Annotated in this window: 35 protein-coding genes, 2 pseudogenes and 2 riboswitches (1 of these 39 running past the window's edge); of the genes and pseudogenes, 30 read left to right on the top strand and 7 right to left on the bottom strand. The window is 47.3% G+C overall.

All coding sequences use genetic code 11. The features are described from left to right. Nucleotides 1-150 (bottom strand): annotated as a pseudogene (locus tag HMPREF0240_RS24245) (ISNCY family transposase); the annotation flags it as partial. A gap of 174 nt (nucleotides 151-324) precedes the next feature. On the opposite strand from HMPREF0240_RS24245, the gene HMPREF0240_RS04645 reads away from it, so the two are divergent. From HMPREF0240_RS04645 to HMPREF0240_RS04715, 15 genes are all read left to right on the top strand, one after another. Continuing rightward, nucleotides 325-1161 carry a leucine-rich repeat domain-containing protein gene (locus tag HMPREF0240_RS04645; RefSeq protein ID WP_009002288.1) on the top strand — a complete coding sequence of 279 codons (837 nt, stop codon included), beginning with the start codon at nucleotides 325-327 and terminating at the stop codon, nucleotides 1159-1161. Between the two features lie 128 nt (nucleotides 1162-1289). Next, entirely contained in the window at nucleotides 1290-2030 is a 741-nt protein-coding gene (locus HMPREF0240_RS04650; RefSeq protein WP_242833291.1) for a sugar phosphate isomerase/epimerase family protein, read from the top strand. Between the two features lie 211 nt (nucleotides 2031-2241). Continuing rightward, nucleotides 2242-2436, top strand: a riboswitch (cobalamin riboswitch). A 274-nt stretch (nucleotides 2437-2710) separates the two neighbouring features. Beyond that, nucleotides 2711-6916: a cadherin-like beta sandwich domain-containing protein gene (locus HMPREF0240_RS04655; protein WP_009002290.1), complete on the top strand. Its 4206-nt coding sequence runs from the start codon at nucleotides 2711-2713 to the stop codon at nucleotides 6914-6916. 22 nt (nucleotides 6917-6938) lie between these two features. After that, entirely contained in the window at nucleotides 6939-10655 is a 3717-nt protein-coding gene (locus tag HMPREF0240_RS04660; protein WP_009002291.1) for a cadherin-like beta sandwich domain-containing protein, read from the top strand. Between the two features lie 95 nt (nucleotides 10656-10750). Continuing rightward, nucleotides 10751-12124: an LPXTG cell wall anchor domain-containing protein gene (locus HMPREF0240_RS04665; RefSeq protein ID WP_009002292.1), complete on the top strand. Its 1374-nt coding sequence runs from the start codon at nucleotides 10751-10753 to the stop codon at nucleotides 12122-12124. 348 nt (nucleotides 12125-12472) lie between these two features. Next, nucleotides 12473-14626 carry a hypothetical protein gene (locus HMPREF0240_RS04670; protein WP_148486283.1) on the top strand — a complete coding sequence of 718 codons (2154 nt, stop codon included), beginning with the start codon at nucleotides 12473-12475 and terminating at the stop codon, nucleotides 14624-14626. Between the two features lie 35 nt (nucleotides 14627-14661). Further along, nucleotides 14662-15597: a MoxR family ATPase gene (locus HMPREF0240_RS04675; RefSeq protein ID WP_009002294.1), complete on the top strand. Its 936-nt coding sequence runs from the start codon at nucleotides 14662-14664 to the stop codon at nucleotides 15595-15597. A gap of 10 nt (nucleotides 15598-15607) precedes the next feature. Continuing rightward, complete coding sequence (locus HMPREF0240_RS04680; protein ID WP_009002295.1) at nucleotides 15608-16783, top strand: DUF58 domain-containing protein; 1176 nt, start codon at nucleotides 15608-15610, stop codon at nucleotides 16781-16783. A gap of 67 nt (nucleotides 16784-16850) precedes the next feature. Further along, nucleotides 16851-19265 carry a transglutaminase-like domain-containing protein gene (locus HMPREF0240_RS04685; protein ID WP_035312385.1) on the top strand — a complete coding sequence of 805 codons (2415 nt, stop codon included), beginning with the start codon at nucleotides 16851-16853 and terminating at the stop codon, nucleotides 19263-19265. A gap of 51 nt (nucleotides 19266-19316) precedes the next feature. Next, entirely contained in the window at nucleotides 19317-24257 is a 4941-nt protein-coding gene (locus HMPREF0240_RS04690; RefSeq protein ID WP_009002297.1) for a hypothetical protein, read from the top strand. 32 nt (nucleotides 24258-24289) lie between these two features. After that, a complete protein-coding gene (locus HMPREF0240_RS04695; RefSeq protein WP_035312386.1) occupies nucleotides 24290-25687 on the top strand; it encodes a hypothetical protein in 1398 nt (465 codons plus the stop codon). 27 nt (nucleotides 25688-25714) lie between these two features. After that, entirely contained in the window at nucleotides 25715-26287 is a 573-nt protein-coding gene (locus tag HMPREF0240_RS04700) for a DUF4430 domain-containing protein (RefSeq protein WP_009002299.1), read from the top strand. Continuing rightward, a complete protein-coding gene (locus tag HMPREF0240_RS04705; protein ID WP_009002300.1) occupies nucleotides 26284-27165 on the top strand; it encodes an energy-coupling factor transporter transmembrane component T in 882 nt (293 codons plus the stop codon). Before HMPREF0240_RS04700 ends, HMPREF0240_RS04705 begins: the two co-directional genes overlap by 4 nt. A 189-nt stretch (nucleotides 27166-27354) precedes the next feature. Further along, the gene (locus tag HMPREF0240_RS04710) at nucleotides 27355-29091 is read left to right on the top strand and encodes an ABC transporter ATP-binding protein (protein WP_047776337.1); all 1737 of its coding nucleotides are present in this window, start codon (nucleotides 27355-27357) and stop codon (nucleotides 29089-29091) included. Then, nucleotides 29070-29834 carry an ECF transporter S component gene (locus HMPREF0240_RS04715; RefSeq protein WP_083806116.1) on the top strand — a complete coding sequence of 255 codons (765 nt, stop codon included), beginning with the start codon at nucleotides 29070-29072 and terminating at the stop codon, nucleotides 29832-29834. The genes HMPREF0240_RS04710 and HMPREF0240_RS04715 overlap by 22 nt, the downstream gene beginning before the upstream one ends. Before the next feature lie 461 nt (nucleotides 29835-30295). Here HMPREF0240_RS04715 and HMPREF0240_RS04725 read toward each other — a convergent pair whose 3' ends face one another. Continuing rightward, nucleotides 30296-30955: a diphthine--ammonia ligase gene (locus HMPREF0240_RS04725; RefSeq protein WP_009002301.1), complete on the bottom strand. Its 660-nt coding sequence runs from the start codon at nucleotides 30953-30955 to the stop codon at nucleotides 30296-30298. Nucleotides 30956-31244: 289 nt separating this feature from the next. After that, nucleotides 31245-31431: riboswitch (cobalamin riboswitch) on the bottom strand. Nucleotides 31432-31799: 368 nt separating this feature from the next. Here HMPREF0240_RS04725 and HMPREF0240_RS04730 point away from each other — a divergent pair. The 5 genes from HMPREF0240_RS04730 (at nucleotide 31800) to iolG (ending at nucleotide 38483) form a co-directional block, all read left to right on the top strand. Further along, on the top strand, nucleotides 31800-32753 hold the full coding sequence (locus HMPREF0240_RS04730; RefSeq protein WP_148486284.1) for a substrate-binding domain-containing protein: 954 nt from the start codon (nucleotides 31800-31802) through the stop codon (nucleotides 32751-32753). Between the two features lie 215 nt (nucleotides 32754-32968). Further along, nucleotides 32969-34699, top strand: a complete 1731-nt coding sequence (locus HMPREF0240_RS04735) for a sensor histidine kinase (RefSeq protein ID WP_009002303.1) — start codon at nucleotides 32969-32971, stop codon at nucleotides 34697-34699. Nucleotides 34700-34711: 12 nt separating this feature from the next. Further along, entirely contained in the window at nucleotides 34712-36298 is a 1587-nt protein-coding gene (locus HMPREF0240_RS04740) for a response regulator (protein WP_009002304.1), read from the top strand. Between the two features lie 184 nt (nucleotides 36299-36482). Next, nucleotides 36483-37382 (top strand): myo-inosose-2 dehydratase, encoded by a 900-nt coding sequence (gene iolE / locus HMPREF0240_RS04745; protein WP_009002305.1) that lies wholly within the window; start codon nucleotides 36483-36485, stop codon nucleotides 37380-37382. A 90-nt stretch (nucleotides 37383-37472) separates the two neighbouring features. Further along, complete coding sequence (gene iolG, locus HMPREF0240_RS04750; protein WP_035312388.1) at nucleotides 37473-38483, top strand: inositol 2-dehydrogenase; 1011 nt, start codon at nucleotides 37473-37475, stop codon at nucleotides 38481-38483. 834 nt (nucleotides 38484-39317) lie between these two features. Here iolG and HMPREF0240_RS04755 read toward each other — a convergent pair. Genes HMPREF0240_RS04755 through HMPREF0240_RS04765 form a run of 3 tightly spaced genes read right to left on the bottom strand, consistent with a single transcriptional unit; the run spans nucleotide 39318 to nucleotide 44461 of the window. Next, complete coding sequence (locus HMPREF0240_RS04755; RefSeq protein ID WP_035312389.1) at nucleotides 39318-40883, bottom strand: hypothetical protein; 1566 nt, start codon at nucleotides 40881-40883, stop codon at nucleotides 39318-39320. Between the two features lie 29 nt (nucleotides 40884-40912). Beyond that, nucleotides 40913-42655 carry an adenine deaminase gene (gene ade, locus HMPREF0240_RS04760; RefSeq protein ID WP_009002309.1) on the bottom strand — a complete coding sequence of 581 codons (1743 nt, stop codon included), beginning with the start codon at nucleotides 42653-42655 and terminating at the stop codon, nucleotides 40913-40915. 24 nt (nucleotides 42656-42679) lie between these two features. Then, on the bottom strand, nucleotides 42680-44461 hold the full coding sequence (locus tag HMPREF0240_RS04765; RefSeq protein WP_009002310.1) for an adenine deaminase C-terminal domain-containing protein: 1782 nt from the start codon (nucleotides 44459-44461) through the stop codon (nucleotides 42680-42682). A 364-nt stretch (nucleotides 44462-44825) separates the two neighbouring features. Between HMPREF0240_RS04765 and HMPREF0240_RS04770 the strand changes: the two genes are divergently transcribed. Continuing rightward, nucleotides 44826-45848: a LacI family DNA-binding transcriptional regulator gene (locus HMPREF0240_RS04770; protein ID WP_009002311.1), complete on the top strand. Its 1023-nt coding sequence runs from the start codon at nucleotides 44826-44828 to the stop codon at nucleotides 45846-45848. Here HMPREF0240_RS04770 and HMPREF0240_RS25280 read toward each other — a convergent pair. Next, nucleotides 45826-46014 (bottom strand): annotated as a pseudogene (locus HMPREF0240_RS25280) (DUF6783 domain-containing protein). The gene HMPREF0240_RS04770 and the pseudogene HMPREF0240_RS25280 overlap by 23 nt on opposite strands. 24 nt (nucleotides 46015-46038) lie before the next feature. On the opposite strand from HMPREF0240_RS25280, the gene HMPREF0240_RS04775 reads away from it, so the two are divergent. After that, nucleotides 46039-46611 (top strand): glycerol-3-phosphate responsive antiterminator, encoded by a 573-nt coding sequence (locus HMPREF0240_RS04775; RefSeq protein WP_009002312.1) that lies wholly within the window; start codon nucleotides 46039-46041, stop codon nucleotides 46609-46611. A gap of 15 nt (nucleotides 46612-46626) precedes the next feature. After that, a complete protein-coding gene (gene glpK, locus HMPREF0240_RS04780; protein WP_009002313.1) occupies nucleotides 46627-48123 on the top strand; it encodes a glycerol kinase GlpK in 1497 nt (498 codons plus the stop codon). Nucleotides 48124-48200: 77 nt separating this feature from the next. Here the strand turns inward: glpK and HMPREF0240_RS04785 are convergent, their stop codons facing one another. Beyond that, nucleotides 48201-49034 (bottom strand): AraC family transcriptional regulator, encoded by an 834-nt coding sequence (locus HMPREF0240_RS04785; RefSeq protein WP_035312391.1) that lies wholly within the window; start codon nucleotides 49032-49034, stop codon nucleotides 48201-48203. Between the two features lie 296 nt (nucleotides 49035-49330). Between HMPREF0240_RS04785 and gnpA the strand changes: the two genes are divergently transcribed. The 7 genes from gnpA to HMPREF0240_RS04815 form a co-directional block, all read left to right on the top strand. Further along, nucleotides 49331-51496: a 1,3-beta-galactosyl-N-acetylhexosamine phosphorylase gene (gene gnpA / locus HMPREF0240_RS04790; RefSeq protein WP_009002315.1), complete on the top strand. Its 2166-nt coding sequence runs from the start codon at nucleotides 49331-49333 to the stop codon at nucleotides 51494-51496. An 85-nt stretch (nucleotides 51497-51581) separates the two neighbouring features. Continuing rightward, a complete protein-coding gene (locus HMPREF0240_RS04795; protein ID WP_009002316.1) occupies nucleotides 51582-52937 on the top strand; it encodes a carbohydrate ABC transporter substrate-binding protein in 1356 nt (451 codons plus the stop codon). Nucleotides 52938-53059: 122 nt separating this feature from the next. Beyond that, nucleotides 53060-53953: a sugar ABC transporter permease gene (locus HMPREF0240_RS04800; protein WP_009002317.1), complete on the top strand. Its 894-nt coding sequence runs from the start codon at nucleotides 53060-53062 to the stop codon at nucleotides 53951-53953. Between the two features lie 12 nt (nucleotides 53954-53965). Further along, nucleotides 53966-54838, top strand: a complete 873-nt coding sequence (locus HMPREF0240_RS04805) for a carbohydrate ABC transporter permease (RefSeq protein WP_035312393.1) — start codon at nucleotides 53966-53968, stop codon at nucleotides 54836-54838. Between the two features lie 12 nt (nucleotides 54839-54850). Beyond that, nucleotides 54851-55018 (top strand): hypothetical protein, encoded by a 168-nt coding sequence (locus tag HMPREF0240_RS24250; RefSeq protein ID WP_157134225.1) that lies wholly within the window; start codon nucleotides 54851-54853, stop codon nucleotides 55016-55018. A gap of 89 nt (nucleotides 55019-55107) precedes the next feature. Then, nucleotides 55108-56154: an aminoglycoside phosphotransferase family protein gene (locus tag HMPREF0240_RS04810; RefSeq protein ID WP_347462559.1), complete on the top strand. Its 1047-nt coding sequence runs from the start codon at nucleotides 55108-55110 to the stop codon at nucleotides 56152-56154. A 422-nt stretch (nucleotides 56155-56576) separates the two neighbouring features. Beyond that, on the top strand, nucleotides 56577-57671 hold the 5' portion of the coding sequence (locus tag HMPREF0240_RS04815) for an NAD(P)/FAD-dependent oxidoreductase (RefSeq protein WP_009002321.1). It continues 342 nt past the right edge of the window; the window shows 1095 of its 1437 coding nt (coding positions 1-1095); its start codon is at nucleotides 56577-56579; its stop codon lies off the right edge, out of view.

Raw genomic sequence — 57671 nt, forward strand, 5'->3', positions numbered from 1 at the left:
ATAAAAATGATTTCTAAAAGAAATCGGAATAATTTCATCCATGTCGATATGGTTTTCCAGTAGAGACAGAAACGCAGGCTTGTCATTATCAAATTTATCTTGGCAATCTTGAAAAATATCTGCCAAAGAAAGCTGTTTGTATGGTATCATAGATATCAGAATAACTCCTTTCTGGGTAGTGGTTTATAGTTTCTAGGCAACTCTATTATACCATATCCAGTGAGGAGTTATTTGTTTTTAGTAACAGAAAAATGCCGTATTTATGAGGGTTGTGGCGTTTCGCAAACGCCTAGTTTTTAGTTTATTTGAAAGGAAGGGAAGCATATGGCAGGGGAGGTATCCGTCTGGAAAGCAAATGAGAAAGACACTCTGAATAAGGTGCAGGTGAAGAATAACGGAAATATAAAAGAATGGATTGCGGACACACATTACAGAAAGATTGGCGAGAAGGCCTTTAAAAATAATACAAAACTCCGCCGTGTTATTCTGCCTGAAAATGTCGTAGAAGTTGGAGCACAGAGCTTTTACAATACGACGCTGCGGGAAGTCGAGATGAAAGGTACAGTTTTGATTCGCAAGGAAGCCTTTTATAACTGTACAAAGCTGGGTCAGGTAAAACTTCCCGGAACAACTAATTTTATTGGAAGAAGAGCCTTCGCACAGTGCAAAAGTCTGGAGCGGGTAGAGATTGATGACGGCAGTATCTGCAGAGAAGTGAAGGCAGAGGCATTTGCCGGTTGTATTAACCTGAAACATATTGCCCTACCGGCAACGATTGCCAGGATAGAGCGGCAGGCATTTTACAAATGTACAGCCCTTGAGCACATTGATTTGCCGGATGGATTAAGGGAGATTGAGGCAGAGGCTTTTTATCAGAACGCACTGACATCCCTGGAGCTGCCGGAAGGGCTGTTAAAAATTGGAGACAGCGCCTTTTTAAAATGCAACAGGTTAGAATATGCAGCGGTTCCTTCAACGGTAAAAATAATTGAAAAGTGGGCCTTCCATGGATGCAACAGACTGAAGGTGCTTGAGATCGGGCATGATCCTGAAGAAATCGGGGCATGGATCATTAACCGCAGTGCAAAGATCCGATGTAAAAAAGGCGGGGCAGTGGAAAAATACTGCCGGGATTCCGGATTCGAAACAGAGTATATCTAATACAGCATTGCATAATTGAAAGATGAGTGCACTGCTGTACCAGACGAAAGGGATATTTCAGGGGAAACTGCCTGGATCAGGTATAAAATATTATGGTATATGCAAGTCATCTTCTTGAGGATGAAGAAATGAGACAGGTAGTAGAAGAAACTGGGGTTGGGATTGAGAGTATTGAATTCTCTATTTCTGAAAACCTGGACTGCCTGGATGAGAAAATCGCCGGTTACAGAGAACGGTTAAAATATATAGGCGCCGGAAGCCTGACGCTGCATGGTCCATTTCTGGATTTGAATCCAATGACATATGATTCCAGGATAAGGGCGGTGACGAAATCCCGCTTTACACAGACCTATGAGGCTGCCAAAAGACTGGAGGCCAGAAAGATAATTTTCCATACGGGTTTTCTTCCGGGAGTTTATTATCTGACTGGCTGGGCAGATCGAGTGGCCGAGTTCTGGAATGAGTTTATGGAAGGTAAAAGCGGTATCCAGATTCTTATGGAAAATGTATATGACCAGGAAATACCGCCCATGATTGAAGTGGAGCAGAAGGTTGAGTCCCCGGATTTTAAACTGTGCCTGGACATCGGCCATGCGCACTGCTACTCGCCCAGGCCTTTGAGCGAGTGGATTCAGGCATTTGGGAAGCATGCGGGACATGTGCATGTCCACGATAATTGTGGGGACAGGGATGCACACCTGGGATTGGGACGCGGGAATATACCCGTAGATGAGACGCTGGAGTTGCTTAACACATACATGCCGGATGCAGAATATACAATTGAGTGCAGTCAAATGGAAGACGTTCTGATCTCCAGCAGGATGATAAGCAGCTGGCGAAAGAAGCAGAAGGTAAAAATGGCCGGATGAGTGATATCAGAAATTTTTACGCATCTATCTATAAAAATTACCTAAGTTATATCAGAAAACTGGTAAAATGATACAGGACATAAATGATTCATAGTGTTGTGAATATTTTGTGAAAACCGTATGGAAACTATGTGAAAAACAGTGGACTTTTGCTGGGCCATACTTTATAATGAACTACATAGTTTAAACGGAACGTTGTTGTTAGTAATTAATTTAATATTTATATTGCGGTGCATTTCCTGGACAGCTGGGGAATGATAATAGGGAAACCGGTGCGAGGCCGGTACAGTCACCTCTACTGTAACGTGGACGAAGAAACGATTATACCATTGGCATTTATATGCTGAGAAGGTGTTTCGGAGGATGAAGCGAAGTCAGAAGACCTGCCGTGATGATTGTTACGATGTATTTCTGGGATGAAGAAATAGTCCGTTTTGTATACTAAAAATATAATATAGTAAAAAAGATGAGCTCTTCTATCGGAATGATGGAAGAGCTTTTATTTTTAATTATAGCGTATTGAATTGAAACAGACAGTATAGATACGGAGAAAGGATGAACAGAAAAATGCATTTACTTAAAGATAGTTAACGGTCAATGCATGAAACAGAATGCTGGCTGTTTCTATAAAACAATTCAGGCCTATGGCCTAAGAGGAGAAACAGGAGGGATTAAAAAGAATGAAACAAAAGCAAAAAACAAGAAGGGGGTTGTCCTGGTTATTAGCGGTGGTTGTGATGGTGACTACTGTATTTGCAGGAGGAATGCCGGTTCTGGCAGAAGGAACGACAGCGGACACGAATATGTTGTCTGGGATCAGCTTTTCTGATCCAAGCGAAGTGGGCGATCCTGTCAAACTAATATCAGAGGTTGACCCTGAAACAAAAGAATGCACAGTAGGTGTTATTGAAGAGGCGTACGAATTGGGCATATGTGCAGTTCTGAAGGAAGAAGCTGCAGGAGCCACAATCGAGGCTCAGTACCAGAATACTTTTAAGGACAGCGTGACAACAACAATGACCAGTGGTGAAGTACTGGTGTTAGACACATTGCTCGAGTATGGAGAGATCAAAGGCGGAGAGGTTCAAATCACTGTTACATTAGGCGACAAGGTAGAAACATATACAGTACACGTGGTTCGATTAACGCCCCTTATGGAGCTCCAAGTAAGTGATGGAAATATTTCATATTTGACCGGCTTTGCTGAGGACAAAACAGAGTATGAGATTACAGTTCCGGGGGGGACAGAATCAGTTGAAGTTAGCCTGATGGCTATGTACTGGGGCGATATTGATGATAATGTATACACTGTTAATGGTAAGCCTGCTGTATTAGAAGAAGGAGCTTCCTACCCGAAATGCCAGGTTCCGTTAACGGAAGAAAAAACAACAATTGTCGCAAAAGCAGAAAAGCAAGGAACTGTCGGAAAAGCATATACTCTTAATATCATCAAGGATATTAAAAAAGCTGACCTGACCGTTACAACGAACCCTGCAGATGCAACTGTAACCATTACAGACGGTGAGGGAGCGGCAGTTCAGGGAACGGATGGAGTTTACAGTCTGGAAGCCGGAAAAGATTACAACTATAAGATTGAAAGAGAAGGATTTGTAACCCAGACAGGGACGGTTAATCTGACAGAGTCAGAGACCAAAAACTTCACACTGGAGTCTGAGGAAGCACCGCTTCTTCTGAAAGGTGTTGAAGGATATCAGACTCAAAATGTTGAATTTGATGTAACAACAAAAGAGGCAACACTGGTATATGATACATCCACAGCCGTTGAATTAAGAGTCAAGCTGCATGAAGGCACGACAGATAAAGACATGAAGGTCGTTTATACTTATACGGATAGCACAGGCAAGGATGTAAAAGTTGAATCTACGGCAAAAAATCAGTATGAGTCTATGGCAGGTGCGATAAGAGCTGATGGTGAACCAAATGATATTACCATTACTGCTACAAAAGGCGGGGTAACAGAAGTTTATACCGTGCATATAAAACAGCTCACAATTCTGACAGGCCTGCAATTGAATTATGAAAATGGAGATACACTGAAATTTGATCCTGCATTTAATAAATCAACCACAGAGTATAGGACGAAGGTTCTGAGTGATGTGGATGCAGTCAACATTACATTTAAGAATCCGGATACTGGTAATTCAAAGGTAATGGTTAACGGAACAGAAGTGACCGGCACAACCTATAAGATGAATTTGGTTGATGGTGAGAATAAGGCTGTTATTAAAGTGAAAAAAGGGGGAGCAGAGCAAACTTCCTATACCGTCATTGTCGATAGAGTACAGATAGTTGAATTATCCGTGCAGGTGAACCCTAAAGATGCATTGTTTACGATCTATGATGGGGAGAATAAGCGTCTATGGCCGGAGAATGGCAAGTATAGCCTTTTCCCAGGTGACGATTACAGCTATGCAGTTACAAAACTCGGATATGTGGGCCAGTCAGGTATTCTGAATATCAGCCAGTCCGAGACAAAAGAATTTAAACTGGAGAAGGCCGCAGAAATCACGCTTCCGGAGTTGGATGCAGATTATCCGGGCTTCCGTTCCGGCCGTGACAATATGTCAATTGTTGATGCAAAGACTCCCATAACTTCAGATTCCATTGAAGTGAAGTGGGAACGCCAGACAGGTGAATATGTTAAGCCGACCAGCGGAACAACACCGATTATTGTTGACAACAAAGTTTACACACTTTCCGGAAACAAACTTTATGTTCTGGATAAGGAAACAGGAGAGATCCTGAAGACAAGTGAGACAGTAACACCAACCACATTTGGTTTGATGCCTCCTACATACGCTGAGGGAATGCTCTTTGTACCGCTGGGGAATGGAACAATTCAGTGCTTTAATGCAGAAACACTGGAATCCCTTTGGGTTTATGAAGATCCTGCGGGCGGACGGAGTGAGAGTGCGATTCGTTATGACGATGGATATATCTATGTTGGATTCTTTACAACTAAGAAATCAGGTTTCGTTTGTATTTCCGTAACTGATGAAGATCCATCTCAGCAAACGGAAAGAAAGGCAGCAACCTGGAGAGATGAAAACCTTGGCAGCTTCTATTGGGACGGATGCTGGACAAATGAAAACTATGTTATTCTATGTACCAATAATGGAGTATTACATTGTATTGATAAACGAACCGGTGAGATTATGCAGCGGGTAGATTTAGGCGGACAGGTTCGTTGTGATGTTTCTTACTACAATGGAAGAGTCTATGTTTCCAGCCAAAACGGTAATCTCTATTCTTACAACCTGACAAAGGACGGAAAACTTGATGAAGAAAATCTGATTGAACCTTTGAAATTGGGAAGTCAGAGCACAAGTACCCCGGCTATTTACAATAACCGACTGTACGTAGGGATTAATGCAGGAAAGATGTTTGGTGTAGAGGGAAATGCACTCCTGGTAGTGGATATAGATCCTACGACAGGAGCATTGACACCGGCATATGCAGTACCGACAGATGGTTACTGCCAGACTTCTGGTTTGATTGTTACAGGTTATGAAAAAGAAGACGGATATGTATATGTATACTTCCTTGCCAATTCAGCTCATGGTCAGTTATATATGATTAAAGACAAGGCAGGATTGAAGGAAGCAGATCCGGCATCCGGTTTATTCTATACGCCGACTCACGAACAGTATTGTATCGCAAGTGCAGTTGCTGACAGCGATGGCAATCTGTATTTAAAGAATGACTCCGCATGGCAGTTCGTATTAAAGCGTTCAGACGTTTATCTGAAAGAGGTAAATATAGATGGCGGTAACGGAATTATAGACGGTGGGAAACCATTTGACGGTAGTATCAATTCTCACACGATTCAGGTGGATCCCGGAACAGAGAGCTTCAAACTGGATTTGACTGCAAATGAAGGTACAGAAGTTATGATAAATGGAGTGCCCGGAGCAATGCAGGATATCAAGCTTGTTGACGGAAGGGCAGAGGTAGAAGTACAGCTGAAAAAGGGTACTACAGTCAGAACATTTACGTTCCATGTTGTAACAGGACCTGTTTTAAAAGATCTCAGAGTGGACAGTTCTCCGAATGAGGGAATGGCAAGCACCGTCGTTTACACATTAGATCCTGCATTTGATGCAATGACGACTGAGTACACGGTAGGGATTGAGGCTGATAAGGACAATGCCTATATCTGGCCCACGCGTATGAGTTCAAAAGATAAGATGACGATGACTGCCATAAGCGGTATTTCTGGTAAAAACGAAGGTGACGAAATTAAAGGCAGTACGAACTACAAGGGGAATACGTATTTCAATGTGAGATTTGCGGACAACTCAACCATAGGAAAGGTGAAGCTGACAGTAAGTTCGGAGGACGGAACACAGTCTAAGGATTATAACTTTACCGTATATTCCGGAAATGCACTTCCGATCATTACAACCGATGATGGAGCTATCTCAGAACGTACAGATAGCAGTGCAAAGCTTAATTTAACAGCAAATAAAGCAGGAGAGCTGTATTATCTGGTTCAGGCAGCAGACGCGGAAGCACCGGACAGTGCGAAGCTTATGGCAGAGGGAACAAAAGCAGATGCAGTGGAAGGCAAGAACACGATTGAACTGACTGGCCTGCAAAGAAGCGCGCAGAAGCTTTATATGATTCTGAAAGACGCATCAGGTAACGAATCTGCAGTACGTACTCTGGATATTGCATCTGCGATTATAACCGGCGATATGAATAACGATGGAAAATTAACGAATGCGGATGTATCTATGCTGCTGGATAAAGTGACAGCAAGTGAAAACGTGGATCTGGGAACAGGAGACGTTAACGGAGATGGAAAGATAACGAATGCAGATGTATCCATGCTTTTAGATAAGGTAACAGCAGGAAATAACTAAAATGATTTAGAGGGATGATAAGATGAAGGCTGGAATAGCAGAATACAAAAAACAGAAAAAAAGATGGATGGCGGGAATATTGGCTATACTGACTGCTTTTTCAGCCGTTGTCTGGCAGCCATTAAACACGAAAGCGGAGGAAGCCGTTCCTGTGGAAGCCCCCGTTCCTGTGGAAGAACCCGGGGAAACAAGCGTTCCTCTTGAAGGGATTGAGCTTAACAAAAGCGGCCTGGTGATGAAGACAGGAGACCAGAAGAGTCTGACAGCACGTCTGCTTCCGGAAAATACAACTGAGCAGCCGGAAATCATATGGAGTTCAGATGATTCGGAAGTTGCAGTAGTGGAAGGAAACGGAAATGAGGCAATTGTAACAGCAGCAGAAGGCGGCGGAGGCACGGCTGTCATAACGGCAACGGCGGGAGATTTTTCAGCCGAGTGCCTTGTCCTGGTGACCGTGCGGGAGCCGTTGCTTGAGAGTATCATCTTTATGCAGAATAGTTCGGGCAGTAACCGGTATGAACTCACAGAGGGAGTTCCGGGCAGCAATGAGTATACGCTCAGAATTCCGGAGAATACCAATGTGCTATATGCCAGGCCTCAGCTTAGAGATGATGTAATGGGAACGATTACAGCCAGATTCGTGGATTTGAATACCGGGCAGGAAACTGCGGTTGACATGCCGGTGGATGAATCCACGTCTTTGACCAATAATACTACCGGGCGGATTATCAATGCCTATGACACAGAACCAAAAGAGCTTGTACTGGAAGTGACGGCAGAAGACTGGACGGAAATTTATCAGGTTCATATAGTAAGAGGTACCTATCTGGGAGGTTTTAGTCTTACGGATGATAAGGGGGAAGAGATTCCATATACCCCGGTTTTTAAAAAGACCGTTTATGAATATGCCGTGCATGTGCCTTCTACTACCGGACAGATCAGGATCGACCTGTCGCCGGCAGAAGAAACCAGTACAAGCCTGATGGTGAATGGAGAGCCGGCAGAGAATGGCAGTTACATTTTACCGCTGCAGGGCCAGGATACAACGGCAGTTTTGAGTGCCGGAGACGGATTCCAGTCATCGCCTTATGAATACAAACTTTCCGTGTATGTGGATCCGGTCTGCCGCCTGAAGGTGAATCTGGAACCGAAGGATGCGGTATTTGCCATATATGATGCCGGACATGTGAGACTGACCCAAAAAGACGGAGGTTATGAACTGATCAGTGGGGACGAGTATACATATACTGTTTCCGCAGAGGGATATCAGACCCAGAGAGGTGCAATCAAACTAATAGAAGATGAAGAGAGGACTTTCACCCTGCAGAAATCTTCCGGCAGCGGGCTTGAGGAACTGGATGCGCAGTGGGGCGGATACTGGAAAACTGAAAGCAATCAGAACATAGTGGATGCCATGGCACCGGCTGCCCGATTGGAGGCGGAGGTTTCATGGCAAAAGCAGTATGGTGAGAATGCTGATTATGGCAAGAGTGTCAGTGACGGGATTCTTGTAGAGAACTATATCTGCTGCTTTAACGGCAACATACTCATGTATTTGGATAAGGATACCGGTGAGATTGCGAAAAGCGTAAAGATGGCAGCATGGGGAAACAGCTCTTTTACAAAGCCTCTATATGCAGCGGGGATGATCTTTGTCCCACTCAGCGATGGAAAGCTGCAGGCGTTTAATGCGAGGACGCTGAAGTCTATGTGGATCTATAAAGATAGTGTGGGCGGAAATACAGCATCAGCGCTTCGATACGATTCCGGCTATATATATGCCGCATTTGCAAATGGCAATCTGGTGTGTATCTCTATAAATGATGAGAAACCGGACAGTACCAATGAAGAGAAACTGGCAGTGTGGAAACAGTATGACAGTAGGGGATATTATAGAACCGGTGTTTATACCAGTGAAAAATATCTGTTTGCCTGCAGCCACTCCACCACGCTGTACTGTCTGGATAAAAAAACAGGGGAGATGGTCCAGAAGATTTCTCTGCCATTAGAGGCCGGGGCAGCTTCAACAGCAATCAGTTATGAAAGCGGACGAATTTATTTTGCTACAGAGAATGGTTATCTATATAGCTATGCCCTGGCTGAAAATGGAATGCTGGATACAGAAAGCAGTGTATCCCTGAAGCTGGGAGGCGCAGTATTTGGAACGCCCCTTGTCTATCATAATCGGATCTACGTGGGCAGTGCATCAAAAGATAAGTATGGTGTCGTTCAGGGACCGTATTATCTGAATGTTGTACAGATGGATGAAGCGACCGGAAGTTTGACACTGGCCTATCAGATGGAGACCGAATATGGAGCAAAAGGACCTGGCACCCTGACAACAGCTTATGAACAGCAGGATGGATATGTGTATGTATATTTCACCACAGACAGTCCCACTGGAATAGTGTATCTGTTAAAGGACAAGGCCGGTGCAGATGCACCGGGAGAGGGAAGCGGTTTATTTTATCAGCAGAGGGAGGTGTCAGGGGCCGGAAGCGGCAGCGTATTGATTGATCAGGATGGGCACATGTACATCCGTTATGAATCCGCATGGCTGTATGCCTTGCGTCCAACGGGGGTATATCTGGAGGACGTAGAGCTTGCCGGTGGCAACCCGGTGCTGGATGGCGGCCGGGAATTTGATGGACAGGCGGAAAAGCACAGTATTCTGCTGGATACAGGAGAAGATAAGATTATACTTACCCTGAAGGCAAACGAGGGGACAACGGTCTCCGTGGACGGCAAAGAAGGAAATGTACAGGAAATTACATTAACAGACGGCCGTGCGGAGGTGACAGTCATACTGACTAACGGGCAGCAGACACGCAGCTATCAGTTCTCTATCGTTCAGAGAAACACTGATGTATCACTGGAGAATCTGCAGGTGAGTTTTTCTCCAATGATAACGGTTATGGAGATGGAAATGGAACCGGTCTTCGAGCCGGACCATACAGATTATAAATCCTCTATTTATGGAGACAACAGCCAGGCAGTTTATTATATCTGGCCGAGGCTGCCGGAGGGGTCTTCGTCTACAATGAAGGTTACGGTCGAAAGCGGATCAAGTGCGGGAATGGAGCTGGAACCAATGCCGATTTATCTTGGCAAGGAGGTACTGCAGCGATACACCTTATATGCATCGGGACTGGCGCCGACCGAGGTTGCGGTCACAGTAACGGCTGAGGATGGAAACACTCAAAAGGTATACAGAATCACTTTATTTCAGAACAACGAGCAGCCTAAGATAACGGCCGGTTCAAACGCGCTCATAACCCGTGCGGAGAAAAGTGTGACGGTTCGTGTGAATGCGAGTATGGACGGTTACCTATACTATCTGTCCGAACAAAAGTCGGCGGGCACAAAGATGCCGACGGCGGCCGAAATACGTAAGAATGGGAAAAGGATGGCCGTTAGGGCAGGGGAAAATACCGTTACCATTGACGGTTTTGACCGGGAGGCCGCTGTCCTGTATCTTTACGAAATGAGTTATGCACAACGCTGGAGCAGCGGCGTGCAGATTGATGTACCGGCTTATACATTCGTGCCGGTCGACCCGTCAGGAAAAGGTGATCTGAATGGAGACGGCAAGATAACCAATTCAGACGTGAGTTTTCTGCTGGATGGAGTCACAGCGGGACGGCCGCTTTCACCGGAGATAGCAGATATGAATAATGACGGAAAAGTAAGCAATGCAGATGTAAGTGCTTTGCTGGATCTGGTAACGAAGGGCAGCTAAAGCTCTTAAGCTACCAGCGAAAGGGTGGACGACATGGTTTTAGACCATGATAATCCAATATAAACAATATAATTTCAAAGCAAAGGAGAATTATTATGAAAGTAAAAAGAAAGTGGGCGGCATTGTTAGGTGCAGTAGTTATGGCAGCCTCATGCGCAATGCTGTCTGATGGAAATGTCGTTAAAGCGGCGAGCGCACCTGTAGTTTCCTCAAGTGCGGCAAATGCAACTGGAAATATTGGAGATACGATTGTAGTACCTATCACATTTTCCAGTGAAAGTGAAAATCTGAGTGCAATTCATGGAGAACCTTCTTTTGATACGTCAGTTTTAAAATATGAAGGCGTTGATTATGTAGGGCTTCCAGGAGGAATGACCTCTGAGGCAGGTGGGAATTTTGGATATGTAACATCAGGAAATTTCAGCAATGGTACAATTAATGTGAAGTTTAAAGTTTTAAAATGTACTCCTGATCCGGTTACTGTAACAATTAATAATTTATATTACAGCAGCCATGATTACTTAGACAGCGATGCAGCAGTTGTGTCAGCAAATGTTACGGTAAACCATCCGGCTGACCAGAATCAGGTAGAAGAGACGAAAGCAACCTGTACGGATCCGGGACACAAGAAAGTGACCTGCGGTGTTTGCGGCAAGGTCCTTTCTGACGAAGATACTCCGGCTTTGGGACATGACGGCGGAACATGGAAAGTAGTAAAAAAAGCAACCTGTAAAGAAAAAGGTGTAAAAGAGTTACGCTGCAATAGGGACAATGCCCTTTTGAAATCAGAGGACATCCCGCTTCTTGACCATACATGGGACAACGGAAAGGTAACAAAGGAAGCAACCTGTAAAGAAAAAGGTGAGAAGACTTATACCTGTAAAGTTTGCGGAGATACAAAAAAAGAAGCAATTGCACTGAAAGAGCACTCATGGGATAAGGGAAAAGTGACAAAGGAAGCAACCTGTAAGGAAAAAGGCGAGAAAACTTACACCTGCAGTATTTGTGGAGATACAAAAAAAGAAGCAATCGCAGTGAAAGAGCACTCATGGGATAAGGGAAAAGTAACAAAGGAAGCAACCTGTAAAGAAAAAGGTGAGAAAGTATACACCTGTAAAGTTTGCGGAGATACAAAAACAGAAGCGATCGCAGTGAAAGAACATGAATGGGTTGTAAGCGATGATACCGACAAAGACGGATGGAAAGTAGTAACGAAGGCGACAACTTCTAAAGAAGGAAGCAAAGAGAGAGTATGCTCCATATGCGGAGAAAAAGAGACGGCTGTGATCGCTAAGCTTTCTGCAGATCCTGCAAAACCAGGAAACAATAATACAACAAATAAGACTAATACGAAGCCATCTACTGTAAAAACAGGGGATACCCTGAATGTTGTATATCTGGTTCTGATCCTTGCAGCAGCAGGCGGAGTTGCTGTTTTTGCAGCTGGACGCCGTAAGAAGAACAAATAGTTGAAAACCCCGCAGTAAGCGGTGGGGGATTTAATCCCACGGGCAGTCACCAAATGTACGTGCGAATTTGTTCACTTGGCTCGCTGCCTTCGCGGGAATAAACGAGATTTTAAGTGCAGTTATATGCAGAGTTATGATTGAAAAAATGATTCGGCCTCAGGTCCTGGGATCAGGGCCTTCAGGCAGGATCATATTTTAAGTAAATTGGGAGTGGAGTTTGAAGTATGAAGCGACATAAGATGAAAGAAACATTAAAAAAAATAAGGTGCAGCATCCGCAGCAGTGTGTCTCGCAGCACTGTTTTTTATCATGCTGGCGGTTTCTGGCCATACAGCTCCGGAGAATCCCATGGAAGACAAAGATGCGGATGCATCCCGTATGTATTTGACATCGTCCACACTTGCTATGGATGAGACGCAGCTGGCAGATGTGGAGAATGCCAACATCAATACCGGAGAAGAAGGGAATAAAGAAGCCCAGGAGGAAAAAGAAAAGGAACAGGAAGAAGATCAGGCAGAGCAGGGGGAGATGCAGCAGGAGGATGATAATGCCCAGGAGAACCAGCGGGAACACGCAAATGCGGATACTTCAGATCCGTCTTTGAGCGCTCCTTCAAGAGACAGCTTGCTTGCTTTGATTGATAAGCATAAGAATGACCCGTCTAATCCTTCTCAGGGAGGGGAAGGACCAGGCACGGGAGAGGGGGATAACGGCAATCCGGGGGACGGAGGGCCGGGGGGGAATGGCAATAAGCCTACGGAGGGCGGAGAGGCTATTACCTTGAATCCGGAGCAGTCCAGTCTATTGTTTACGACTAACCTTAAGAATGAAATCGTAGATAAGCAAGAGTATGACTTGAGGATTAAGTTGACGGAAAAGGGAAAACAATTGAATTTAGTCAGCCAGAAAGTAATACTGAATGGTTCCTCATCCCTATATCAGAATGGTATGGGTATTAAACTCAAAAAAGGGGACAATAAAGTCTCTGTTGCACTCCGTTTCAGTGATAAAACAGACGAGAAAAATCAGATTAATGCATTTACACCAACGTATACTATTATTTACGTACCGGAAGAAGAATATTATCTTAAAGTTCAAGTCTCAGCGGACCCTACTGTAATCCTTAAAGATGGAGACAATTACACTGTTAATAAGAACAATATCAGTCTGCTGGTTACTGCAAAACAGGGGACTAAGGATATTAAAGCGCGGGTACGTTTGAATAGGGGGAGCTACATGGAGCTCGATCCTTCTGACAGAGTATGCAACTTGGAGCAGCTAAACGTGGGTGAAAATACAGTGAATGTGCAAGCTGGATCAGGTGGAGGCCATCCGGACATTACCTTTACAATTACCTATAAGACGGAGACAGAAAGCCTACAATTCGAAGGTAAAGGCCCAGATGGGGGGGACGGCAATGAATTAAGTGATACGGTTGAAAGCTCCAGTTTTACAGGAAGTAAGGTATTAACATACACGGCTTCTACAACTAAATTTTATTTTCGTATCAGTCTTTCCACTGGTCAGGATAGAATAACCAAAATAGAAGTGGGAAATCGGATTGGTTGGATCGATAAGACTGACCAGAAACTTTTGGACAGATATATCGAATGTGACTTGGATGCATCTGTGAATACGCAGATTAAAGTAACATTTATGGATTCTAACAACCAAAAAAAACATTATATTTGGGAAATTGAATATGTACGTAATGAAGACGGCAATCTACCTGATAACAATAAAAAGGTGCCGTATATTGACCCGAGGAATCTAGGGGATAACGAAACAGTGCACGAAAGCCCATATACTTTCGCTGTAGCATTTTCTGATCATAATGGTGCTGTGATTAGAGATTCCAAGCAGTTTAAGGTATATCTGAATGGAGAGCCTCTGGTATTTTCCGGTATATCAGGTGGTGATTTTGAATTTACACTGTACCTGACAGAGGGAATCAATCATATCAGGATTGAACTAACTGATTACGAACAGTATAAAGCCACGAAAGACCTAACAGTGACATTTTCTCCAGATAAACAGAGTGCACAGGTGCATATGATTCTTTCGGCTAATGTACTAGGGCTGGGAACCATGATAGACGAATATGTAACTGTTCCGGCCGATCAGACGGTTGCTCAGGTTGTGAATGACCGGCTGCAAGCCTATGGATATACACCAATATATCAGGGCATTCCTACAGATGCATCATATTTCTTGGATTACATTGAAAAAAAGGGTATTCTTGATGGATGGTCAATATCGGATGAGCAGCGGGAAATGTATGAATGGCAGGGAATAACTATTGAAGATCCCGCCAGCAATGACAGTTTGGGGAAAAATATATTCGCAAGCGGCAGTTCAGGCTGGATGGTTACACAAAATAATCGTTTTATCGGACAGAGTATGGGGGTATTTGGAATCAGAGATAGAGATGTAATACAAGTGATGTTTACAATTAATAATGGGGCTGATATTAACGTGGATCCCAACAGTGGAGACTACTAAAAGCTAATAAGACAAGGTACGAGGAGGAAGAAGAAATGAATAGTCAGACGGATTCTGTCATACAGGAGATTGAAAAGGTAATCATCGGCAAGAGGGAGGTGGTAGAAAGGGTGCTCATGGCAATCCTTTCAGAGGGACACATCCTGCTGGACGATGTACCTGGTGTGGGAAAGACAACGCTTGCAGTTGCCTGCTCCAGAGTCATGGGGATGGATTATAACCGAATCCAGTTTACTCCGGATGTAGTGCCTTCCGATATTGTCGGATTCTCTATCTATAATAAAGAATATGGAAGTTTTGATTATAAGCCCGGCGTGGTGATGACAAATCTCCTGCTGGCAGATGAGATTAACCGAACTTCCAGCAAGACTCAGTCTGCTCTTCTGGAGGTTATGGAAGAGGGACAGGTGACGGTAGACGGCACAACCCATCTGCTTCCACGGCCATTTGTGGTGATCGCCACACAGAACCCCGTGGGGTCAGCAGGTACCCAGCTCCTGCCTCAGGCGCAGCTGGACCGTTTTATGATTAAGCTGGAGATGGGGTACCCGGACTTTGAAAGCCAGGTGAATATCCTGCGGGACCGCCAGACGGCAAACCCCATTGACGAAACGGATGAAATTATCCACAGAGACACAATCCTTTCAATGCAGGAGGAAGTCCGTGGAATTCATGTCAAAGATTCCATTCTGGAATATGTAACGGCATTGGCTATGGAAACCCGGAATGATGAGATGATCCGTCTGGGAGTCAGTCCCCGAGGCGCACTGGCGGTGGTAAGGATGGCAAAAGCCCACGCCTATCTGGACGGCAGAGACTTTGTGATGCCGGAAGATGTACAGCAGGTCTTTGTGGATGTCTGTGCACACCGGCTTATTATGAACCCGAAAGCAAGGGTCTCAGAGCTTTCGGCGTCGGATGTCCTGAAACAGGTTATGAATAGAACAAAATCTCCGGACAGCGGACGTTGAGGAGGCAGAGATGGTAAAATCCAGAGTTCTGTGGGCTATATGGCTGTTATTTACGGTATGCTTTTGTATTATGACAGGCGGCACGGCCGGATATCTGCTGATTGCTGTTTCCGTGGTGCTGCCGCTTCTGGCAGGTTTGCTGACCAGGCTGGCAGCGTCCGGACTGAAGGCAGAGCTTACAGCAGAGTCCTACAGTGAAAAAGGAGCTGCGGCATCCGGCCAGGTGATTGTTACGAATACCAGTTTCCTTCCGGCCGACCGCCTGCTGTGCAGGGTCAGCTGTGAGAATCTGCTGACCGGAGAAGCTGAGAATACAACACTGCGGATGGCGGCACCAGGAAAGATGCGTGCGGCAACGGAAATAGAGATAAAAAGCCGGCATTCCGGCCGGGTGAGAATGACGCTGCGGCAGCTCACACTTTTTGATCCCTTCGGCCTGTTCCGGTTTCGTATCCGATTAGGCCGCGAGATCTCGGCGCTGACGATGTTTGCCCCTCATACATTTTCTGTGGAAACGCAGATTGCCTATGGGGAGAATGCAAATCTGGACAGTGATGAATACTCCATGAAAAAGGCGGGATATGATCCGTCAGAGACATTTGCGGTCCGTGAGTATCAGCCGGGTGACCGGATCCGGCAGATCCACTGGAAGCTGACAGAGAAGTTCGACAGTCTTATGGTACGAGATTATGGCCTGCCGATTCAGAACACGATATTGCTGCTACTGGAAACCGGAAGAATAAAAGGGACAGAGAAGACAGATCCGTCCTGTCTGGACGCACTGGCAGAGGCTATTCTCTCGGTATCCCAGGAATTGATCAGCCAGCAGATTGTACATACGATTGGCTGGCAGAATCATGAGGAGAATACGTTTTCCAGTATGGAAATTGAAACAGATGAGGATCTGAATATTGTGCTTCCGGGGCTTCTTGGAGCAGTTCCGGGAGAAGATGAGATGTCTGCTGCAGAACATTATCTGAAGACCCGTGAACAGCTGGAGTTTGCCCATGTGGTTCTGTTTACCCCGCAGCATCGTTCGGCATTAAGCTTTCTGGCAGACCAGTGTCTGCTGACGGAAGTTCTGTGTGAAGAAGGCGGGGCAGGTTATGACCGGCAGGATGGGATATCCATGATTGGCACAGGGCCTGAGACAATGACGGAATATCTTTCTTATATAGAAATATAGAATCATCTGCAGTTGTAAATGAAAGCATATTAAGAATATATCAAGAGAAGTGGCGGAAGATAAGCAAATGGTAGAGAAAACAACGAAAAAAGCAGAGGCTGCTGAACAGAATGCATTTCATCTGTACAGCGTTGAAAAACAGGGGAATAAGAAAAACAGAGCAGCGGCTTATCTTGTAGACTGGATTTTTTTGTGGCTGTATCTGGCAGGAAGCACGGGATGGCTGGTATCGACGTTTCAGATTCCGGTCAGTCCGGCAGCATTCACAGGCATACAGGGAGCCATTTCCCTGCTGATGATCCTGGCCGGAACGGGCAGGGGAAAAGCCCGGTTTTTGAAGATCGCGGCATGGTGCGGCCTATTGGCGGTTACGATCCTGCTGTTTGGGGATATCTGGAACGACGGCATACATATTTTATATAATCATGCGGTAGATGTACTGGGAAAACAGTATCCCTATCTTTTGCCGGTTTATCATGTGGCGGCAGAGGGGACAATGGAGACGGTCTGCATGTATGCTGCACTGGCCTGGATGTCCGGAATGCTTGCAGTGTTAGGGCAATATCTGGTCCGGACCGGAAACAGACTTCTTCTGGGCATACAGATTGTGTTTATTCTGCTGGTGCAGATGGCTGCCGGGATCGCTCCGGAGCTGTTATGGAATATAGGTTCTTTCTTATGCCTGCTTGCCGTGTGGATACGGGGACATGGGGAGATGGTTCCGGCAGGAAAACAGCGTCTGGCTTCTCTCCAGGTATTCGCCCTCGTGGCAGCAGGAAGTGCTCTCCTGCTTTTTGGGGGCAGCATTGTACTTGGGAAGACCACTGTTACAGAGAATGATTTATTTGCAGGGTGGAAAGAAACCTGGAAGTCTATGATTGAAGAGTCACGCTACAGCGGGGACGCAGAGGTTCTTCCGGAGGGCCGGTTTACAGGGCTGGGTTCTCTCGAAACCGAAAATAAGCCGGTACTGGAAGTGACGATGACAAAACCGGAATCCTATTACCTGAGAGGGTATACCGGCAGTCAGTATACAGGCACCGGGTGGACGGATATTCCGTCGGAAAAACTCTGGGAGGGCAGGGATTTGTTTTACTGGCTCCACCAGGGGGGATTTTACGGACAGGAGTGCCTGGGGGATGCAGCAGTTGCACTGGATGAAGAGACTGCCGCAGAAGAAAGGAATACTGTTGTGGTCAGGAATCTAGCTGGCAGTTCCAAGTACTGTTATGTGCCATATGAATTACAGTCGGTGAAGGAAGCGGACCTGCAGACCAGGATGGATGCCCAGAAAATAGGAGATGCCGGATTGATTGCCGGGGGCTGGAATGGAGATCGGGAATATGTATATCAGGCGCTTTCTAACCAGATTACCAAATACCCGGTTTACGATGCCAGGCTGCTGGATAAGAAAAATCTCACGGAAGCAGGGAAGGCTTACAAGCGAAACGAAGAATTCTACAATGAATTTGTTTATGCAACCTATCTGGATATCCCATTTGAACTTACGTCTGCCCTGCATGAGCTTATCGATACGGGAGAGACGGAACAGGGCGAGAAGCATGTGGACTATGCAGAGGCGAAACAAAATATACTGTATGTGCTGACGGCAGATTATACGGATACGAAGAAGCTGGACGGTAGCTGGAACGGTTCGGATTTCATACAGGAGTTTCTGAATTATTCTAAAAAGGGCTATTCTGTACATTTTGCAAGTGCAGCGGCTATGATGTTCCGTTACTATGGAATTCCGTCCCGCTATGTGGAAGGATATCTGGTTACGCCGGAGGATGTCAAAGCAATGACAGCAGGGGAACCGTATATTCTGGATGATACCCATGCCCATGCCTGGGTGGAATACTACCAGGACGGGGTTGGCTGGCTGCCCTTTGAGGTTACCCCATCGTACATAGGTACGATGGACAAAGCAGAGGATTTCCAGGATATTTCCGGGCTTTCAGGCCAGGGATCGGAGAACCAGCCCGATGAACCGGAGGAAGAAGAGGAAGAGCAGAAGAAAGAAGAGGAAGACGAAATTGACTGGCTTCTGATTCTGGAGATTGTGTTGATAACGGGAATCTGTCTTATGCTTTTGATTATGCTTGTATTTCTAATCTGGGTTCTGCTGCAGAGACACAAAAGCAGGAAGGCGAAAAAGCTGTTCGGCTCTGCGGACAGAAGGCTGGCGATCCGGGCACTCTTTGAGTACAGCATGAATATTCTGTCCGTGGCCGGCCTGGATATAAGGAACACGTCCCTGTACGATTACAGAGAACCGGTGGGGGATATGTTTGACGAGGAAACAGCGGCAGAATATGAGGAGATCGTGAGAATCCGTCAGGAGGCAGTCTACAGTGAACATGAGATTACAGAGGAACAGCGGGAAATTCAGGAATCGTTTAAAAATAAAATCTGGATTCGGATCTATAAGAATGGAAATATCATACAGAAGTTCCGTCTGAAATATATCTATTTCCTGTAATAGAACGAATATGCCGGGGCATGAAGAAAAGGGAGCTGTAAGGAGGAAGAAATGAGGGAAAAAAAGAAAAAATCACAGAAAAGGGTTCTGGCACGGTTACTGGCGCTTATCCTGATATTTACGATGTCTGTTACGCCGATTTCCCCGTTTCCTTCGGAAGTTCAGGCTGCATCCATTGAGAATCCATGGGACGGGAAAACGATGACGGTTCCGGACCTGGATGAATACGGAACGTATCTGATCCGCACGGGGGCAGAGCTGGCCTGGTTTGCAGCAGAGGTAAACCGCGGGAACGGTGAGATAAACGGAAGGCTGGAAAACTACATTTATTTGAATGACTATAATACGAATCATACCTGGACTATGATTGGAGATACAGAAGAGAATCCTTACAAGGGAAACTTTGACGGAAACGGCCAGAAAGTTGTCTATATGCGGGCCGAAATTACCCAAAAGGATCCAAAGCGCCGTTATGCGGGGCTTTTTGGAGTCATTGACGGAGGAAATGTCAAAAATGTGACTGTTCTGGGAAAAGTACTGCAGAATTATGGAAATTACGGACTGGTAGGGGGGAGCGATGAGCTATACGTTGGCAGCGGCGGTATCGCAGGCTACCTGAAGAGCGGGCAGATTACGAATTGCACAAATTATGCGCGGACGACGATGGACGGAGAAGCTATGTACCGTAATTCGGGCGGCATTGTTGGAATCTGTAAAGGGATAGTGATGCGCTGCACAAATGAAGGAAAGCTGTCTACCATCATCGGTTTTGCCCAGAATCATGTGGGCGGAATTGCCGGTCTGGTTTACGGAGCAAATGCACAGGTAATGAATTGTGTGAATAGTGCCACTGTGCAGGGATATATTTGTGTAGGCGGAATTGCCGGGGCAGTAAAGAGTGGTGCAGAGATCAATGCAAGTTGCAACTATGGCACAATAAAAGCTAATTCCACTGCCGGCGGAATTGCCGGCCGTGTATCCACTACAGGTATGTACTCGGATGGAACAGAAAAAGAATGTGCCGTACGGAATGTCTACAGCTTGGGTGATATGACTACATATGGAACCGGAACAGGGGCTCAGATGGGCGGTATCGTAGGGCAGGCTGGCTATGACAACTGGACACAGGAGAAACTTCCGCCAAGGCCTGTGATTGAAAATGCGTACGCCACTGTGCAGTTCAGCAATAACCTGAATGACAGACGCGGAAGTATTATTGGGTATATGATCAGCGGTGATTATGGTACGGTTTATGGGCTTGCAACTCCGGATAACGGTCTGAAACCGGTTGGAGCAACCAGTGATAAGGGGATTCATATTTTAGGTGAGGCGCTCATGCTAAAAGAAGAAGAGCTGAAGAGTGCCGGAATGATTGATAAACTCGGCGGTGCATTTACCATGGCCAATACTTATGATATACAGAATGACGGCTATCCAAAACTGGTATGGCAGGGGCTACCGTCCGTGCTACTGTCTGCAATCGATGATGCGCAGATGGAGCTTAACGGCTGGTTGACAGCGGCAAACCGGAAAAAATATGGGAGAAATTATCCTTTGCTTGAAAAGATTGTCAAAGACTATAAGGATAAGTTGGGGGCAGTTACAAAACAGGAGGATCTGGATGCACTTATGGAGGAGGCCCGTGGGAAGTTGAAAGAAGTAAAACCGGGAATCGATGCGGATAATGAATTGATGGAAGCGATTGATAACGGAATAATGTCCTTGTCGGATTACCGAGACAGGCTCGTTGACCAGCATCCTGACCTGACAGATGGGCAGAAGCAGAATCTCGATTCTGTTGTGAGTGATTATATCAAGAAAATGAATGTTGCGGAGACACCGGAGGCCGTGCGCCTGCTGGTTCGGGATGGACGGGACGCACTGGATGCAAGAATTGCAGGCTTTGAGGCGGATAAGAGACTGGAGGAAATACGGGAGAACGCCATCCAGGAGCTGACTGCTTACCGTGCAGATGAAAGTTACGACAGTCTCTGGATGAATAAGATCAATGCAGCGCGCAAGAAGGCCCTGGAAGTGATTGAGCAGGCTAAGACAGCAGCGGAGGTTACAAACGGTCTGGAAGAAGGAAAAAATAATATTGATGCGGTCATTGATCAGATTCCTGAAGCCGGTGCATGGGACGGAAAGACTCTGACTGAGCCAGCGGTAAATGAGCGGGGGATCTACCAGATTACCAGTGGAAGCGAGCTGGCCTGGTTCGCGAATCAGGTAAACACCGTGGAAGATGCAGATGGGATCAGCGGCGAGCTGTGCAACGACATCAGCCTGGGATTTAAAAACTGGAGACCGATTGGGAACGCGAAGGCGTATACAGGAGACTTTGATGGCAGAGGATATCAGATCAGGGGACTGTTTATCGAGTGGGCAGACGTTTATGCGGGGCTGTTTGGTCAGCTGCGGGGTAAAAACCAGGTGATTCAGAACTTGTCAGTTTCCGGAACGATTCAGGCAGGCGCGCGAGTGGATTTTGTCGGAGGGGTTGCCGCTTATGTGTACGGTGCTGATTCGGATAATCGGAGCCAGGTAATAAACTGCCACAGTAGTGTCAGTATAAGACAGGATCAGATAACGTTATTAGGAGGCGGATCCGGAGGTATCACGGGCTATGCGGCCAATGCAGCTGTATCAAACTGTTCAAACACCGGATCTGTTGTTATAGGTCCTGCGGGAAAAGGCGGGATCAGTTATGCAGCCGGCGGTCTGATTGGACAGATCGGCCCGTCTGTCAAATTACAGACCAGTTATAATGCGGGAATGATACAGTCCAGCCATACGGCAGGCGGTCTGGCCGGAGCAGTTGGGGGGAGAGGCTCAGCAATTTATTCAAGCTATAATTGCGGAGAAGTTTCGGCTGAGCATAATTCCGGCGGTCTGGTGGGAGGCGCTTTTACAGGTTCAAGTATAAAGTGGTGCTACACTTCCGGTCCTGTAAATCTAAATGAATCGGGCTTAAAAATAGGGGCAATATTTGGAGATTTCAATCCTGGAGATTATGAGGTGTTATATGCGTTGAAACGCAGTGACTCCCTAAAGATCCCACTGGTGGGAGGGTCTGGGGATTTCTCGGCATCGGGAAGATTCCTGGAGTCGGAGAAGCTGCTCAGTGACGACACTCTGAATGCGCTGAACGGAGGAGGCAGCTGCTTTATCCGGGATTACCTGGGATATCAGAACGGTTATCCAATCCTGAGCTGGCAGATGAATCTGGAGGATTTTAAGACAGAAGCGGTTTCAGCACTTCAGAACTATAAAAAGGAAGAGGATTATAGCGGGGAAAACTGGAATATTATCCAGGAACTGATTGCAGAAGGAGCGGCCCAGATTCAGGCAGCGGGGGATATGGAGTCAATCAACGCAGCATTCACTCAGGCAAAGAATATGATTGACGAGGTCGAAACAAAAGACAAGACCGAAGAGAGAGAGCTGCAGGCGGCGAAAGATAATGCAATCTTTGAGCTTGAAAATTATGTAGATCTCGATGAATATCGTGATGAGGAGAAGACGAAGATCCTGAAGTATATCAGCGAAGCGAAAAAGTTTATTTTGCAGGCGTATGATCTGGAAGAGGTTTCTCGTCAGCTGAATGAAACAAAGCGAAAAATTGACTATGAGCTTACCGCATTTGAACATGAAGAGGAGAAAAACAAGAAAGCCGCAGAGGAAGTTATAGCAGAGATCGCAGGGCTTGGCGAGATTAGATATGCTGAATACATAAAAAGCCAGATTCAGGATGCAAGACGTGCTTATGATAAATTGACCGACAGGCAGAAAGAACTGGTAACGAATTACCAGGTACTGCTGGATGCGGAAGCTGAATGGGAAAGGCTGGAGGAAGAGCATGAGGCTACGGAAATGGATAAGAAGATGGCTGCTATAGTTGACGAACTGATTGAAGCAATTGGTGAAGTAACCGTGGACAGCAAAGAGGCCATTGAAGCGGCACGCAATGCATTCGATGCACTAACAGAAAACCAGAAAGTACTTGTCAGCTATCCTGGAAAGCTGACCGCAGCAGAGGCAGCATACAATAAGCTGTGTGCATCCGCCGTTGCAGGGATGATTGCGGCAATCGGGGATATTACCATGGACAAATGGGACATGATAGCAGAGGCCCAGAGGGCATATGACGAATTAACAGATGACCAGAAGGTCCTTGTGAATGTTTATCCGGTTCTTCAAAATGCAATAGCAACCTACCAGAACCTTATAGTGGCACAGAGTGTAATAGAAATGATTGATGCCATTGGAGATGTAACACTGGAGACCGGCAATAGCATTAAAGCCGCAATCTATGCCTATAATAATTTGACCGGAGCACAGCAGGCGCTTGTACATAATTATGACATGCTGGAAGCGGCAGCATCAATATATGACTCACTGTCGGCAATCCAGCAGGTGATAGAAATGATTGATCAGATCGGAACCGTGAGTACGGCAAGCGGTCCGCAGCTGGAGGCTGCACGCAGCGCCTATAATAACCTGACACCGGATGAGCAGAGAAGAGTCACCAACCTGTCTGTTCTGGAGAATGCGGAGGCGGCATTTGCGGCCCTGGAAACTCCTGAGGTAGATAATAACGATACACCGGAGGAGATACCAACCAATGACAAAACGCTGGAAGAGGCCAATAAGAACTCCGGGGATGGCGGCTCCGGGACGGAGAACGGAGAAAAATCCGGCGGGGAAGACGATAAAGAAAACAAAGAAGAGGCAGCAGAGGCCGGTATAGGAGAAGACGATAACAATGAACAGGATAGGGGACTGCCCTCCTGGCTGGAGGATGAACTGGATGAAACAAACGCAGAAGAGACAGCGAATCTGGCAGCTGAACAAAAAAAGACAGAGGCACGGAAGCGTTTTCTGCTGGTTCTTGGTATTATCCTTGCTGTATGTATAATAACCACAGGAACTTTTGCTGTTGCACTTCGCAAATCAGCACATAAGCGAAAAGAAAAGAGAGTCCATTATTGATGGCTTCTGAGAAGAGAAGGAGTGTTCTAAAGATGAATAGAATGTACAGAAATATGGCAAAAGGGGTGCTTCATAAGGCACTGGCGGTATTTCTGCTCCTGGCAGCAGTGGTTACCGCGGCCTATCCGGCTGCTGTAACCGCTTACGCGGCTGAGAGTTCAGCGGCAGAACTGCGTGGGATGCAGGATATGATTTTAGATTGGAAATATGCAAAAGGCGGAGAAAGCAAGTTTTTATCCGGAGATTTGCTTGATGGTGCAGGAGAGGGAGGCAGCGACTGGATTGCCTTTAACATCAGCAGGATTGGCATAGAAGATAATCAGGCGGCATATCTGAGCCGGCTGCAGGATGTGGTGGAAAAACTATATCAGGATCCAAACAGTGATGGCAAGAAGTACCTCCTTTCGGACATATACAGGATCATAATCACGATCGAAGCGTGCGGCGGAAATCCAGAAGCGTTCGGTAAAGACCCGGAAGGTAATTCCATTAATCTGTTAAAAGACGGCATCTGGAACAGTATATGGGGAGACCCGGGAAAGCAGGGGATTAACGGTTATATCTGGGCTTTGATGGCCGTTGACAGCAAAGCATGGGAGGAACCCAAGGATGCGGAGTGGACGAGAGAAAAACTGGTGACCTCCATTTTATCCAGGCAGCTGGAAGACGGGGGCTTTGGCTTGATTAAGACCGATGCTTCAGATGTGGATCTGACCTCCATGGCATTGACGGCGCTGGCACCCTATGCAGGTTCAGAAGTACAGTATACATTTACTAGTGAAACAACTGGCCAGACAGTCACAGAAACCGTGGATACAGCTGCAGAAGCGGCATTTACATGTATTTCCGGTATGCAGCATGAATCAGGCGGTATGGTTACTTATGAGCAGCAGACATCCGAAAGCACCAGCTGGGCTTTGATGGCCCTGGCTTCATGGGGACGTGATCCTGACTTAGATGAGCAGTTTATAAAGAATGGAAATACTCTGCTGGACGGACTGAGACAATTCCAGTTGGAAGACGGCAGTATCGTTCACAGTCTGGATGCAGAGGAAGCGGAAACTGAAGGAAACAATATGGCCGGCTATCAGGCCTTGTACGGTCTGGAAGCCGTCTGCCGCCTGAAGGAAGGGAAATGTAACACCTTCGATCTGTCGGATGCCCCGACGGTTTCTGAGGAGGAGATAGAGAAAGCAGGCGAATCTCTGCCTGAGCTGAAAGCGGACAGGGAAAAAAGCGGCGAAGAGGCGCTGAGGGATACGAAAAACCGTACGGCTCTTATAACAGTGGGTATCGCTGCAGTGGTTGTGCTGATTGTAATCATTTTTATAATTATGATGCTCAATAATCGAAAAAAGAAGAAAATGATATCGGGTCCTGATGCTGACAGCGGTATGAGTGCAGATGAAGACGATGATGATGACTGGTAGAAGCGGCGGGAGAAGTGAGGGAAAGATTTGAAAAAGAATATTATAATGATTGGAGTTGTGATACTGCTGGTGGCGATTTTGGTTTCCGGCACAAAATTTCAGTCTGTAGATGAGTATTATCTGACCCATATGGAGGACATCAAAGAGGATTCAGAGACTGTGACCATCAGTATCCGCTGTGACACAGTCCTGGATAACTGGGACAAGCTGGATCCACAGCTGCGTGATGAAAAGTATGTGCCCTCAGACGGGGTCATCCTGCCGGAGACTACTTATGTCCTTCGGCCGGGGGATACGGCATTTGATATCCTGAACCGGGTCTGCCGTTACAACAAGATTCATATGGAGTATCAGGGGATCGAGAACAATGCATATGGCAGCGCCTACATTAAGGGGATCAATTATCTCTATGAGTTTTCCTGCGGAAAGCTGTCCGGATGGATGTTCACGGTAAACGGAAAATATCCGGGAAAGGGATGCAGTACCTACGAGATGAAAAATCATGATAAAATCGAGTGGATCTATACCTGCGACCTGGGCAGAGATGTGGGGAACGAATACAATGGTGCAGATATGCAGAAAGAGAAGGACAAATCATGAATGGATTTGAAAGTTTTCATCCGGCAGTGCTGTTTATATATTATATTCTGGTAGTTTGTTTTTCTATGGTGAGCAGGCATCCGGTGGTCATACTTGCGTCTCTGGCCGGCGGATTCCTGTTCTTCGGGGCCTTAAATGGTCTTCGGAAAACGCTTAATGAACTGTTATTTTCGTTCTGCCTGTTTGTGCCAATGGCAGTGACCAATCCGATATTTGTCCATAATGGAGAGACGATTTTATTTTTCATGAATGATAATCCGGTTACACTGGAGGCTATGATCTATGGCGGGGCTGCATCGCTGATGATTGTATGTGTCCTGCTGTGGTGCAGGTGCTACAGTGCCATTCTGACCACGGATAAATTCCTGTATCTGTTTGGAAAGGTGATTCCTAAGCTGGGGCTGATTCTTTCCATGGCATTCCGTTTTATTCCCCTGTTTAAACATCAGATACGAAAGATCAACCAGTCCCAGAAAACGATGGGGCTTTATGCTACGGACAGTGTGCCTGATCGGATAAGAGGCGGGATACGTGTATTTGACAGTCTTGTTTCCTGGTCCATGGAGAACTCCATAGACACGGCGGATGCGATGAAGGCCAGGGGCTACGGCCTTCATGGGAGGACTAATTTTTCCCTGTTCCGTTTTAAAAGAAGGGACGGTATTCTTCTTGGAATTATGGGGGGATTTACAGTTCTGATCCTGTCCTGCTTTGCAGTGGGTGGATTTGATTTCTTTTATTATCCTTATGTGGCGCAGCTGCAGTTAAACCCGGAGGATATCGCCAGGTATCTGATCATTTTCGTATTTTACCTTATACCGGGTATCATAGAGGCCAGGGGGAAACTGACCGGAAAATATCTGCGGTCGAAGATCTGACTTTATGGAGCGCAAAAGCCGCTTAATAAGAAATTACGGACTTTTACTTATTAACCAGCCATCTGTCTTTCTAAATAAGAAAAAATTCATTTTATAAAAGAGAAGAAACCGGTTTTAAAAGCTTGAAAGAGTACACAAACGGCCCTGCTTTGTCCAACAGGGGTGACGAAACTAAAGGAGAAGCGTAACATGGAATTACTGAAAGTAGAAAATCTAACCTTTACCTATCCAAAGCAGGCAAAGGATACCAGCAGGATAGCTCCGGCACTGGAAGATGTCTCATTCGAGATACAGGAAGGGGAGTTTATAGTTGTCTGCGGGGAGTCGGGATGCGGGAAGACGACTCTGCTTCGGCTCTTGAAGAAGGAACTGGCACCTGCCGGGGATATAACAGGCAAGATCTGGTTCTGCGGTGTAGAGCAGGAGCAGCTCTCTGAGCGGGAGGCTGCCTGTGATATCGGCTATGTTCTCCAGAACCCGGAGAACCAGACCGTCACGGATAAAGTGTGGCATGAGCTGGCATTTGGCCTTGAGAATATGGGTGTACCGACGCCTGTGATCCGCAGGCGGGTGGCTGAGATGGCCTGCTTTTTTGGAATAGATGACTGGTACCGGAAGAAGACGACGGAACTGTCCGGCGGGCAGAAGCAGCTGCTGAATCTGGCCTCGATCATGGCGATGCAGCCCAAGCTTCTGATTCTGGATGAGCCTACCAGCCAGCTGGATCCCATTGCGGCTTCAGACTTTATCAATACACTGGTGAAGATCAATAAAGATCTGGGCCTGACGATTTTGCTTACTGAGCACCGTCTTGAAGAAGTGTTCCCTGTGGCGGACAGGGCTTTTATTATGGACAAAGGGAAGATGCTTCTGATGGAATCCCCAAGGGAAGCGGGGAGAGACCTGAAGTGTCTGAACGCAGACCACAAGATGCTTCTGGGACTGCCCAGCGCCCTTCGAATATACCACGGGCTGGATGCCCGGGATGCAGAATGTCCTCTGACCGTGCGGGACGGCAGGAACTTTCTGGAAGAATATTATGGGAATGAGATAAATAGGCTGCACCGCGAAACGGACAGTACCCAGGGGAAGAAAATCACTATGCGCATGAAGGATGTGTGTTTCCGATATGAGAAAGACCTGCCGGATGTGCTGGACGGAGTAGAGCTAGCAGTTTACGAGGGAGAGATCGTCAGTATTCTGGGCGGCAACGGATCCGGGAAGACGACTCTGTTAAGTGTGATTTCAGGCACCTATAAACCATACAGGGGAAAGATTGAGGTATTCGGAAAGAGAATACATAAATATAGCGGTAAGGAATTATATGTGAAGAATCTGGCCTCCCTTCCGCAGAATCCGCAGACCGTGTTCATTAAGATGACTGTCCGGGAGGACTACGATGAAATTCGTCATGTGATGGGATACAGCGAGGCCGAGATGAAGGAAAAGATTGAGGAAACAGCAGAGCTCATGGGAATCGGTCATCTGCTGGACCGGCATCCCTATGACTTGAGCGGCGGTGAGCAGCAGAAGGCGGCGATCGGAAAAGTGCTTCTTCTTCAGCCTCGGTTCCTGCTTCTGGATGAGCCGACGAAGGGAATTGATGCCTGGTCAAAGATGCAGCTGCAGAAGCTTTTAAAGGAATTGAAGCAGAAGGGAATTTCGATTTTAATGGTGACTCATGATGTGGAATTTGCGGCAGGGGTATCGGATCGGTGCGGACTGTTTTTCGACCATGAGATTACATCTGTGGACACTCCGGAAGAATTTTTCTGCAATAATAATTATTATACCACTGCGGCAAACAGGATTTCCAGACAGAGATACGAGAATGCGGTGACCTGCGAGGATGTCATTGAACTGTGCAGGCAGAATGTGCGGATACAGAAGGAGGGAAAGCGTACATGCAGGAAAGAGACAGCATAAAAAGTATAGATACAACCGAGCACATAGATGAGAATCTGCTGGAGAACACCCTCCCTTACACAAAAAAGAGAGCAGCAGTCTGGATTTGTCTGACGGCAGGGGTGATCTTTTTGATTGTTTTGGGTATCCGGTTGTTGTCAGACCGGAAGTACAATCTGGTTTCCATGATGATCGTACTGATTGCATGCGGTGCCTTTTATCTCGCCTATGAGAAGCGGGAGGGGAGTATCCGTCGGATGGTGCTGCTGGCAGTGATGACAGCAATTTCCGTGGTGGGCCGATTTATTTTTGGTCCGATCCCTTTTTTTAAACCCGTGACGGCTATCGTGGTATTGACCGGAATCTATATGGGGCCTGAATCCGGATTTCTGGTAGGCTCACTATCGGCAGTTGTTTCCAATATCTTTTTCGGGCAGGGACCATGGACACCTTTTCAGATGTTTTCCTGGGGAATCATCGGGATGATCGCCGGATTCCCGGGGCTGCGGGCGCTCCTGCGTCACCGTATACCGCTGATTATATATGGTATATTCTCGGGGATCGCTTATTCAGGGCTTATGGATATCTGGACGGTGCTCAGCTTCGAGGGAGGCTGGAACTGGTACAGGTATCTGGGGGCGCTTGCGACTGCGGTGCCGGTGACAATTACGTACTGTGTGTCCAATGTAGTATTCCTGATGCTGACTATCAGGCCGATTGGAGATAAGATGAACCGGATTCAGGTGAAACATGGGATCTTTTAAGCGTATGTATTTTCATGGGGAGGCTTTGGGAAAGGGGGCGCCCGCTGAAAGTCTGCCGGGGAAGGTACGGCGGGACGCAGCAGGGCATTTTGGCGGCGGGCCATTTGCTAACACCCTCTAATATCAAAATCGGACTCTTATATGGAACCACCGGCATTCACCGTGGAATTCTGATGAATTCCGCGGCTCAGGCCGGCTTGTGATCTGCTTCGGAAGCAGATCACATCCATATAAGAGTCCGATTTTGATATAAGAGGGTGTAAGCGCATTCTTACGCTGCCAAAATGCCCTGCTGCGTCCCGCCGTACCTTCCCCGGCAGACTTTCAGCGGGCTGGGCTTTTCTGGGCGGCAGGTGAAAATTCAACGGGGAGTCACGGACGGGGGAGGCGGATGGGGCTGGCGGCGCGGGATGTGCAGCGGGGGCTTGTGAGTATAAAAAAATATTGTTATTAAAGGAGTGCTATTCGACTTCCAGGGTCAGGTATTTGCCGCGGGGAATTGGTGCGGAGAATTTTATGCCCAGGGAGGTTTTGAAGAGGGGGCCTCCTGTTACGAAGGTGTGGTATTCTCCGTTTTCGCCGCAGACGTCTATGTTGTCTTTTTCCATTGAGGCTATGAGGGCGGGAGTCAGAGGCTGGCCCAGGTAGTCGGGGGACATTCTTTCGGTGTCTACTACGGTTATGTGGGTGGTGAAGCCTGCCTCTAGGAATTCCAGGACGGCTTGTCTGCGGCTTTTCTGCCAGAGTGGGAAGGATGGCTGAAGGCCGGCGTTTTGGCAGCGGGTGCTGCACCAGGCCAGGTGTTCTTCCAGGTCGATGTCGCCGAAGACGCAGACTTCTGCTCCGGCTGATTTTTGAGACAGGAGTTCTTTTTCGAAGTTTTTTTCGTAATCCTCACCGCTTGTTTTGATCAGGGTGATGGGGAGGTTCATGGATGTCTCGAGTTTTTGGATGACTTGGGAGCTGATTCCGTGGAACCAGCTTCGCTCCCGGTCCGTGTTGTAGGTCATGATCAGGGCCATGGGAATCATGCCGGACTGTATTGCTTTGTAGATGGAGAGGGTGCTGTCTTTTCCGCTGCTGTAGGATGCAACGAATTTTTTACCTTTTAGTTCATTCATTTGTTTTCCTCCGGATAAATAATGAGTGGAAGCAGCTGCGGCCGCATTAGGATGGCTTTACTCTCGCAGTGCATGATGTCATAAATTGTTTTCATATCTTTTCCAGTATTTCTTTTAAAAGCGAAATTATCTCATACATTCTTCTCAATATTTGAGAAGCTATTACTATTATAACAACTAATAAAATAACAAACTCCAATCCCATTACTGACCTCCTCCTATTCCAATACTAAATGGTTTTCTGATTCTTAAGAGCATAAAAAATAAACCTCTGCTCTATGCCTTCAGACGCTTTCTAATGATTCAATACTTGTATCCTGACTAAAGTTCAGACCTAATTGCTGCCCTTCCCGGATCAACCAGTGGTTGTGTAGCTTTCGTAACTCATTACAGTAGGGATAAAACTGTACTGGAATCTCACCAGACTTCCTAAAGTGTAAAATTGCACTTCTATCGTATTGAACCATTGTAATCTTTATTAAGAATCAATAGTATTAAGTGAATCTGATAGAAGTATTTTATATCAAATGCTTATAATTATCAATGCATTTCAAAGATTTATCTGAATATTACATTAATTTTTAAATTTATCTGATTAGTCATGATCGCTTTCAGCAATATTTTATCGGGGTTATATTTTTGTCAGCGTAAGCCGTGCACAAATGCATGGGGCGAGACCAGTGGCTGCCGATTAAACATAGAAGAGAAATCGGGGCACTATTGACACGGGGAAGAAGAAACAATTATAATGAACTAAGAAATCTTAGGAGAGGCGAGACGATCCCTCTCTTTTTTTAAAAGCAGACGCTTGTTTTCTGTAAAGCAGTGGAAAGAAGGTGTACGGATGTACGGGGGCGGGAATCTGAGAAAACACATGGGGAAAGTACTGCTGTCTGTACTTTGTGTACTGGTGCTGTCCGGATGCGCAGGCAGTGCCGGGCAGTCAAAAGAGAAGGAAGAATATGTAATTGGTGTCGTCACAAAGTCCAAAAGCAGTGAATACTGGATGTCTGTTTATTCTGGAATGGAGAAGGCTGCAAAAGATTACGGCGTCACAGTGATTACACTGTCACCGGATTCGGAGACGGACGACAGTCTGCAGAAGAAGATGATTGATGACCTGATCGCGAAGGGCGTGGACGCGCTGGCGGTTTCTCCGATTCAGTCCTTTGGTGCGGACGCGTATCTGGCAGCAGCGAAGGAAAACGGAATCCCGGTTTATTCCTATGACACCAGGATTATGAGCCAGGATATTCCCTATATTGGAATTGATAATGAAAAGGCGGGAAGGGGACTGGCCGAATATATGGCCAAGGCGCTTGGCGGCAATGGAAAAGTTGGGATTATTTCGGGGAATCTGGAACAATCGGGGCATGCCAGCAGGGTAAAGGGGTTCTCGGATTATATAGAAGAGAATACAAACATGGAAGTCGCGTTTGTAGAGAGCGGATACAGCAACCTTCAGATGTCTGAAAAAGAGATCACCCGTCTTATGGAGGAGCACCCGGATGTGAAGGGGATCTTTGCCACCAGTGCGGTGACAGCGCTGGGAATTATGAAGTATATGGAACAGCATCCGGTTGTGCTTGTGACAGTGGATGCGCAGCAGGATGCGCTGGAGGCCGTGGCAGAAGGCGGAATCCAGGCTTTGGCGGCGCAGTCAGGGTACGAGATTGGGTATGAGACAATTCAATATATCATAGAGAAGAGGGACGGCGAGGACCTTCCTCTGGATAAGATTCTGAATGTGGAAATCATAACAAAGGATAATGTGGAGGAATATCAGATTCAAAATTAGGCGGAATCTAAAAATAAGACCCAAAAAGAAAGGCTGCTTCTGAAAAAGAGTGGTCTTTTTTTAGATTTTGGGCGAATTGCTAAAAAAAAGCACCTTTAACCAAAGTTAAGCCAGATGGGAAGAGGCGTGAGAAGAGGTATAATGAGATGAGAGAGATATTGTACTGCCGGTATTCCATACTGTATAATGGAAGAAAAAGGCGGGAGGGATAAAGAATGTTCCGTAGTATCAGAAGCAAAGTGCTGGTGGCGACAATCTGTATCACCCTGGTCACCGCACTGGCGATTACCATTGTATTTTACGAGAAATCCTCTGCTATGATCGAAGAAAATTACGGGGAAAATCTATATGCACGTATCCGGCAGATGGGGGACAGCTTTGACGAACTTCTGAAGGGCGTTTATCTTCTGACCGCAGAGGCATCCTGTGATGAGGAACTGCTGGATATGGCAGAAGACTACCTGAGTTCTGGAAATGCGGATCAGCTGGAAGCAATTGCCGGCCAGCTTCGCGTCTATTCCAGAAGATACAGTGATATAGGTTCTGTATACCTTGTGCTTCCCGGGGATGGCTGTATTATCACATCCGAGGATTACCCGGTCTATGAGAAGGGCATTCCGGATGAAAAAATAAAACAGATAGCCGCATCTTCTGAGACCGCCCTGGAGCCGGTTATGCTGCAGGATCCGCTGAGAAGAACTGCCTCTGTCCTGTCATTTGCCTCGGCAATGAAGAATCAGGAGGGCGATACTTTAGCCTATATCATGACGAACATTGAAGAGAGAGTGCTGTATTACAAATATCTGGACGGTCTGAATGAGGGGACGGATTCCAGCGCTGTGATTCTGGATACAAGGGGCAGGATTGTTGCTGCCAGGAATAAGGAACTGACGGGCGCCGAATATGGGGATGGCAGCGTACGTTTGTCGGATGGCGTGCAGGATGATAAAGGGGGATCCAGCCTGAAGATTTCCTATAAATCTTCTTTTGCCGGTTATCTTTTCTTTATGGAGGTGGAGAAGCGCACGATATTGGGAGATATGAGGCAGATCCGATATTTTCTGGCGCTGATTCTGCTGATCTGCTGTGCAATATCGGCTGTAATTGCCTATTTTATTACCGGAGCCATGTACCGGCCGCTGAGCAGGCTGACACGGACGATGGGACAGATCAGCGACGGCAATCTGGACCAGTGCGTGGAAATCACCACGGGGGATGAGATAGGCCTGCTCTCCAAAGATTTCAACAACATGCTGGAACACATACAGGCGCTGATTGAACAGCTGGTCAAGGAAGAGATGCTGAAAAAGGACGCGGAGCTGGAGGCCCTGCAGTACCAGATTACACCGCATTTTATGTACAACACACTGAACTCGATTAAATATGCGGCCCTGCTGAAAGGGGAACAGGAGATTGGCGGACTGATCGAGGACTTCATTGAGCTTCTGCAGGCCAGTATCAATAAGAAGGGGAATTTTGTGACGGTGGCAGAGGAAATTCATTTTCTGGAGAATTATGTCAGCCTGCAGAGGATAAGATACGAGGAGCGTTTTGAAGTAGAGTATCGGGTGCCGGATGAGGCGGCCGGGTGTTATCTGCCGAGGCTTTTGCTGCAGCCGCTGGTGGAAAATGCCATACTTCACGGTGTCGATATGAAACGGGGCGGCAGCTGTATCGTTGTGGGCGCGGAGGTGGAAGGCCGGACGCTGCATCTGTCTGTCAGGGACAACGGGCGCGGTATGTCAGAAAAGCAGATCGAAGTACTGTTAACAGTGCCTAAGAATAAGACGAGCGGGCTCTCCGGAATCGGAGTAGCAAACGTGAAGGAACGTCTGGAACTGTATTACGGCAGAGAGGGAAGGCTGCTCTATACGAGCGGTGAACAGGGGACAACAGCCCACATATATCTGCCGGCATATAAGGAGAGGAATCAATACGAACTGTAGAGGAGCGTTAGGATGTATAAGACAGTGATTGTGGACGACGATTTTTTGGTCAGAAGTTATCTGAAACAGTTAGGCGCATGGCAGAAGGCAGGCTACCAGATCACCGCTGACTGCAGAGACGGGGAAGAAGCACTGGATGTGATAGAACGGGAGCGGCCGGACGTGGTGATTACCGATATTTCCATGCCGCTGATGGACGGGATTGAACTGATACGGCGTGTGAGGAAGATGAGCCAGAGTATCTATCTCATTGTGCTCAGCTGCCACGATGATTTTGAATATGTGAAGGAAGCAATGAAGCTGGGGGCGGACGAATACGTCCTGAAAAATTCTCTCAACGAAGAAAGCCTTTATGAGATGCTGAAAAATGTGGAAGGGCAGCTTATGAACAGGCTGAGTGAAAATGAAAAAGAGGATGATACAAAGCGTCTGATCGAAATGGGTCGGCATTCCCTGAAATATCATTTTTTTAACGGTCTGCTGTCCGGCTCTTTTACCGCACAGGAACGGGAGGAAAAACAAAAGGAAGCCGGGATTCAGGGCAGGTTCGTTAATAGTGCGGTAGTCAATATGGTGATACCGGACTGGAATGCATTAAAAAGCGGGTCCACATCCCTTGAGATGGAGCAGTACAGCCAGCGGTTTCTGCAGCGGCTTCTGGACAGGCTGGAGGACCTTTTAGGTGAGGAGCGCAGGTATGTGGAGGCGGTCTATCTGGGAGAAGGGGTATTCTGCTGTTTTCTGGATCTCTCTGAAATGCGCAGAGACAGTCTGATGAAGCAGCGGCTTACCAGCGTGGCTACGGCATGCTATACATGCAGTAAACAGGAGTCTTACATATTTGCTATCGGAGTGAGCGGGATATGCTTTGGCGCAGACGGGCTCAGGCAGGCTTACCAGCAGGCCAGAGAAGTCGTCCGCCTGTATTTTTATGAGGACGGCGGGATTCTGTATTACGAAAACCAGCCATCCGTGGGACGGGAACTGCCGCAGTCTGCACAACGTTTTACGGAGGAGGTACAGACCTGTATAAAATGCCAGAATATTGAAAAGATCGAGGAGGCTCTCGGGGAGATTCTGGAGGACTTTAAACAGCTGCACACGGACAGCAGAACCGTACTGCACTGGCTGAAGGAGACGGAGCAGAAAGCGGGATGTGAACGGAGTCAGGAAGAATACGGCGCCATTGTAAAAATAGAACGGCTTGAGGAAGTGTTCCGTGAGGACTGCAAAAAGATATTTCAGCAGAGGAAAAGGGCGGTGCCGGAGGGAACGGGCCCGGTTATCTGCACTGTTGTTGATTATCTTCACGCACATTTCAGAGAACAGACGGGACTTACAGAGGCGGCGGACGCTGCGGGGGTTAATTCGGCCTACCTGAGCTACCTTTTTAAACAGGAGATGGGGATCGGGTTCTCTAATTATCTACTGGATCTGCGCATGGAGTGTGCGAAGGGGATGCTGAAGGAGACAAATGAGAAGATCAAAGAAGTGGCCGCACGTTCCGGTTTCAATGATTATCATTATTTTTCCAAGGCATTTAAGAAACAAAATGGATGCAGTCCGGCCGAGTACCGGAAGCAGGTGACAGCGACCTAAAAATATGACCTAAAAATAAAACCCAAAATCGGGAAGTAATTATTAGATAGTGATGGAAACTTATTACATTACAACAAATCTAAAATTATTCCCGATTTTTTTATTTGCTCCAAATGATATCCTTATATCAGAAAGAAAACAGAGGAAGCTTACAGAGCGGACCGCATATGAAAGGAGAACAATTATGTTTGACAAGAGTAAAGTAAAACTGGGAATCGCACCGATCGCATGGACGAATGATGACCTTCCGGACCTGGGCAGGGAGAATACCTTTGAACAGTGCGTAAGCGAAATGGCGCTTGCAGGATTCACAGGTTCCGAGGTGGGAAATAAATATCCAAAGGATCCGGAGGTATTAAAGAAGGCCCTGAATCTCAGAGGCGTGGAAATATGCAATCAGTGGTTTTCCTCCTTCCTGATTACAAAGCCGTTTGAAGAGGTGGAAACAGAGTTCCGTGCTCAGCTTGCATTTCTAAAGGCAATGGGAGCAAAAGTAATCGGAGCATCGGAGCAGAGCCACAGCGTGCAGGGAATGCAGGACACACCGATCTTTGGGCACAAATACGTGATGGATGATGTGGAATGGGATACATTCTGCCAGGGGATGAACCGGCTCGGGAAAATTGCAAAAGAGGAATACGGCATCAGCCTGACATTCCATCATCATATGGGGACCGTAGTCCAGAATCCGGATGAGGTGGAGCGGATGATGGCAGGCACAGATCCGGAGTACGTAAGCCTTCTGTTTGATACCGGACATTTTGCATACTGCGGTGCGGATCCCCTTGAGATGGTGAAAAAATATGTGGACAGAATTAAGCACGTGCACTTAAAAGATATCCGCCCGGAGGTGGTTGCCAGAGTCCGCGAAGAGAATCTGAGTTTCCTGGAAGGTGTGCGCCAGGGGGCATTTACCGTACCCGGGGATGGCTGCATCGACTTTGATCCAATCTTTAAAGTACTCGAAGACAACGGCTACGAAGGCTATATGCTGGTAGAGGCAGAACAGGATCCGGCAAAGGCTAATCCACTGGAATATGCCATCAAAGCCAGAAAATTTATCGCAGAGAAAACAGGACTGTAGAAATTGAAAACAAGACCATAGAAATAGATAACAGGACAGAAGAAATAGAAGGAACGGGCGGCAGTGAAGACCGCGGAAAGGGATAGCATTATGGTAAAAGTAGGGATTATTGGAGCTGGAAGAATTGGAAAAGTACATACAACAAGTATCTGTACAAGAGTGAAAAATGCAGAGATCAAAACAATTGCGGATCCATTTATGAATGAGGAGACTGCATCATGGGCAAAAGAAATGGGCGTAGAAAACATAACGAAGGATTACAAGGAAATCCTGGCTGATCCGGAGATCGATGCGGTGCTGATCTGTTCCTCAACAGACACACACTCTCCAATCTCAGTGGAAGCTATCAAAGCCGGCAAGCATGTTTTCTGTGAAAAGCCGATCGACCACGACATCGAGAAGATTCAGGAAGTAATCAGCGCCCTGGAAGGCAGCAAAGTAAAATATCAGGTAGGTTTCAACCGCAGATTCGACCACAATTTTGAGGCTGTCAGAAATGCAGTCCAAAACGGTTCCATCGGAGATCCGCACATCATAAAGGTAACGTCAAGAGATCCTGAGCCGCCCAGCCCGGAGTATGTAAAAGTATCCGGCGGAATCTTCCTGGACATGACGATCCACGATTTTGACATGGTAAGATACCTGGCCGGCTGTGACGCAGAAGAAGTATACGTAGAAGCAGCAGTACTCGTAGACCCGGGCATCGGAGAAGCGGGAGACGTGGATACAGCTGTTATTACACTGAAAATGGAAAACGGCGCAATCGCAGTCATCGACAATTCCAGAAAAGCAGCATACGGATATGACCAGAGGGCAGAAGTATTCGGCTCAAAAGGCATGGTTGCAACGTCCAACGATACCTTATCCTCAGCCGTAATCAGCACAGAAAACGGCGTCACAGGAGAAAAACCACTGTACTTCTTCCTGGAGCGCTATATGGATTCCTTTGCAAAAGAAATGAACTGCTTTATTGAGGCGATTGAAAAAGATATCGAAACACCACTGGGAGTGGAGGATGGACTTAAGCCAGTACTTATGGGACTTGCAGCACGCAAATCATTAAACGAACACCGGCCGGTCAAGATATCGGAGGTTCGGTAAGCAACGTGGGGGTGGATGAGGGGCGCCTGAGGAAAGCGGGACGCGCCGATACCGTCCGGGGAGGCTTATGCTGATTTCGGAAACCGGCCGCTTAGCCAAGAAGTTCTAGCCGCGAAAAAGCCGCATTTTATGGGACCGAGCGTATTCACTTAGAAAGCCGATGCTTTCTAAGCTCAGACGCTCTGGAAAATTGATTCGGAATCAATTTTCCCCCATAAAATGCGGCTTTTTCGCGGCAAGAACTTCTACGGCACGCTTAGAGGCTTCCGAAATCAGCATAAGCCTCCCCGGACGGTATCGGCGCGTCCCGCTTTCCTCAGGCTGGGTGCATCAGGGCGGTAGGGTCGCTAATCGGGGGGAGTCCGGGACGGGAGCTGTGGATTAGGTTGGATTGGTGCGACGGGGTGGTTGGGGGATGATTTACCTGATTCGTGTATTCGAGGATATAGAAGCAGAACTGGAGAAGTTTCTTTCCCCAGAACGACTCAATCCGCTGCTCCCGTCTGAGATCCCCCCGTGTAGACGGGTCTTATGTCCTGCCTTGATGCGTCCAGCTGTGCGGAATTGAAATATGCCTCTCACGGATGCTGAATCAGGGCATTAGTGCCGCTTCATCAAAATCGGAGCCGGCATGTGAACTGCTTCCAGGCCCACAAGGCCTGGAAGCAAGCCGACCCGCAGTGAGAATTCATCAGAATTCTCGCGAGTGTCGGCGGTGTTCATCATGCCGGCTCCGATTTTGATTAGCGGCACTTATGTCCAGATTCCGCATCCGTGAGAGGCATATTTCAATTCCGCACAGCGGCCCCCATACCAGCCACTACTTACCAGCCTCTACACATAATCGAAATCGTCTGGCGCCTTAAACCACTTGGATCGCCCCAGGTGTAATATGAAGCACAGTACTGCCATTGAGATATACCCGATCATGAACGGGGATTTGGGGTAGAAGCCAAGGGATGCGCTGTGGATGAACCCGAAAAAGGAGAGGGCGGCTCCTACGAGCGCCGTTATGGCTACCAGGTTCAGCTTTTTATCTATGATGAATGCAGTCATGGTTCCGAGCAGGATACCGATGATGATTGCCCCGGGCTTGACCGCCGGAACCCCATTCCACATGACTCCGGCGTCAAGCAGTGACTGGGTTACCTCCGGGGTGTATCCGGAATATCCGACCGGCAGTGTCTCGGTCCAGACATTGGCGAGACCTGCGGCTCCGGTAATCTGTGTGAACAGGTAGTCGGCAACCGGCGGGATCATGGCAATTCCGACTGCTGCATAGTGTTTTTTGTCACAGTCTTTGAATGCCTGACAGACCATGACGATGGCGCACCACAGATAGGTGACGGCGCATACGGCAGGTGGAACCAGGTTGCTCAGGAAAGTGAAGAGGCCCAGGAGTCCGGCGAGGCCGAGTACCAGACCGGAGACGATGGAGTAGCCGATCCCGGCTTTTGCTTTTTTCAGACCTGCGTGTCCAAGCCATACAGTATTCGGTACAACACCTCCGAAGATGGCGGAGATCATGGTACAGACACCATCGGCGAACTGTGCTTCACGCACATTGTAATTGTCGCCTGCTGCATTGGCAGCTTCTACATTGTCCATTGTTTCGATAAAGTTATAGATTTCGATCGGAATGACAATCGTCAGGTAAGGCGCTACTACGGCAAAACCGCTTAGCAGGTGCTGGATACCGTTTACCGGATTTGGAAAATAAAAGCCGATTCCACTGAAATCAATGCTGGTACGTCCCAGACAGAAAGCATAGATGATGCCCCCTACGATTGCAACCACAAGCGGCGGGATTTTTCCTGGAAACAGATAGCCGCCGAAGACACCGATCATGGCAACGATCAGGATCGGCATACCGATGATCGGGTCGCTGAATACGTCGAACACGCCCTGTGTTGCCATCCAGATAAAGCCGATTCCGGCAACCGTTCCGAGCAGTGCGGCTCTTGGGATTTTTCTTTTCATCCATGGTCCTATAATGCCGCCGAAGAATTCGACCGCGCCTCCGATGAAGCAGGCGGCAATGGCTGCAGACCAGGCGAGTTCGGGATCTTCCAGCGCGTAGTGCAGCGGCATGATTACGCCGTAGAGCATGACGAACATGGCCGGTGTAGAAACCCCGGAGGGCAGTGCGGTTACATCCGCACGCATTTCCTTTTTGGACAGCTTGTAGGCCATGAATGCATAGTATAATCCGCTGAGCATCAAACCGATCGACATTCCGGGAATGACCCTTCCGTATACGATCTCGTCAGGCCAGCCCAGAACACCGGATAAAGTGGCAATTACAATCAGATAGTTTACAATATTGTTGGTGATGGAATAAGCCATCCCCCCAATATCCCCTCTTTGGAATAAAGGCACGAGTGCCCTTTTTTCTCTCATCTCCTTAGTACCTCCGTTTTTCCAGCTCTTTATTCTGCTTCCACAGTAATAAAATCGAACTTTGTTACATCAAATAATCCCATATCTGTAAGCTTCACTTCCGGAATGACCGCCAGCGACATGAAACACAGTGTCATAACCGGTTCTACATTCTCGCTGATCCCCAGTTCTCTGTATGCTGCATCGTGGATGCGGGTCAGCTTTTCATCGACCCATTCTCCGCTCTGGTCGCTCATCAGTCCGCCAAGCGGCATCGGCATGGATTCTACTACACGGCCGTCTTTTACAAGTACGATACCGCCGTTCTGCCGGATCAGTTTCTGTACGGCAAATTCCATCTCCTCATCGGTTACGCCCACAGTGATGATATTATGTGAGTCATGGGCAACGGATAAAGCTACGGCGCCCTCTCTGATTCCATAGCCGCGCAGAAGCGCAGTGGCAACGTTGCCGGTCTCCTGATGGCGTTCAATAACGGCAATTTTCACAATATCAGCGTCCGGGTTCCTTACAAAATCACCGGATGTATCAAGTTCAATGTCCGTAACACCTTTTGCGGTTACGACACCGCCGGGCAGGATGTCAATCACATTGACATGCCCTGATTTCAGGTGCATTTTCAGTTTCTCTTTCGAAAAATCTTTTACATGGAAGCTGCCTTTTACCGATGAGATATCCCATTTTTCAACCGGAAGCAGATACTTTCCGTTTTCTGCTACAAGCGCTCCCTCTATCCAGACTTTTGATACGGAGAAGTCTTTTAGATTATCGAGCAGTACGATGTCCGCGCGCAGCCCCGGAGCGATGGCTCCTCTGTCATACAGGCGGAAGCATTCTGCCGCATTCAGGCTTGCCATGCGGATTGCTGTAATTGCATCCACGCCTTCTTCCACGCAGATGGTAAGATGATTGTCCAGATGTCCCAGCTCCAGAATCGTCTTGGGCTGGCGGTCGTCCGAGCAGAGCAGGCAGCGCCGGCTGTTCATAGGGGTCAGACCCCTGAGCAGCGGCCGCAGGTCATGGCAGGCGGAGCCCTGTCTCAAAAGGACATACAGGCCCCGGGAAATACGGTCCAGCATTTCTTCCACGGTAGAGCATTCGTGATCTGTGTGAACCAGGGCTGCGGCATAGGCATTCAGATCTCTGCCTGAGACTCCGGGACTGTGGCCGTCAATCAGTTTGCCGTTTTCCTTTGCTGTCATGATTTTGTCAAGGTCACTTTCACATGCGTTAATCAGACCGGGAAAGTTCATATATTCTCCCAGGCCCAGGATTCTTTCGTTTTTAATCGGGCCTTTCATCGCCTCTGCGTCTATATTGGCTCCTGCATGCTCAAAGGGAGTGGCAGGGACGCAGGAGGGGAGCATATATTTGATATCCAGCGCGGTACCCTCGGCGGCCTGCAGCATGTAGTCCAGTCCCCGGATCCCGCATACATTTACAATTTCGTGGGGGTCTGCAATGATGGTTGTGGCGCCGTGGGGAACCAGGAGCCGTCCGATCTCTTCGGGGCTGACATAGGCGGATTCGATATGGATATGGCTGTCGATGAATCCGGGGGCAGCATATTTTCCCTCTGCATCAATTTCTTCCCGTCCTTCGTAGCTTCCGATTCCGGCAATCATTCCCCGGCACAGTGCGATATCTCCTTCCAGAATGCCTCCGTTGTAGACATCAACAATCCTGCAGTTTTTGATCACGGTATCCGCAGTTTTTCTTCCTGCCGCTACTTCAATCAGTTCCTTCAGGCTATCTTTGCTCATTTTACTCATAGATATTCCTCCTTACTGAAAATCTTATTGTTCCTTCAGATTTAAAATCGGATTAAATGTAGTCAGGTTCGTATAGTCAACAGGTCCTACATCCGTGATTGCATAATCCGGAATTGCTGTGATGGGGAGGAAGAACATATACATCAGCGGTTCAGGCAATGTGGAACCGAGGCCCTGTGCTGCTTTGTTCAGACGTTTTTCCTGTGCTGCAATAACTTCCGGTTCTTCATCACTGGCGATTCCGCCCACCGGCAGCGGTAAGAACTCTATAATTTCCCCACTTGAAACAACGACCTGTCCGCCGCCCTGTTCGATCAGATAGTTGACGGCGAGAGACATGTCTTCTGCATTGACACCCATTACAATCAGGTTATTATCGTCCGGTGCGGCAGAAGAGGCCATGGCACCTTTTTTCAGATTCCAGCCGGAACAGAAAGCGAGGGAACGGTTGCCGTTTCGCCCAAATCTCTCGAGGACGGAGACAAGAGCAACGTCCTGATCAGGATCGGGAAGAACGATACCATTTTCTACTTTCAGGGTGACGTCTCTTCTCTTGCGAACAAAAGGACCCTGTACGTCCATTGCCAGTACATCTGCAGTACCATTTGGAATCTCTACCTTATACTCGAAATCTGCTTTCGTTGTTTTTTCGCATTTTAATTCGCTTTTCAGGACCGAGCTTCTTTCCGGTGCCTTCAGTTCATAAGCCAGCTTACCGTCACGCGCTGCAAGGCAGCCGTTGGAGATGACGGCCTCCACATGGAATTCTTCGGGTGAATCTACAAGCAGAATGTCCGCGATTCTTCCGGGCGAGATGGAGCCTACAAGGTGGTCTATGCGGTAGGCTTCCGCACTGTTGATCGTTCCCATCTGAATGGCGGTCATCGGCTCTACACCTGCGGCAATTGCCAGGCGGACAACATGGTCCAGGTGGCCCTTTTCCAGTACATCTGTTGCGGTTACGTCATCTGTACAGAAGCTTACCCGGCGTGCCATCATAGGATTGACTTCGGTGACTGCACGGATATTTTCTGCGAGGAAATGTGTGACAGAGGATTCGCGGATCAGCATATGCATTCCTTTGCGCATCTTCTCTACAACCTCTTCGTGGTCATAACTTTCGTGGTCCAGACGGACTCCTCCGCAGAGATAGCCATTCAGGTCGTTCCCTCTTGCCATCGGTGCACATCCGAATACCGGAATGCGGTTTTTAAATGCCTGTTCGATTGCACCCAGAGTATCTTCATCTTCTTCCTGCAGGAATTCACGCACTGTTTCCCAGACGCCGTAGCATTCCGGCCACTGCTGCACTTCTGCATGAACCTCTTTATTGAAGTTGAATGCTACCGTAGATTCGGGAATTGTATAAGGTGTCTTGTACGGTGCACCCCAGAAAACTTTGAGCGGACTTTTCTTTACTTCTGCGAGGACTTCCTTCAGGCCTTCCAGCCCGGATACGGAAATATATTCATCCAACCCGGAAATCATGCTTGTTGTGCCGCAGGGAACGACGGCTTTGGCAAAACTGGTAATACTGAGCTTGCTGCACTCGCTGTGGATATGCCCGTCAATGAGTCCGGGTACCAGATATCTTCCGGAAGCGTCAATTACTTCGGTCTCAGGTCCCGTATAGTCTTCCACATTACCGACTGCGGCAATCATGTCTTTGTAAATTGCAACATCAGCAGGATAAATCTCACTGGTCATGACATTGACGAGGAGACCTCCCTTTACTACAGTGTCTGCGGGGAGAATTCCTCTTCCTGCACGAATCATTTCTTTCAGATTTTCGATTGTTCTTTCCATACATGTTCCTCCTTCACTCTTGAAACAACTCTTTTTTTGAGTAATAAAAAAGATACATCGGCCGCAGAGAGCGGCTAAACAGGTTTCCCGTCCTGCGAATGTATCTTGTAGAATTTGCCATATGGAATTTGTTTCATCATATCACACTTTTATAGGTTAGAAAAGGAGGGAAGCCGCTGTTTTCCAGCGATTATCTATTAAATTTACTTATATTTATTTATTAACATTTTGAAGCTGGGCTAATCACTCGAAAGAAAAAAAGATTTATCTTTTTAATGTGCAAAAACGCACGCGTTTTATTGCGTGCAGGCACATCGTATGATAAAATATAAGAAGTGACAGATCATGAAAAAGGAGAACGGATATGGCAGTGACAATTCAGGATATCGCGGAGGCGGCCGGGGTGTCCAGAGGTACCGTTGACAGGGCGATTAATAACCGGGGCCGGATTAATCCGGAGGTGGCGGATCGGGTTCGGGAGATAGCACAGGAGATGGGATATGTACCCAGACGCAGAAAACTGGAGAAGGGGCCGAAGAATATAAAGATCGGGGTTGTGATGCAGCTCTCGAAGGCGTCTTTTATGATCCAGGTGAAACGGGGCATCGAGGATGCGGCCGGGGAACTGAAGAACAGAGGTGTAGAACTGCTGTTGGAAGACTGCAGGAACGTAGACGAGCTGGAACAGCTGAGGGCTGTGGAAAGGCTTGTGGAACGGGGGGTATCCGGCATTGCAATCATGCCTGTTGAATGCAATGAAGTGCGGGATGAGATCAACGGGCTGATTGATGAAAAAAAGATTCCGGTTGTGACTTTTAACTCAGATATTGTCGGGACAAAACGAAGCTGCTTTGTGGGGCTGGACAATAAGAAAAGCGGATATACTGCAGGCGGACTTATGGGGCTGATGACCGGCGGATGTGGAAAAGTGCTGGTTATTACCGGATATTTTGGAAACAGTGTGAATAACATGCGTGTGGATGGCGTGGTGGAGGAATTAAAGGCCTCTTATCCCGGGGTTGAGCTGGTCGGTGTACAGAGTAGTTTTGATGAAAGCGCCGAGGTAGAGAAGCTTGTTATCAATGCAATGACCATGTTCCCGGAGCTAAAGGGGATTATCGTCGTGTCAGGCGGCCAGGCGGGAATCCGCAGCGCGTTTGAAAAGATGGCGCCCGGGAAGCGGCCGTTTGTGATTGTATATGATCTGACTCCCAGAAATATTGGGCTTCTGAAAGACGGGCTTGTGGATTTTCTGATTGATCAGGACGGGTATACCCAGGGGTACCGTTCCCTGTTTATTCTGGCTGATCTTCTGCAGAAGGGCAGAGAGCCGGAGTCAGAATTTTTATATACTGACATTGTCATCAAGACGAGGAATAATGTTTAGCCAGGACAGGGCGTGTCTGAAAATTCATTCCCATCATCTGCACGCCCCACTCCGCGGTAGATTTGGCCCAAATTCACTTAACGTAGCCCGCTACGCCGCGCTCATTTGGGCCAAATCTACCACAAAGTGGGACGCACAGCTGACGGAAAGCAATTTTCAGACACACCCTAGGCCGGAAGGAGCGGACAGAATGCGGAAATTTTATGAGGTGGTAGAAGCAAATCCGGTGATAGCAGCCGTGAAGGACGAGGAAGGGCTGGAAATGTGCTGTTCCATGGAGGAGATGAAGGTTATTTTTGTGCTTTTCGGGGATATCTGTTCCATTCCGGGGATAGTGAAGCGGATTAAAGATGCGGGAAAGACGGCACTGGTCCACATAGACCTGATTACCGGTCTGAGCGCAAAGGAGGCTGCGGTAGATTATATAAGAAGCAACACCTCAGCTGATGGGATTCTGTCAACCAAACCGCTGATGATCCAGCGCGCAAAGGAACTGTCCATGTATACGGTACTGCGTTTTTTCGTCATCGATTCCATGGCCATAAAGAGTATAGAGAATCTAGACAGGCAGAGAGGCGGAAAGCCGGATTTTATAGAAGTGATGCCGGGTGTGATGCCCAAGGTCATCAGCAGGATATGCCGAAGCAGCCGGATTCCGGTGATCGCCGGCGGCCTGATAGCCGATAAAGAGGATGTAATGGGGGCGCTTGAGGCGGGGGCTATGGCGGTATCGTCAACAGACCAGAGTGTCTGGGAATTATAAAAGGAGGTTATTACAATGGCAAAGTATGTGATGGCGCTGGATTCAGGGACAACCAGCAACAGGTGTATTCTTTTCAATGAAAAGGGTGAGATGTGCAGTATGGCACAGAAAGAATTTACCCAGTATTTTCCGAAACCGGGATGGGTAGAGCACAATGCGGAGGAAATCTGGTCCAGCCAGCTTGAAGTGGCACATCAGGCGATGAGCAATATCAATGCTACAGCCGCCGATATCGCGGCAATCGGAATTACAAATCAGAGGGAAACAACGATCGTCTGGGATAAAGAATCAGGAGAACCCGTCTATCATGCGATTGTATGGCAGTGCAGGCGGACATCCGAGTACTGCGACAGCCTGAAAGAAAAAGGGCTGACAGATAAATTCAGGAAGAAGACCGGACTGGTGATTGATGCTTATTTTTCCGGGACTAAGGTAAAATGGATTCTGGATAACGTGGAGGGGGCAAGGGAGCGCGCAGAGCGCGGTGAGCTTTTATTCGGAACCGTCGAGACATGGCTGATCTGGAAGCTGACAAAAGGGGCGGTTCATGTGACGGATTATTCCAATGCCTCCAGAACCATGATGTTTAATATCAATACGCTGCGGTGGGATACGGAAATACTGGCTGAACTTGGGATACCGTCCTGCATGCTTCCGGAGGCGAAGCCGTCCAGCTGTGTATACGGGGAGGCGGATGCCGGATTTTTCGGGGCGCCGATTCCGATTGCAGGGGCGGCGGGGGACCAGCAGGCGGCACTGTTCGGACAGACATGCTTCAGAGAAGGCGAGGCTAAGAATACATACGGGACAGGTTGTTTCCTGCTTATGAATACCGGGGAGAAACCGGTCTTTTCCGAGAACGGGCTTGTAACTACCATTGCCTGGGGACTGGACGGAAAAGTCAATTACGCACTGGAAGGTTCTATCTTTGTAGCCGGTGCTGCTATCCAGTGGCTGCGGGATGAGATGCAGCTGATCGATTCGTCTCAGATCTCAGAGTATATGGCACAGAAAGTCGAGGATACCAACGGATGCTACGTGGTTCCTGCATTTACCGGGCTTGGTGCTCCGCACTGGGACCAGTATGCAAGAGGATCGATTGTGGGGCTGACCCGGGGCGTGAATAAGTACCATATTATACGCGCCACATTGGAATCTCTGGCGTATCAGGTCAACGACGTGCTTCAGGCCATGGAGGCGGATTCCGGGATCAGACTTTCTGCATTGAAGGTGGATGGAGGCGCCAGCGCAAATAATTTCCTCATGCAGACACAGGCGAATATTAGCAATGCCCCGGTAAAACGTCCGCAGTGTGTGGAGACAACGGCCATGGGGGCGGCTTATCTGGCCGGTATTGCTGTGGGATACTGGAAGAGCAAGGAGGAAGTGCTGACGAACTGGGCAATTGACAGGGTGTTTGAGCCGGACATTGAGGCAGATGCTCGGGAGAAGATGCTCCGCGGATGGAACAAGGCGGTGCGGTATTCTTATGGCTGGGCGAAGGAAGATTAAAGTAGTGGCGATGGATTTTCATTACTGTCAGCTGGTGAAGGTCTGGCAGTTTTGTTCCGGCTGATGAAGTCCTGTTCTTATGTATCCTGGTGGTTTTTGCGGTATGACGCCGGGGGCAGTCCTGTGTAGCGCTTAAACGACTGTGAAAAGTAATTGGCAGAAGAGAACCCGGTCGTATGTGCGATCTGCGTGATACTGAAATCCGTTGACTTTAACAGTTCCTTGCTGTGCAGGATCCGGCGTTCCAGCAGATAGGTGATGGGAGAAATCCCAAATGCGTGGTTAAAAAGGTGTGACAGGTAGAATTTATTCAGGTGGGATACTTCGGCTAACTTATCCAGCGTTATATTTTCCTGATAATGTGTGTCAATATAGCACTTGAGCGTCTCACATTCCCCCGGGATGTTCTTGGACGAATACGGCGTGAACTGGTCCCCGCTTATGCGCAGAATCTTTAAGAGCAGTATGCTCAGAAAATGATGGCAGATAAGCTCCGAGGATGTGCGCCGCCCTCTGGCCTCGTCCAGCATCATCTGCATAATCGGAAGGCAGGCATCCCTGTGTTTATAAAAATCATGGACACGGTATGCACCGTATTCAGTACCTGAAAATTGAAAATGGAGATTATCTATGCCAAGCACGATATAAGTCAGCGGATGTGTAACAGAGGACTTTTCCGTGTGCCGGATATTAGGGTTAATCAGAATCAGGGAGTCCCTTTCAATGGGGACTTCTTCTGATTCTGTGCAGAAATGCCCCTGTCCGTCCAGAACATAGAAAAGTTCTGCAAAACTATGGGAATGAAACATACTGATCCAGTCATTCCCATAAGTGGCCGAAGAGATATACAGAAGCCTTTCAAGCGGCTCCTGACTGTAAAGATCAGTAATCGAATATTGAATATGTGCCATAAAGAACACTCCTCTCTGAATCAAGGTAAGCCTTAGCATACCTGTTGCCAGGTGCGTGTCATGCTGAACATGACATGCGGTTCCTGATATCATCATACCATCCCATAGAAATAAAGACAAGATATATAACTTTTAGAGCAATAAGTAAGTTGATTAAAGCCGCTTTAATCCATATACTTGAATTAAAGAATTGTGCAAATGCTATAAAAACCAATAAGATAATAAATGTAATTTGTATAAAGTGAAACTCTTAAAAGCACACATGCACAGTCTCGAATAGCAAAAGGAGACAAAATATGGAAAGCAATTTATCTTTTGGACGGGTGACAATCCCGACAGATATTGACGTGGTGAATGAGACTAAAGAGATTCTGAAGCGATGGGGCGCAGATGCAATAAGGGACTGCGACGGTACGGATTTTCCAGAAGAATTACGCAATGTGAATGCAAAGGTATATTCTACATATTATACAACGAGAAAAGACAACGAATGGGCAAAGGCAAACATGGACGAAGTGCAGCAGATGTATATTATGACAGATTTCCATTATGCTTCTGAAAAGACACTGCGTATCCACCTGATGAGCCATCTCTATCCGGACATGCTTGCGGTAAACACACGTGATGACATCAGCCGCTGGTGGGAAGTGATTGACCGCACGACAGGGGAAGTCATCCCGTATGGTATCTGGAATTATGATGAGGAATCCGGTGACGTGGTGATCAGCCCCGCCTGGCTGTACCATGATTATACTGTGAGCTTTCTGGCTTACATCATGTGGGATCCGGTACATATGTACAATGCAGTGACGAACGGATGGAAGGATGTAGAGAAACAGATCACCTTCGATGTCAGGCAGCCGAAGACAAAGGCATATTCGATGCAGCGCCTGCGCCGCTTCCTGGAGAGCAGCCCGCATGTTGATGTCATCCGGTACACGACCTTTTTCCATCAGTTTACATTGATTTTCGATGAACTGGCAAGAGAAAAATACGTGGACTGGTACGGGTATTCCGCCTCAGTCAGTCCATATATTTTGGAACAGTTTGAACAGGAGATGGGATACAGGTTCCGTCCGGAGTTCATTATCGACCAGGGATACATGAATAATACATATAGGATACCTTCCAGGGAATTTCAGGATTTCCAGAAGTTCCAGAGAAGAGAAGTAGCAAAGCTTGCAAAGGAAATGGTAGATATCACCCACGAGTACGGCAAAGAGGCCATGATGTTTCTGGGCGACCACTGGATTGGCATGGAACCGTTTATGGATGAGTTCCGGTCAATCGGGCTGGATGCGGTTGTGGGAAGCGTGGGGAATGGCTCCACACTCCGGCTGATTAGTGATATCAAAGGTGTCAATTATACAGAAGGGCGTTTCCTGCCTTACTTTTTCCCGGATGTGTTCCACGAAGGCGGCGATCCGGTAAAGGAAGCAAAATATAACTGGGTGACTGCAAGGCGGGCAATTTTGAGAAGCCCCATTGACAGGATCGGTTACGGCGGTTATCTGAAGCTTGCACTGGAGTTTCCGGAGTTTATTGATTATGTAGAAACAGTATGCAATGAATTCCGGGTATTATATGATAACATCACAGGCACCACACCTTACTGCGTAAAACGTGTGGCCGTACTGAACTGCTGGGGTCGGATGCGTGCATGGGGCAACCACATGGTGCATCATGCGATCTACCATAAACAGAATTATTCCTATGCAGGTATCATCGAGGCTCTGAGCGGTGCGCCGTTTGATGTGAAGTTTATCAGTTTTGACGACATCAGGGAGAATCCCGATATCTTAAAAGACATTGATGTAATCCTAAATATCGGGGATGCCGATACCGCTTACACTGGTGGAGAAAACTGGATTGACGAGAAGATTGTGACAGCAGTGAAGCACTTCATATACGAAGGCGGCGGATTCATCGGCGTTGGGGAACCGACGGCACACCAGTGGCAGGGCAGGTTCTTTCAGCTGGCAGGTGTGATGGGAGTGGAAAAAGAAAACGGCATGACACTGAACAGGGATAAGTATAACTGGGAAGAACATGCACATTTCATTACCGCGGACTGTAACGATGAGATTGATTTCGGCGAGGGCCAGAAGAGTATTTATGCCCTAGACGGAACAACGATTCTCTGCCAGAGAGAGAAAGAAGTGCAGCTGGCCGTCAACACATTCGGCAGGGGGAGAAGTGTCTATATCAGCGGACTACCGTACAGCTTCGAGAACAGCAGGCTTCTTTACAGGGCCGTGATCTGGTCTGCATCAGATGAAGATAATCTGGAAAGATGGTTCAGCAGCAATTATAATGTAGAAGTTCACGCATATGTGGCTAATGGCAAGTACTGTGTCGTTAATAATACATATGAAGAACAGGATACGATCGTGTATAAGGGTGACGGAGGCAGCTTCCCGCTCCACCTGGAAGCAAACGAGATCATTTGGTATGAAATTTAAGAACAGCTGTACCGTTCTTAAAATATATCTGCCGGTGTGAATTCCCGGCAGAGTAAACTTTATTAATAACAGGGAGGTAAGAAGTATGAAAAGAAAACTGGTGAGCGTTTTATTGTGTGCAACAATGATCGGTACACTGGCAGTCGGATGCGGAAACAAAGACAAAGGCTCTGATTCCGGTGACGCCAAAGATTCCGGCTCAGGGGATGGGCAGGTATTGAAGGTGGCTGCATTTGAAGGCGGTTACGGTGCTGAGATGTGGGATGAGGTTGCAAAGGCATTCGAAGAGACACACAAAGGCGTAAAGGTGGAACTGACAGTCGACAAGAAAATCGAGGATGTCATCAGCCCAAGCATGAAAGCAGGTGACTATCCGGATGTTGTACACTGTGCAACAGGGCGTGAAGCGGCACTTACAGAGACTCTGACGAAGGAAAAAGGTCTTCTTGAACTGACAGATGTTCTGGATATGACAGTTCCGGGTGAAGATGTTACTGTAAAGGATAAGATACTTCCGGGATTCCTTGATACATTAGGAACGATGCCTTATGCTGACGGCGTGACATATTATGCACCAATGTTCTACAGCCCATGTGGCCTGTTCTACAATGCAGGACTGCTGAAAGAAAAAGGCTGGGAAGTTCCGAAGACATGGGATGAGATGTGGGAATTAGGCGATAAAGCGAAAGCTGAGGGAATCTCCTTATTTACATATCCGACACCTGGATATTTTGATGCATTCACATATGCACTTCTGGAATCATCAGGCGGAGCTGACTTCTATAACGAAGCAATGACATACAAAGACGGTATCTGGGAGTCTCCGAAAGCAACAGCAGTATTTGACCTGGTTGGAAAGCTTGCGGATTACACAGAGCCGACAACAGTTGCCAACGCAAACGATGATAACTTTACAAAGAACCAGCAGCTGATTCTTGATAACAAAGCAATCTTCTGCCCGAACGGGACATGGCTTCCGGGAGAAATGGCAGACGCTCCGAAGGCGGACGGATTCGAATGGGGCTTCACAGCAGTTCCGGCAGTAGCAAAAGACGCCAAACCATCATCCTTCACATTCTTCGAACAGATGTGGATTCCGGCAGAAGCTGAGAACCAGGATCTTGCAAAAGAATTTATAGCATTTATGTATTCTGACAAAGCAGCTGACATCTTTGCAAAATCAGGCGCTGTACAGCCAATCAACGGCATGGCAGATAAACTGGATGCAGACAGCCAGTTATACTACCACATTTATGACAATGACGCTGCAGTTGCAGTTATGGGCGGATTTGCAGCAACAGAGCCTGTAGAGGGCGTTTCAATGGCAGATTCTCTGTTCAAGGCAGTTAACAGTGTTATGAGCGGCGACAAGACTGTTAAAGACTGGCAGGCAGATGTTGAGGCTACAAGCGACAAATTAAGAGATGCTATGACTAAATAATCAGGAAGCAATGAGAGATATATAAGCGGCAGGGGACAAAGAAGGAAGTATTCCGGGCGTGTTCCCTGCGCTTTATCAAAATGTGATTTGAACAGTCACACACGGGGACAGGAGGAATATATATGCGGCACAAAAAGGGCAGAAGCGGATTTATCGCAGCCTGTGTATTGCCATCCGTGATTTTATTTGTTATTTTCATGGTGATACCGACCATCAATGTATTTAAGATGTCACTCTATAAATGGGGCGGCTTCTCGAATAACAAGAAGTTTGTCGGTTTTAATAATTTTAAAATTTTATTTGAGGATCAGAAGTTTTTCAGGTCCTTCCAGAACTCGATCCTTCTGATTGTACTCGTTACAATCATTACACTTTTCTTTGCACTCGTATTTGCGGCGATCCTATCACGCGAAAATCTGAAGGGTCAGAATTTTTTCAGGGTTATTTTCTACATTCCGAATATTTTATCAGTAGTAGTAATTTCTGCAATATTCTCTGCTATTTACGATCCGACCAATGGCCTTTTAAACAGCATCCTTGGGATCTTCCGGGGGAAAGACGCCGCACCGATCCTTTGGCTCGGTGATCAGAGTATTGTCATCTACAGTCTGGTGATTGCAATGGTGTGGCAGGCAATCGGTTATTACATGGTTATGTATATGGCAAGTATGACCAGCGTTCCTGAGAGTCTTTATGAATCGGCGGACCTGGAAGGGGCAGGAAAGGTGAAACAGTTTTTCAGCATCACACTTCCTCTGATCTGGACAAATATCCGTACAACGCTTACATTCTTTATCATCAGTTCCATTAACTTAAGCTTCCTGTTTGTAAAAGCTCTTACAAACGGCGGTCCGGATGGCTCAACTGAAGTATTCTTAAGCTATATGTACGGTCAGGCATACACCAATTCCTCTTATGGATATGGTATGGCAATCGGCGTTGTAGTATTCTTGTTCTCATTCGGTCTGTCCGCAGTAGTCAACTTCGCTACGAAGCGGGAACCGCTTGAATTTTAGGAGGTGCGGATAATGAAAAAAAGTAAATGTAAAGCCTCCAGAATCGTTGTTTACATCCTGCTGATTGTTTTGGCAGTCAGCATCATCGTTCCGGTAGGCTGGGTATTCCTGGCATCAATCAAGGAAAACTCTGAGTTCTACGGCAACCCGTGGACACTGCCGAAGGGCTTTTATTTCCAGAACTTTGTGGATGCCTTTTCAAAAGCGAAGATGGGAGATTACTTCCTGAATTCGATTATTGTAACAGTTCTTGCACTGCTTCTTCTGCTGGTTGTGGCGCTGCCTTCTGCATATGTGCTGGCACGCTATAAGTTCAGGGGCAGCAAGTTCCTGAATGTGATGTTCATGGGTGGTCTGTTTATCAATGTGAACTACATTGTTGTTCCGATCTTCCTGATGCTGGTAGACGGGGATAAGATGCTGAAGCAGCTGTTCGGTTCCGGATTACTGATCAACAACAGGTTTATGGTCGCGCTGATCTATGCGGCGACGGCACTGCCTTTTACAATCTACCTTCTGTCCGGGTTCTTTGTTTCCATTCCGAAGGACTATGAGGAGGCGGCATTTGTAGACGGGAGTGGATATTTCTATACAATGGTGAAAATCATGATGCCGATGGCAAGGCCTAGTATCATCACAATCATACTGTTTAACTTCCTGTCATTCTGGAATGAATATATCATTTCCATGACACTTCTGACGGAAAAGGAACTGAAAACACTGCCGGTCGGACTGATGCAGCTGATGCAGGCGCAGAAGTCAGCGGCTAATTACGGGCGGCTCTATGCCGGGCTGATCATTGTCATGCTGCCAACACTGATCCTGTATATCCTTGTACAGAAGAAGCTGACACAGGGCATGAGCCTTGGCGGTTTGAAAGGATAGGTGGTATTGTTTATGAATAAATGGGTAGAAATGATACTGTGCATTCTGGTATTTTGTATCTGCATTGTTTTGGTAATCATAGGACAGAAGACGGTCGGGATTAAAAACCTCCTGCTCCAGCTTGTCGGACTTGTGGGAATTCTGGCACTTCTGTACGGCTATAATAAGAAATATAAGTAACAGGCTAAGGAGACACTATGACAAATATTACAAAAACAGAACTTGAAGAGGTATTGAACGCATACCGGCATATCGGAACGCTGAAATCAATGACACCATACGGGAACGGACATATCAACAATACATTCCTTCTGACATATGAAATTCCTGGTCGGCAGGATAAAAGGCTTATCCTTCAGGAAATGAACCGTGAAGTATTTAAACGGCCGAAGGAGCTGATGGAGAATATCATCGGGGTTACATCCTACCTTCGAGGGAAAATCATCGAAAATGGCGGAGATCCGGAACGAGAGACGCTGAACGTTGTTCCTGCGGAGGATGGGGAAGATTATTATGTGGATTCCAGAGGGGCATATTGGAGAGCCTACCTGTTCATAGAGGATGCGACCTGCTATGAGCAGGTGGAGACAAAGGAAGATTTTTATCAGAGTGCCCTTGCGTTTGGTAATTTCCAGCATCTCCTTGCCGGCTACCCGGCTGAGACACTTCATGAGACGATTCCGCAGTTCCATGATACGAGAAAGCGTTTCAATGACTTTTTGAGGGCTGTGGAAGAAGACAGGCTGGGAAGAGCGGCCCTTGTTCAGGATGAAATTAATTTCGTGATGAAAAGAGAAGAAAATGCAGATATTTTCGGTGATATGCTGGAGAGAAAGGAATTGTCTCTGCGCGTGACTCACAATGACACGAAGCTGAATAATATTATGATTGATAATGCAACAAGAATAGGAATCTGTGTGATTGATCTGGATACGGTAATGCCGGGGTTTGCCATGAACGATTTCGGGGATTCCATACGGTTCGGGGCCAATACGGCTGCCGAGGACGAAACAGATCTATCGAAAGTCTCCTGTGACCTGGAACTGTTTGAGGTCTACGTGGAAGGATTCCTCAAAGGGTGTAAGGGAAGCCTGACAGAGACAGAGATACGCCTGCTGCCGATGGGGGCAAAGGTCATGACGTATGAATGCGGAATAAGATTCCTTACGGATTACCTTGAGGGTGACCATTACTTCAGAATACACCGTGAAAACCATAATCTCGACAGGGCGAGAACACAGTTTAAGCTCATAGAAGATATGGAGGCGAAGTGGGGTGAGATGGAAGCCATCGTAAGAAAATCCGCAAATAAGTAAACGAAAAACTCCCGTGCAGTTTTTATTCAGCTGCATGTGAGCTTTTCATTTGCCGGATTTGTCAGATCATATGTGTTTCCCAATACGACAACGGCATCACCTGTACAGCACGGTGTAAACAGTAACACAAGTCAAAAGCTAAATCCCTGGTTCTCTTAAATCCCGGTTGTAATTTTTTGAAACCGGTTGTATAATATAAGAAAGAAATAAATATTTTGTGCCGATGAGAACAGAGCCTGGCAGATGACATATCATCAGATATGTTTATTTGCAGACTCTGTTTTTTGTGTTATGGGAAATCCTTCTGGACTTTCTGTATCATAAAGCACCTTCGTGTGATTTACACTGTGGTGTAAGAGACAGATACTTGATCAGGCAGGTTTCCCGGCGGACTTTTTTCTTAATTTTGGGAGGAATAAAATATGTATGATGTAATAATTATCGGTGCCGGTGTTTCCGGCTCAGCGGCGGCGAGAGAGCTGTCCAGATACAACGTAAAGGTATGCGTCCTGGAAAAATCAGAGGACGTATGTTGCGGAACATCGAAGGCAAACAGCGGGATTGTCCATGCCGGATATGATGCGGCCCCGGGTTCCCTGATGGCAAAGCTGAATGTGCAGGGAAACCGGATGATGGGGCAGTTGTCTAAGGAGCTGGAGTTCCCGTTTCAGAGGAAAGGGTCTCTGGTCGTATGCAGGAGTAAAGAGGAGCTTCCTGTTCTGATGAGATTGAAAGAGCAGGGGGAGGAAAATGGCGTGGAAGGCCTCGAGATTCTGAATCCGGAGCAGGCGCTTGCTCTGGAACCCAATCTGACGGAACAGGTGGAAGCGGCTCTGTATGCACCCACAGCAGGAATTGTATGTCCCTTCGGGCTGAATATCGCATTGGCTGAAAATGCCTGTGAAAACGGCGTGGAATTTCATTTTGATACCGAGGTTGAGTCCATTGAGAAAGTGAACCGCGGTTTTCTTCTGAAAACGGATTCCGGGGATTACAGGGCGGGATATGTGGTAAATGCTGCGGGGGTCTATGCGGATGTTTTCCATAATATGGTCAGCAGCAGAAAACTTCATATTACTCCGAGAAAGGGAGAGTATTTCCTGCTGGACAAAGGGGCGGGAGACCACGTATCCAGGACGATATTTGCCCTTCCGGGGAAATTGGGGAAAGGTGTGCTTGTCACCCCCACTGTGCACGGAAACCTGCTGGTAGGACCGACGGCTGCGGATATTGAAAATAAAGAGGGAACCAATACGACAGGAGACGGACTTGCAGCGATTTCTGAGAAGGCGGGGCAGAATGTCAGGAATCTGCCTCTGAAAAAGGTGATCACCAGTTTTGCGGGGCTGCGTGCTCATGAGGACGGACATGACTTTATCATAGAGGAGGCTGAGGACGCTCCGGGATTTATCGACTGTGCGGGAATAGAATCACCGGGACTTACGAGTGCACCGGCGGTGGGACTCCGGATAGCTGAGATACTGCGGGAAAAGATGCGGCTGCAGCAAAAACCAGAT

Origin of the sequence: Clostridium sp. D5 (assembly GCF_000190355.1) — a bacterium.
In the GTDB taxonomy this organism is placed as follows: domain Bacteria; phylum Bacillota; class Clostridia; order Lachnospirales; family Lachnospiraceae; genus Faecalicatena; species Faecalicatena fissicatena_A.

Excerpts from the sequence above, each read along its gene's own strand:
- HMPREF0240_RS04645 (WP_009002288.1), top strand. The coding sequence starts at position 325 with ATGGCAGGGGAGGTATCCGTCTGGAAAGCAAATGAGAAAGACACTCTG.
- HMPREF0240_RS04650 (WP_242833291.1), top strand. The coding sequence starts at position 1,290 with ATGAGACAGGTAGTAGAAGAAACTGGGGTTGGGATTGAGAGTATTGAA.
- HMPREF0240_RS04655 (WP_009002290.1), top strand. The coding sequence starts at position 2,711 with ATGAAACAAAAGCAAAAAACAAGAAGGGGGTTGTCCTGGTTATTAGCG.
- HMPREF0240_RS04660 (WP_009002291.1), top strand. The coding sequence starts at position 6,939 with ATGAAGGCTGGAATAGCAGAATACAAAAAACAGAAAAAAAGATGGATG.
- HMPREF0240_RS04665 (WP_009002292.1), top strand. The coding sequence starts at position 10,751 with ATGAAAGTAAAAAGAAAGTGGGCGGCATTGTTAGGTGCAGTAGTTATG.
- HMPREF0240_RS04670 (WP_148486283.1), top strand. The coding sequence starts at position 12,473 with ATGGAAGACAAAGATGCGGATGCATCCCGTATGTATTTGACATCGTCC.
- HMPREF0240_RS04675 (WP_009002294.1), top strand. The coding sequence starts at position 14,662 with ATGAATAGTCAGACGGATTCTGTCATACAGGAGATTGAAAAGGTAATC.
- HMPREF0240_RS04680 (WP_009002295.1), top strand. The coding sequence starts at position 15,608 with ATGGTAAAATCCAGAGTTCTGTGGGCTATATGGCTGTTATTTACGGTA.
- HMPREF0240_RS04685 (WP_035312385.1), top strand. The coding sequence starts at position 16,851 with ATGGTAGAGAAAACAACGAAAAAAGCAGAGGCTGCTGAACAGAATGCA.
- HMPREF0240_RS04690 (WP_009002297.1), top strand. The coding sequence starts at position 19,317 with ATGAGGGAAAAAAAGAAAAAATCACAGAAAAGGGTTCTGGCACGGTTA.
- HMPREF0240_RS04695 (WP_035312386.1), top strand. The coding sequence starts at position 24,290 with ATGAATAGAATGTACAGAAATATGGCAAAAGGGGTGCTTCATAAGGCA.
- HMPREF0240_RS04705 (WP_009002300.1), top strand. The coding sequence starts at position 26,284 with ATGAATGGATTTGAAAGTTTTCATCCGGCAGTGCTGTTTATATATTAT.
- HMPREF0240_RS04710 (WP_047776337.1), top strand. The coding sequence starts at position 27,355 with ATGGAATTACTGAAAGTAGAAAATCTAACCTTTACCTATCCAAAGCAG.
- HMPREF0240_RS04715 (WP_083806116.1), top strand. The coding sequence starts at position 29,070 with ATGCAGGAAAGAGACAGCATAAAAAGTATAGATACAACCGAGCACATA.
- HMPREF0240_RS04725 (WP_009002301.1), bottom strand. The coding sequence starts at position 30,955 with ATGAATGAACTAAAAGGTAAAAAATTCGTTGCATCCTACAGCAGCGGA.
- HMPREF0240_RS04730 (WP_148486284.1), top strand. The coding sequence starts at position 31,800 with ATGTACGGGGGCGGGAATCTGAGAAAACACATGGGGAAAGTACTGCTG.
- HMPREF0240_RS04735 (WP_009002303.1), top strand. The coding sequence starts at position 32,969 with ATGTTCCGTAGTATCAGAAGCAAAGTGCTGGTGGCGACAATCTGTATC.
- HMPREF0240_RS04740 (WP_009002304.1), top strand. The coding sequence starts at position 34,712 with ATGTATAAGACAGTGATTGTGGACGACGATTTTTTGGTCAGAAGTTAT.
- iolE (WP_009002305.1), top strand. The coding sequence starts at position 36,483 with ATGTTTGACAAGAGTAAAGTAAAACTGGGAATCGCACCGATCGCATGG.
- iolG (WP_035312388.1), top strand. The coding sequence starts at position 37,473 with ATGGTAAAAGTAGGGATTATTGGAGCTGGAAGAATTGGAAAAGTACAT.
- HMPREF0240_RS04755 (WP_035312389.1), bottom strand. The coding sequence starts at position 40,883 with ATGAGAGAAAAAAGGGCACTCGTGCCTTTATTCCAAAGAGGGGATATT.
- ade (WP_009002309.1), bottom strand. The coding sequence starts at position 42,655 with ATGAGTAAAATGAGCAAAGATAGCCTGAAGGAACTGATTGAAGTAGCG.
- HMPREF0240_RS04765 (WP_009002310.1), bottom strand. The coding sequence starts at position 44,461 with ATGGAAAGAACAATCGAAAATCTGAAAGAAATGATTCGTGCAGGAAGA.
- HMPREF0240_RS04770 (WP_009002311.1), top strand. The coding sequence starts at position 44,826 with ATGGCAGTGACAATTCAGGATATCGCGGAGGCGGCCGGGGTGTCCAGA.
- HMPREF0240_RS04775 (WP_009002312.1), top strand. The coding sequence starts at position 46,039 with ATGCGGAAATTTTATGAGGTGGTAGAAGCAAATCCGGTGATAGCAGCC.
- glpK (WP_009002313.1), top strand. The coding sequence starts at position 46,627 with ATGGCAAAGTATGTGATGGCGCTGGATTCAGGGACAACCAGCAACAGG.
- HMPREF0240_RS04785 (WP_035312391.1), bottom strand. The coding sequence starts at position 49,034 with ATGGCACATATTCAATATTCGATTACTGATCTTTACAGTCAGGAGCCG.
- gnpA (WP_009002315.1), top strand. The coding sequence starts at position 49,331 with ATGGAAAGCAATTTATCTTTTGGACGGGTGACAATCCCGACAGATATT.
- HMPREF0240_RS04795 (WP_009002316.1), top strand. The coding sequence starts at position 51,582 with ATGAAAAGAAAACTGGTGAGCGTTTTATTGTGTGCAACAATGATCGGT.
- HMPREF0240_RS04800 (WP_009002317.1), top strand. The coding sequence starts at position 53,060 with ATGCGGCACAAAAAGGGCAGAAGCGGATTTATCGCAGCCTGTGTATTG.
- HMPREF0240_RS04805 (WP_035312393.1), top strand. The coding sequence starts at position 53,966 with ATGAAAAAAAGTAAATGTAAAGCCTCCAGAATCGTTGTTTACATCCTG.
- HMPREF0240_RS24250 (WP_157134225.1), top strand. The coding sequence starts at position 54,851 with ATGAATAAATGGGTAGAAATGATACTGTGCATTCTGGTATTTTGTATC.
- HMPREF0240_RS04810 (WP_347462559.1), top strand. The coding sequence starts at position 55,108 with ATGACACCATACGGGAACGGACATATCAACAATACATTCCTTCTGACA.